The organism is Burkholderia sp. AU17457 (assembly GCF_002223255.1).
In the GTDB taxonomy this organism is placed as follows: Bacteria; Pseudomonadota; Gammaproteobacteria; order Burkholderiales; family Burkholderiaceae; genus Burkholderia; species Burkholderia sola.
Genome location: NZ_NKFB01000006.1, coordinates 56,530 through 113,141, shown reverse-complemented (window position 1 = coordinate 113,141; position 56,612 = coordinate 56,530). Strand labels below are relative to the sequence as shown.

51 protein-coding genes and 1 pseudogene (2 of these 52 only partly in view) are annotated in these 56,612 nt (G+C 67.0%); 36 read left to right on the top strand and 16 right to left on the bottom strand.

The window, feature by feature from the left end; translation table 11 throughout:
- On the bottom strand, positions 1 to 607 hold the 5' portion of the coding sequence (locus tag CFB49_RS27345; protein WP_069621568.1) for an MFS transporter. Its footprint begins 596 nt before the window's first position; 607 of the gene's 1,203 nt are visible here — the first part of the coding sequence; it begins with the start codon at positions 605 to 607; the stop codon falls past the left edge of the window.
- Between the two features lie 101 nt (positions 608 to 708).
- Between CFB49_RS27345 and CFB49_RS27340 the strand changes: the two genes are divergently transcribed.
- Positions 709 to 1,650 carry a LysR family transcriptional regulator gene (locus CFB49_RS27340; RefSeq protein ID WP_069621567.1) on the top strand — a complete coding sequence of 314 codons (942 nt, stop codon included), beginning with the start codon at positions 709 to 711 and terminating at the stop codon, positions 1,648 to 1,650.
- A 61-nt stretch (positions 1,651 to 1,711) separates the two neighbouring features.
- Here the strand turns inward: CFB49_RS27340 and zwf are convergent, their stop codons facing one another.
- Positions 1,712 to 3,187 carry a glucose-6-phosphate dehydrogenase gene (gene zwf / locus CFB49_RS27335; protein WP_069621566.1) on the bottom strand — a complete coding sequence of 492 codons (1,476 nt, stop codon included), beginning with the start codon at positions 3,185 to 3,187 and terminating at the stop codon, positions 1,712 to 1,714.
- A gap of 202 nt (positions 3,188 to 3,389) precedes the next feature.
- Here zwf and CFB49_RS27330 point away from each other — a divergent pair, with 202 nt between their 5' ends.
- The 5 genes from CFB49_RS27330 to CFB49_RS27310 all read left to right on the top strand — a co-directional run bounded on the left by CFB49_RS27330 (position 3,390) and on the right by CFB49_RS27310 (position 8,541).
- Positions 3,390 to 3,968: a TetR/AcrR family transcriptional regulator gene (locus CFB49_RS27330; RefSeq protein ID WP_058902379.1), complete on the top strand. Its 579-nt coding sequence runs from the start codon at positions 3,390 to 3,392 to the stop codon at positions 3,966 to 3,968.
- A 154-nt stretch (positions 3,969 to 4,122) separates the two neighbouring features.
- On the top strand, positions 4,123 to 4,998 hold the full coding sequence (locus CFB49_RS27325) for an SDR family NAD(P)-dependent oxidoreductase (protein ID WP_058902378.1): 876 nt from the start codon (positions 4,123 to 4,125) through the stop codon (positions 4,996 to 4,998).
- 260 nt (positions 4,999 to 5,258) lie between these two features.
- Complete coding sequence (locus tag CFB49_RS27320; RefSeq protein ID WP_069621563.1) at positions 5,259 to 5,876, top strand: glutathione S-transferase family protein; 618 nt, start codon at positions 5,259 to 5,261, stop codon at positions 5,874 to 5,876.
- A gap of 65 nt (positions 5,877 to 5,941) precedes the next feature.
- A complete protein-coding gene (locus tag CFB49_RS27315) occupies positions 5,942 to 8,011 on the top strand; it encodes a 2Fe-2S iron-sulfur cluster-binding protein (protein ID WP_089492897.1) in 2,070 nt (689 codons plus the stop codon).
- Positions 8,012 to 8,061: 50 nt separating this feature from the next.
- Positions 8,062 to 8,541: a nuclear transport factor 2 family protein gene (locus CFB49_RS27310; RefSeq protein ID WP_058902375.1), complete on the top strand. Its 480-nt coding sequence runs from the start codon at positions 8,062 to 8,064 to the stop codon at positions 8,539 to 8,541.
- 89 nt (positions 8,542 to 8,630) lie between these two features.
- Here the strand turns inward: CFB49_RS27310 and CFB49_RS27305 are convergent, their stop codons facing one another.
- Together CFB49_RS27305 and CFB49_RS27300 are read right to left on the bottom strand one after the other, a co-directional pair.
- The gene (locus CFB49_RS27305) at positions 8,631 to 9,536 is read right to left on the bottom strand and encodes a LysR family transcriptional regulator (protein ID WP_089437206.1); all 906 of its coding nucleotides are present in this window, start codon (positions 9,534 to 9,536) and stop codon (positions 8,631 to 8,633) included.
- A gap of 50 nt (positions 9,537 to 9,586) precedes the next feature.
- Entirely contained in the window at positions 9,587 to 10,567 is a 981-nt protein-coding gene (locus CFB49_RS27300; protein WP_249190615.1) for a cupin domain-containing protein, read from the bottom strand.
- 122 nt (positions 10,568 to 10,689) lie between these two features.
- Here CFB49_RS27300 and CFB49_RS27295 point away from each other — a divergent pair, with 122 nt between their 5' ends.
- Positions 10,690 to 11,226: a carboxymuconolactone decarboxylase family protein gene (locus tag CFB49_RS27295; protein ID WP_089492895.1), complete on the top strand. Its 537-nt coding sequence runs from the start codon at positions 10,690 to 10,692 to the stop codon at positions 11,224 to 11,226.
- A 203-nt stretch (positions 11,227 to 11,429) separates the two neighbouring features.
- Here CFB49_RS27295 and CFB49_RS27290 read toward each other — a convergent pair whose 3' ends face one another.
- On the bottom strand, positions 11,430 to 12,260 hold the full coding sequence (locus CFB49_RS27290) for an IclR family transcriptional regulator (protein ID WP_089492894.1): 831 nt from the start codon (positions 12,258 to 12,260) through the stop codon (positions 11,430 to 11,432).
- Positions 12,261 to 12,373: 113 nt separating this feature from the next.
- Here CFB49_RS27290 and CFB49_RS27285 point away from each other — a divergent pair, with 113 nt between their 5' ends.
- Positions 12,374 to 14,722, top strand: a complete 2,349-nt coding sequence (locus CFB49_RS27285) for a cytochrome P450/oxidoreductase (RefSeq protein WP_069621558.1) — start codon at positions 12,374 to 12,376, stop codon at positions 14,720 to 14,722.
- 67 nt (positions 14,723 to 14,789) lie between these two features.
- A complete protein-coding gene (locus tag CFB49_RS27280) occupies positions 14,790 to 16,124 on the top strand; it encodes an MFS transporter (protein WP_058902369.1) in 1,335 nt (444 codons plus the stop codon).
- Between the two features lie 71 nt (positions 16,125 to 16,195).
- Here CFB49_RS27280 and CFB49_RS27275 read toward each other — a convergent pair whose 3' ends face one another.
- Entirely contained in the window at positions 16,196 to 16,906 is a 711-nt protein-coding gene (locus CFB49_RS27275) for an IclR family transcriptional regulator (protein WP_058902368.1), read from the bottom strand.
- A gap of 165 nt (positions 16,907 to 17,071) precedes the next feature.
- On the opposite strand from CFB49_RS27275, the gene CFB49_RS27270 reads away from it, so the two are divergent.
- The 11 genes from CFB49_RS27270 to CFB49_RS27220 all read left to right on the top strand — a co-directional run bounded on the left by CFB49_RS27270 (position 17,072) and on the right by CFB49_RS27220 (position 28,752).
- Positions 17,072 to 17,770, top strand: a complete 699-nt coding sequence (locus CFB49_RS27270) for a methyltransferase (protein ID WP_062885014.1) — start codon at positions 17,072 to 17,074, stop codon at positions 17,768 to 17,770.
- A complete protein-coding gene (locus tag CFB49_RS27265; RefSeq protein ID WP_089493133.1) occupies positions 17,770 to 18,717 on the top strand; it encodes a hydroxyacid dehydrogenase in 948 nt (315 codons plus the stop codon). Before CFB49_RS27270 ends, CFB49_RS27265 begins: the two co-directional genes overlap by 1 nt.
- 21 nt (positions 18,718 to 18,738) lie before the next feature.
- Entirely contained in the window at positions 18,739 to 19,668 is a 930-nt protein-coding gene (locus tag CFB49_RS27260; RefSeq protein ID WP_089492893.1) for an SMP-30/gluconolactonase/LRE family protein, read from the top strand.
- A gap of 91 nt (positions 19,669 to 19,759) precedes the next feature.
- A complete protein-coding gene (locus CFB49_RS27255) occupies positions 19,760 to 21,139 on the top strand; it encodes an MFS transporter (protein WP_089493132.1) in 1,380 nt (459 codons plus the stop codon).
- 49 nt (positions 21,140 to 21,188) lie between these two features.
- A complete protein-coding gene (locus tag CFB49_RS27250; protein ID WP_089492892.1) occupies positions 21,189 to 22,340 on the top strand; it encodes a porin in 1,152 nt (383 codons plus the stop codon).
- Between the two features lie 11 nt (positions 22,341 to 22,351).
- Positions 22,352 to 23,398 (top strand): amidohydrolase family protein, encoded by a 1,047-nt coding sequence (locus tag CFB49_RS27245; protein WP_089492891.1) that lies wholly within the window; start codon positions 22,352 to 22,354, stop codon positions 23,396 to 23,398.
- Positions 23,395 to 24,675, top strand: coding sequence for an MFS transporter (locus tag CFB49_RS27240; protein WP_089492890.1), 1,281 nt, complete (start codon positions 23,395 to 23,397; stop codon positions 24,673 to 24,675). Before CFB49_RS27245 ends, CFB49_RS27240 begins: the two co-directional genes overlap by 4 nt.
- On the top strand, positions 24,672 to 25,910 hold the full coding sequence (locus CFB49_RS27235) for an MFS transporter (protein ID WP_089492889.1): 1,239 nt from the start codon (positions 24,672 to 24,674) through the stop codon (positions 25,908 to 25,910). The genes CFB49_RS27240 and CFB49_RS27235 overlap by 4 nt, the downstream gene beginning before the upstream one ends.
- 11 nt (positions 25,911 to 25,921) lie before the next feature.
- The gene (locus CFB49_RS27230; RefSeq protein ID WP_069621548.1) at positions 25,922 to 27,244 is read left to right on the top strand and encodes an MFS transporter; all 1,323 of its coding nucleotides are present in this window, start codon (positions 25,922 to 25,924) and stop codon (positions 27,242 to 27,244) included.
- Positions 27,245 to 27,246: 2 nt separating this feature from the next.
- A complete protein-coding gene (locus CFB49_RS27225) occupies positions 27,247 to 28,179 on the top strand; it encodes an amidohydrolase family protein (RefSeq protein ID WP_089492888.1) in 933 nt (310 codons plus the stop codon).
- 177 nt (positions 28,180 to 28,356) lie between these two features.
- A complete protein-coding gene (locus CFB49_RS27220; protein WP_089493131.1) occupies positions 28,357 to 28,752 on the top strand; it encodes a tautomerase family protein in 396 nt (131 codons plus the stop codon).
- A gap of 146 nt (positions 28,753 to 28,898) precedes the next feature.
- Here the strand turns inward: CFB49_RS27220 and CFB49_RS27215 are convergent, their stop codons facing one another.
- Positions 28,899 to 29,846, bottom strand: a complete 948-nt coding sequence (locus tag CFB49_RS27215; RefSeq protein WP_089493130.1) for a GlxA family transcriptional regulator — start codon at positions 29,844 to 29,846, stop codon at positions 28,899 to 28,901.
- Between the two features lie 104 nt (positions 29,847 to 29,950).
- On the bottom strand, positions 29,951 to 30,118 hold the full coding sequence (locus CFB49_RS36485; RefSeq protein WP_176730273.1) for a hypothetical protein: 168 nt from the start codon (positions 30,116 to 30,118) through the stop codon (positions 29,951 to 29,953).
- A gap of 42 nt (positions 30,119 to 30,160) precedes the next feature.
- Between CFB49_RS36485 and CFB49_RS27210 the strand changes: the two genes are divergently transcribed.
- From CFB49_RS27210 to CFB49_RS27195, 5 genes and pseudogenes are all read left to right on the top strand, one after another.
- Positions 30,161 to 30,970 (top strand): SDR family NAD(P)-dependent oxidoreductase, encoded by an 810-nt coding sequence (locus CFB49_RS27210; RefSeq protein WP_089492887.1) that lies wholly within the window; start codon positions 30,161 to 30,163, stop codon positions 30,968 to 30,970.
- A complete protein-coding gene (locus tag CFB49_RS27205; protein ID WP_249190614.1) occupies positions 30,858 to 31,871 on the top strand; it encodes a type 1 glutamine amidotransferase domain-containing protein in 1,014 nt (337 codons plus the stop codon). Before CFB49_RS27210 ends, CFB49_RS27205 begins: the two co-directional genes overlap by 113 nt.
- A gap of 20 nt (positions 31,872 to 31,891) precedes the next feature.
- A pseudogene (locus tag CFB49_RS36915) lies at positions 31,892 to 32,044 on the top strand (amidohydrolase family protein); the annotation flags it as partial.
- 199 nt (positions 32,045 to 32,243) lie between these two features.
- Positions 32,244 to 33,434, top strand: coding sequence for a M20 aminoacylase family protein (locus CFB49_RS27200; RefSeq protein ID WP_059487458.1), 1,191 nt, complete (start codon positions 32,244 to 32,246; stop codon positions 33,432 to 33,434).
- A gap of 56 nt (positions 33,435 to 33,490) precedes the next feature.
- Positions 33,491 to 34,822 carry an MFS transporter gene (locus CFB49_RS27195; RefSeq protein ID WP_089492886.1) on the top strand — a complete coding sequence of 444 codons (1,332 nt, stop codon included), beginning with the start codon at positions 33,491 to 33,493 and terminating at the stop codon, positions 34,820 to 34,822.
- A 46-nt stretch (positions 34,823 to 34,868) separates the two neighbouring features.
- Here the strand turns inward: CFB49_RS27195 and CFB49_RS27190 are convergent, their stop codons facing one another.
- Positions 34,869 to 35,789 (bottom strand): LysR family transcriptional regulator, encoded by a 921-nt coding sequence (locus CFB49_RS27190; RefSeq protein WP_069621541.1) that lies wholly within the window; start codon positions 35,787 to 35,789, stop codon positions 34,869 to 34,871.
- 136 nt (positions 35,790 to 35,925) lie between these two features.
- On the opposite strand from CFB49_RS27190, the gene CFB49_RS27185 reads away from it, so the two are divergent.
- Both CFB49_RS27185 and CFB49_RS27180 read left to right on the top strand, forming a co-directional pair.
- Complete coding sequence (locus CFB49_RS27185) at positions 35,926 to 36,699, top strand: transporter substrate-binding domain-containing protein (protein ID WP_089437189.1); 774 nt, start codon at positions 35,926 to 35,928, stop codon at positions 36,697 to 36,699.
- A 55-nt stretch (positions 36,700 to 36,754) separates the two neighbouring features.
- Positions 36,755 to 37,870 (top strand): succinylglutamate desuccinylase/aspartoacylase family protein, encoded by a 1,116-nt coding sequence (locus CFB49_RS27180; RefSeq protein WP_089437188.1) that lies wholly within the window; start codon positions 36,755 to 36,757, stop codon positions 37,868 to 37,870.
- 229 nt (positions 37,871 to 38,099) lie between these two features.
- Here CFB49_RS27180 and CFB49_RS27175 read toward each other — a convergent pair whose 3' ends face one another.
- Complete coding sequence (locus CFB49_RS27175) at positions 38,100 to 38,888, bottom strand: IclR family transcriptional regulator (protein ID WP_069621740.1); 789 nt, start codon at positions 38,886 to 38,888, stop codon at positions 38,100 to 38,102.
- 227 nt (positions 38,889 to 39,115) lie between these two features.
- On the opposite strand from CFB49_RS27175, the gene pcaF reads away from it, so the two are divergent.
- Complete coding sequence (gene pcaF / locus CFB49_RS27170; protein ID WP_089492885.1) at positions 39,116 to 40,318, top strand: 3-oxoadipyl-CoA thiolase; 1,203 nt, start codon at positions 39,116 to 39,118, stop codon at positions 40,316 to 40,318.
- A 101-nt stretch (positions 40,319 to 40,419) separates the two neighbouring features.
- Here the strand turns inward: pcaF and CFB49_RS27165 are convergent, their stop codons facing one another.
- Complete coding sequence (locus CFB49_RS27165) at positions 40,420 to 40,899, bottom strand: DUF523 domain-containing protein (protein WP_441299842.1); 480 nt, start codon at positions 40,897 to 40,899, stop codon at positions 40,420 to 40,422.
- 116 nt (positions 40,900 to 41,015) lie between these two features.
- Complete coding sequence (locus CFB49_RS27160) at positions 41,016 to 41,576, bottom strand: GNAT family N-acetyltransferase (protein ID WP_089492883.1); 561 nt, start codon at positions 41,574 to 41,576, stop codon at positions 41,016 to 41,018.
- Positions 41,577 to 42,101: 525 nt separating this feature from the next.
- On the opposite strand from CFB49_RS27160, the gene CFB49_RS27150 reads away from it, so the two are divergent.
- Positions 42,102 to 43,646, top strand: coding sequence for a methyl-accepting chemotaxis protein (locus CFB49_RS27150; RefSeq protein WP_089492882.1), 1,545 nt, complete (start codon positions 42,102 to 42,104; stop codon positions 43,644 to 43,646).
- Between the two features lie 412 nt (positions 43,647 to 44,058).
- On the top strand, positions 44,059 to 45,603 hold the full coding sequence (locus CFB49_RS27145) for a methyl-accepting chemotaxis protein (protein WP_089437183.1): 1,545 nt from the start codon (positions 44,059 to 44,061) through the stop codon (positions 45,601 to 45,603).
- A 116-nt stretch (positions 45,604 to 45,719) separates the two neighbouring features.
- Here the strand turns inward: CFB49_RS27145 and gabD are convergent, their stop codons facing one another.
- Entirely contained in the window at positions 45,720 to 47,189 is a 1,470-nt protein-coding gene (gene gabD, locus CFB49_RS27140; RefSeq protein ID WP_089492881.1) for an NADP-dependent succinate-semialdehyde dehydrogenase, read from the bottom strand.
- A gap of 90 nt (positions 47,190 to 47,279) precedes the next feature.
- Positions 47,280 to 48,569 (bottom strand): 4-aminobutyrate--2-oxoglutarate transaminase, encoded by a 1,290-nt coding sequence (locus CFB49_RS27135; protein ID WP_179234954.1) that lies wholly within the window; start codon positions 48,567 to 48,569, stop codon positions 47,280 to 47,282.
- Positions 48,570 to 48,689: 120 nt separating this feature from the next.
- On the opposite strand from CFB49_RS27135, the gene pdxR reads away from it, so the two are divergent.
- The 4 genes from pdxR to CFB49_RS27115 all read left to right on the top strand — a co-directional run bounded on the left by pdxR (position 48,690) and on the right by CFB49_RS27115 (position 53,380).
- Positions 48,690 to 50,198: a MocR-like pyridoxine biosynthesis transcription factor PdxR gene (pdxR, locus tag CFB49_RS27130; RefSeq protein WP_089437181.1), complete on the top strand. Its 1,509-nt coding sequence runs from the start codon at positions 48,690 to 48,692 to the stop codon at positions 50,196 to 50,198.
- A 143-nt stretch (positions 50,199 to 50,341) separates the two neighbouring features.
- Entirely contained in the window at positions 50,342 to 51,406 is a 1,065-nt protein-coding gene (gene selD / locus CFB49_RS27125) for a selenide, water dikinase SelD (protein ID WP_084044546.1), read from the top strand.
- 70 nt (positions 51,407 to 51,476) lie between these two features.
- The gene (locus CFB49_RS27120) at positions 51,477 to 52,070 is read left to right on the top strand and encodes a LysE family translocator (protein ID WP_089492880.1); all 594 of its coding nucleotides are present in this window, start codon (positions 51,477 to 51,479) and stop codon (positions 52,068 to 52,070) included.
- A 230-nt stretch (positions 52,071 to 52,300) separates the two neighbouring features.
- Positions 52,301 to 53,380, top strand: coding sequence for a purine-nucleoside phosphorylase (locus CFB49_RS27115; RefSeq protein ID WP_069621527.1), 1,080 nt, complete (start codon positions 52,301 to 52,303; stop codon positions 53,378 to 53,380).
- A gap of 222 nt (positions 53,381 to 53,602) precedes the next feature.
- Here CFB49_RS27115 and CFB49_RS27110 read toward each other — a convergent pair whose 3' ends face one another.
- Together CFB49_RS27110 and ceoR are read right to left on the bottom strand one after the other, a co-directional pair.
- Entirely contained in the window at positions 53,603 to 53,896 is a 294-nt protein-coding gene (locus CFB49_RS27110; RefSeq protein ID WP_069621524.1) for a DUF4148 domain-containing protein, read from the bottom strand.
- A gap of 395 nt (positions 53,897 to 54,291) precedes the next feature.
- The gene (gene ceoR / locus CFB49_RS27105) at positions 54,292 to 55,296 is read right to left on the bottom strand and encodes a putative multidrug efflux transcriptional regulator CeoR (protein ID WP_069621523.1); all 1,005 of its coding nucleotides are present in this window, start codon (positions 55,294 to 55,296) and stop codon (positions 54,292 to 54,294) included.
- A 174-nt stretch (positions 55,297 to 55,470) separates the two neighbouring features.
- Between ceoR and CFB49_RS27100 the strand changes: the two genes are divergently transcribed.
- Together CFB49_RS27100 and ceoA are read left to right on the top strand one after the other, a co-directional pair.
- Entirely contained in the window at positions 55,471 to 56,331 is an 861-nt protein-coding gene (locus tag CFB49_RS27100; RefSeq protein WP_050017334.1) for an alpha/beta hydrolase, read from the top strand.
- Between the two features lie 32 nt (positions 56,332 to 56,363).
- Positions 56,364 to 56,612 carry the 5' portion of a multidrug efflux RND transporter periplasmic adaptor subunit CeoA gene (gene ceoA, locus CFB49_RS27095; RefSeq protein ID WP_050017333.1) on the top strand. The gene runs 969 nt beyond the window's last position, so only the first 249 of its 1,218 coding nucleotides appear in the window; it begins with the start codon at positions 56,364 to 56,366; the stop codon falls past the right edge of the window.

The window sequence follows — 56,612 nt, the reverse complement described above, 5'->3', positions numbered from 1 at the left end:
GCAGGCGCGGCTGGGCCAGCACGCGCAGTTGGCGGGCGAGCGGAGCGGGCGGCGTCTGCGGCAGCCCGCGCGGCACGAACGCGACCGCGCCGAGGAACGCGACGAGGCCGAACAGCGCGACGATCAGGAACGTCGCGCGCCAGCCGAAGTGCTGGCCGATGAAGGTGCCGAGCGGAATGCCCGCGACGAACGCGACGGTCATCCCGCTGAACATCGTCGCGATCGCGCTGGCGGCCTTGTCCTTCGGCACGAGCGTGGTCGCGATGATCGAGCCGACCGAGAAGAACACGCCGTGCGCGAGGCCGGTGAGCACGCGCGCGACGATCAGCGATTCGTAGCCCGGCGCCTGCCACGCGACGAGGTTGCCGACGGTGAAGAGCGCCATCAGCCCGGCGAGCAGCGCCTTGCGCGGCACGCGGCCGGTGAGCGCGGTGAGGAGCGGCGCGCCGATGGCCACGCTCAGCGCGTACAGGCTGACGAGCAGGCCGGCGGACGGCAGGCTGACGCCGAGGTCGGCGCCGATCGTCGGGATCAGCCCGACGATCACGAATTCGGTGGTGCCGATGGCAAAGGCGCTGATGGTCAGCGCAAGCAACGCGAGTGGCATGACAGGATCCGGGTTTCAGTAGGAATGGATCGCAGTGTGCCGGCTTTACTTTTGCGGAAAAACTGGTCTATAAACCAAATTGTTTTGATTTCAAATCAACAATGAAGATCACTCTCGATGAACTCCAGGCCTTTGCCGCCGTGGTCGACACCGGTTCGATCACCGCCGCCGCCCTGCAGCTCGACCTCACCGTGTCGGCGACGAGCCGCACGCTCGCGCGGCTCGAGGAAAAACTGAAGACCACGCTGCTGCGCCGGACCACGCGCCGGCTCGAACTGACGGAGGAAGGGCGCGCGTTCCTGCAGGATGCGCGCGCGATCATCGAATCGGTCGAGAACGCGGAAGAGCAGATGCTCGCGCGGCGCGAGATGCCGTCCGGGCGCCTGCGCGTCGACGCCGCGACGCCGTTCATGCTGCACGTGATCGTGCCGCTCGTGCGCGGCTACCGCGAACGCTTCCCGAAGGTCGAGCTGGAGCTGAACAGCAACGAGGGCATCATCGACCTGCTGGAGCGGCGCACCGACGTCGCGATCCGGATCGGCCGGCTGAAGGATTCGACGCTGCACAGCCGGCGCATCGGTAACAGCCGGGTGCGCATCCTGGCCAGCCCCGACTACATCGAAGCGCACGGGCAGCCGCGCAAGGTCGAGGATCTGCCGAAGCACACGCTGCTCGGCTTCACGCAGCCCGAATCGTTGAACGTATGGCCGATCCTCGGCACGGACGGCGAGCCCTGCCGCATCGAGCCCGACGTCTGGTCTTCGAGCGGCGAGACGCTGCGGCAACTCGCGCTGGCGGGCACGGGCGTCGTCTGCCTGTCGGATTTCGTGACCGCACAGGATCGCGAAGCGGGGCGGCTGGTGCAGGTGCTTGCGCGCCAGACGCTCGACGTCCGGCAGCCGATTCACGCGGTGTACTACCGCAATACCGCGATCTCGTCGCGGATCGCGTCGTTCGTCGATTACCTGATCGAGGTGCTGGGCGGCGGCAGCGGCGGCGATGCGCCGGCGCGGCGCAAGGCCGCGTGGATGGAGTCGCAGTAGCGACGCGGCGCTGCCCTGCGGGATCCGGCGTGCCGCGCGGCGGCACGCCGTCATGCGGCGATTACGCCTCTTCGGCCCAGGACATCCCGTCGCGCGCGAGCAGCGCCGACGAAGCCGCGGGCCCGAACGTGCCGGCCGTGTACAGGCGCGGCCGGTCGCCGAGCTGTTTCCAGCCGTCGAGGATCGGCTCGACCCACGACCAGGCGGCTTCGAGTTCGTCGCGGCGCATGAAGTGCGTGAGGCGGCCGCGAATCACGTCGATCAGCAGCCGTTCGTACGCTTCCGCGCGCCGTTCCGGAATCGCCTGCTGCAGGTCGAGGTTCAGGCTCACCGGCACCATGTTCATCCCGCTGCCCGGTTCCTTCGCGAGCATCTGCAGCTGGATCGACTCTTCCGGCTGGAGCTGGATCACGAGACGGTTGCCGTAATTGCGCGGGCCGGTCGGGATGATCGAGAACGGCATGTCCGCGAACTCGATCACGATTTCCGACTGGCGGCGCTGCAGCCGCTTGCCGGTGCGCAGGAAGAACGGCACGTTCGCCCAGCGCCAGTTGTTGATGTGCGCGCGTAGCGCGACGAAGGTTTCCGCGCGGCTGTCCGCCGGCACGTTGTCTTCCTCGAGATAGCCCTTGACCGGCTGGCCGTCGACCGCGCCGGCCGTGTACTGGCCGCGTACCGTGTCGCGCGCGACGTCCGACAGCGACATCGGCCGCAGCGAGCGCAGCACCTTCAGCTTCTCGTCGCGCACCGCGTCCGGGTCGAGCGACACGGGCGGCTCCATCGCGACGATGCACAGCAGTTGCAGCAGGTGGTTCTGCACCATGTCGCGCAGCGCGCCGGTATGGTCGTAGAAGCCCGCGCGGCTGCCGACGCCGACCGTTTCCGCGACCGTGATCTGCACGCTGCGGATGTTCGGCGCCTGCCACAGCGGCCCGAAGATCGGGTTGCCGAAGCGCAGCACCATCAGGTTCTGCACGGTTTCCTTGCCGAGATAGTGGTCGATCCGGTAGATCTGCGATTCCTCGAAGTGCTTGCCAACCGCGTCGTTGATCGCCTTCGCGGACGCGAGATCGTGCCCCAGCGGCTTTTCGAGGACGACGCGCGAGTGCGCGTCGACGAGGTGCGCGGCCGACAGGTTGTCGCAGATCGTCGTGAACAGCTCTGGCGACGTCGACAGGTAGAACACGCGGATCGCGTCGCCACGCGCCGCTTCGGCGAGCCGCAGGTAGTCGTCCGGCGCGTTCACGTCGATCAGCACGTACTTGAACAGGTCGAGGAAGCGGCTCCACGCGTCGGCGTCGAACGCCTTCTCGTCGATGAACGGGCGCGACTGCTCGTCCATGAACTTGCGATAGCCGTCGATGCCCCAGTCGCGGCGGCCGACGGCGATGATGCGCGTCTCGGGCGGAAGATTGCAGTGCAGGTGCGCCATGTACAGCGCGGGCAACAGCTTGCGGGCGGCCAGGTCGCCGCCGCCGCCGAAGATGATCATGTCGACGGGCCGGTCGGCCGCGGTTTGGGAAGGCTGATTCGTCATGGGAGGTTCGCGGTTTGAAACGGTGAACGTGAAACGAACGTCGAGGGCAATGAGGCGCCGGATGCGCGGGCGCCGGTACGGCAAAACGCAATAGTGCACCGTTTTGATGGTTTGCGTGCGCGTTCGTCCGGATGTAACAGGGCTTGCATTTCCGACGACGGTCCGATTATGATTGAGCGCTCACTCATTAAAGGAGTCGAACGTGGCCCGACCGCGCAGTCCCGACAAGCACGAAGCCATCCTCGCCGCGGCCGCGCGCGCGCTCGCCGAGGACGGCGCGACCGCGACGACCGCGCGTATTGCAAGGCTGGCCGGCGTGGCGGAAGGCACGGTGTTCACGTATTTCGAGACCAAGGATGCGTTGTTGAACGCGCTGTACGTGAGCCTGAAGGCCGACATGCGCGAAGCGATGATGACCGGGTTTCCGGAACATGCGCCGGCCGAGCAGGCGGTGCGGCATGCGTGGAACGGCTATGTGTCGTGGGGTGTCGCGAATCCGGACGGCCGGCGCGCGCTGCAGCAGCTCGGCGTGAGCGGGCGCATCGACGACGCGAATCGCGCGGCCGGCGCCGAGGGTTTCGGCGCGATTCGCGCGCTGCTGCGCGAACAGGTCGCCGCGTCGGGCGCGCTGAACCGCGACGAAGCCCATGCGTTCTGCTCGGCGGTGTTTACGTCGATCGCGGACATCGCGATGGAATCGATCGCACGCGATCCCGCGCGGGCCGATGCGTACCGGGAAGCCGGGTTTCGCGCGTTGTGGGCCGTGTTGCACACGGTATGAGTCAGGCATGGCCGTCGGGGCGGTGCGTGCCGCGACGACGGGCAGGGCGTTTCAGGCAGGGCGATGCGGGTCGGGAAGGATCGATTCATCGCCCATATTAATGAGTGAGTAATCATTCATTTTCATTGTTTCACCACGATCAAGGAGTGGAAAAATGTCGAAAGTCTGGTTGGTAACAGGGGCCGCACGCGGCCTGGGACGCGCGATTTCGGAAGCCGTGCTGGCGGCGGGCGACCGACTGGTGGCCGGCGCACGCGATCCGGCGCAACTGGCCGATCTGGCCGAACGGTACGGCGACCGATTGCTGCCGGTCGCGCTCGACGTCACCGATGAAGCGGCGGCCGAGCAGGCTGTCTCGGCGGCATGCGCCGCGTTCGGCCGCATCGACGTGCTGGTGAACAACGCGGGCTACGGCCATACGGCGCCGTTCGAGCAGATGGGCGCCGACGTGTTCCGCGACCAGATCGAAACGAACCTGTTCGGCGTGATCAATCTGACGCGCGCGGTGCTGCCGACGATGCGCGCACAACGCGCGGGGCGCATCTTCCAGGTGTCGTCGGTCGGCGGGCGGACGTCGACACCCGGGTTGTCCGCGTATCAGGCCGCGAAGTGGGCGGTCGGCGGATTCAGCGACGTGCTCGCGAAGGAAGTCGCGCCGTTCGGCGTGCGCGTGTGCACGCTCGAACCGGGCGGGATGCGGACCGAATGGGCCGCGCGGGCGAAGCGCGGCATCGACGATCTGCTGCCCGACTATCAGCCGTCGGTCGGCAAGATCCTCGACCTGCTCGGTGCGTATGGCGGGCACGAGGTCGGCGATCCCGCGCGGATCGCGGCGCTGATCGTCGACCTGTCGCGCCGCGACGACGTGCCGCTGCGCCTGCTGCTCGGCGGCGATGCGCTGTTCGTCTGCGAGCAGGCGGAACGGCAGCGCGCGGAAGAGGCGGCGCGGTGGCGGGACGCCACGCTGTCCACGCAGTTTCCGGACGCGAAGCTGCCGGACGGGCTGCAGGCGCTCAAGGCGATCGAGTAAGGGGGGCCGTCGTCGCGGGCGGCGCGTCGACGGCGTCGCTCGCGCAAGCCGGGTCGCGTGCCGGCGCGATCGATTTCGCCGGCGGCCCGGCGCGCAAAAACGCCGCGTGGGTCCGCATCGCCACGCCGGCTTTCGCCCGACCATTCGCGAAACGAGAACGATCAATTCTCCTCAGCGGGGATTCTGTCGCAACCGCGGAGTTTCTAGACTTGCCTCAAGCGATGAGACCTGCTCGTCGCACCTTCCAAAGGGACACAGTCATGAAGCTCTACGTTCACCCGCTTTCCGGCCATTCGCACCGCGCGCGCCTGCTCATCTCGCTGCTCGGCATCGAGCACGAACTGATTGAAGTCGACCTGGCCGCCGGCGCGCACAAGTCGCCTGAATTTCTGGCGCTGAACCGCTTCGGTCAGGTGCCGGTGCTGGTCGACGGGGACACCGTGATCGCCGATTCGAATGCCATCCTCGTGTATCTCGCCCGCACGTCGGGCAACAGCGACTTCCTCCCGCAATCGCCCGCGCAGGAAGCCGCCGTGCAGCGCTGGTTGTCCGTCGCGGCCGGCGAGATCGCCTTCGGCCCGGCCGCCGCGCGGCTCATCACGGTCTTCGGTGCGAAGTTCAACGCCGACGAAGTGATTGCCCGTGCGCATCGCATCCTCGCGCTCATCGACGCCGAACTCGCGGAGCGCGACTTCATCGTCGGGCCGAAGCCCACCATCGCCGACGTCGCGTTGTATGGCTACGTCGCGCGCGCCCCCGAAGGCAACGTGGACCTGTCGGGCTATTCGAACGTCGCGGCATGGCTGCGCCGCATCGAAGCGTTGCCGGGCTTCGTCGAGTTCGTAAAGACGCCGGTCGGGCTCGCGGCGGCTGCGTGAGCGACGCCCGGCGCGTCAAGGCGCGCCGAATGCGTCATGTGCAGAATCCGTCGAGGAGACACATCGTGAGCACGGTATCGAATGAAGCGAACTCGCCATGGCATCGGGGCGAACTCGAGCTGCAGGAAAAGACGGGCGTGATGCAGAAGATGGACAGCGTGGGACGGCGCTTCGTCAGGGATCACATGCCCGACCAGCATCGCGCGTTCTTCGCGCAGCTGCCTTTCGTCGTCGTCGGCGCGGTGGCCGACGACGCAGACGTATGGGCGACCTTCGCATTCGGCCAGCCCGGCTTCATGCAGTCGCCGAACGACAAACGCCTGCGCATCGACACCGTATTCGATCCGAACGATCCGGCTGCCGGCGGCACGCACGACGGCGCGGCGATCGGCCTGCTCGGCATCGAACTGCATACGCGGCGTCGCAATCGCCTGAACGGCATGATCCGTCGCGGCGAGACGCGCGCATTCGATTTCGACGTCGTGCAGAGCTTCGGCAACTGCCCGCAATACATCCAGTTGCGCGATTTCGCGTTCGTCCGCGAACCCGATACGTTCTCGGGAATCGCACCGGAGGAAAGCGATCGTCTCGACGATCGCGCCCGCGCGATCATCGCGGCGGCCGACACGCTGTTCGTTGCATCCTACGTCGGCGACGGCGCCGAGCGTCAGGTCGACGTTTCGCATCGCGGCGGCAAGGCCGGGTTCGTGCGTATCGGCGACGACGGCGTGCTGACGATCCCGGATTTCGCCGGCAACCTGTTCTTCGCGACGCTCGGCAATTTTCGGGTCAATCCGCGCGCGGGCATCGTGTTCGCCGACTTCGAAACCGGCGACGTGTTGCAGATGACCGGCGAAGCCGAAGTCGACCTCGATTCGCCCGAGATCGCCGCATTTCAGGGCGCGGAGCGACTGTGGCGTTTCAAGCCGCGCCGCGTCGTTTATCGCGCCGGCGCATTGCCGTTGCGCTGGACGTTCCGGGTGGAAGGCTGGTCGCCCAACTCGCTGATGACGGGCAGCTGGGACGAGGCCGCGAGCCGCCTGAGGGCCGCCGAACTGGCACGGGCGTGGCGTCCGTTCAGGGTCGCGAAAATCACCGACGAGAGCACGCTGATTCGCTCGTTCCAGCTCGAGCCTGCGGACGGCGCCGGATTGGTGCCGCACCTGGCGGGCCAGCACGTGCCGATTCGCGTGAATCTGTCGGAAGGCGGCGATCCGCTCATCCGCACCTATACGGTGTCGAGCGCGCCGTCGGACGGTGTGTATCGCATCAGCGTGAAGCGGGAAGGGCGCGTGTCGTCGCATCTGCATGACGGGGTGCAGGTCGGTGACCGCATCGACGTCCGGGCACCCGCCGGGCAATTCACGATCGATGCGCTCGAGCGCCGTCCTGCCGTGTTGCTGGCGGCCGGTGTCGGGGTGACGCCGATGCTGGCGATGCTGCGTCACATCGTCTACGAAGGCGCGCGCAAGCGCGGCACGCGCAAGACCTGGTTCTTTCACGCCGCACGCTCCGTGAAGGAGCGCGCGTTCGGCGACGAGATCGGCGAGCTCGCGTCGGCGGCGAACGGCGCGGTGAACGTGGTGCGCGTCCTGTCGGACGCGACCGGCGCGCGCGAGGGCGACGAGTTCGACGTCGTCGGCCGCATCGATGCGAACCTGCTGCGCGCCACGCTGCCGTTCGACGACTACGACTTCTATCTGTGCGGACCGTCGGGCTTCATGCAAGCGGTCTATGACGGGCTTCGCGACCTGAACGTGGCGGACCACCGAATCCACGCGGAGTCGTTCGGTCCTTCCGGGCTCAAGCGTCGAGTCGATTCGGGCGCGAGTACCCCGCTGCGTGCGCCAGCGGATACGCCGACACCCGTCGCGTTCGTCAAGTCGGGCAAGGAAGCGCGCTGGCAGCCGGGCAGCGGCTCGCTGCTGGACCTGGCCGAGGCGCGCGGCCTGACGCCCGAATACGGGTGCCGCGGAGGCAGTTGCGGCACCTGCCGCACCCGGATTATCGAAGGCGCTGTGACGTATCCGGTCGCGCCGGAATTCAAGGTACCGGACGACGAAGCGCTGATCTGCTGCGCGGTGCCCGCGCATCGCGAATCGGGCGGCGGCGACCGTCTGCTGCTCGACGTGTGATTCAGAACCCTCGTCGCCCGGCGACGATTCCCAACGAAAGGAGTTTGATCATGAAAGACGTCAACGTTGTTCGCCCGCCGGTTCCACCATTCTCGCTGGAGACGGCGATCGAGAAAGTGCGGCTCGCGGAAGACGGGTGGAACACGCGCAATCCGGAGCAGGTTTCGCTCGCGTACAGCGTCGACAGCGTGTGGCGCAACCGCGCCGAATTCGCGACAGGCCGTCCGGCGATCGTTGCGCTGCTCACACGCAAGTGGCAGCGCGAACTCGACTACCGGCTCATCAAGGCGTTGTGGGCGTACGGCGGCAACCGGATTGCCGTACGCTTCGCCTACGAGTGGCATGACGACGCGCAGAACTGGTATCGCTCGTACGGCAACGAGAACTGGGAATTCGGTGACGATGGCCTCATGCATCACCGCCATGCGTGCATCAACGATCTGCCGATCGCCGAGGCCGACCGGAAGTTCTTCTGGCCGCTCGGGCGCAGGCCCGACGATCATCCGGGCCTGAGCGATCTCGGTCTGTAAGGCCTGCTTGCATACGGAACGCGACGCCCGATACGCGTGCCGGTCGGGACGGTTCCGCCGCTTGCGCCGTGCCGACTCGCCGGTGTCGGCTATGCAGACCACATCGGCGCCTGGGCTCTCAGCCTTTCGACGCAGAGATCGATGAACGCGCGCGCTTTCCGGTTCGCGTACCTGCCCTCGCGATGCACGACATGAACCGGAAGCGGCGCAAGTTCGTGTTCGGCCAGCAGCACGCACAGCGTGCCTTGCGCGAGTTCGTCGACCACCTGATAGGACAGCAGGCGCACGATGCCGAGACCAGCCGTTGCCGCGGCAATCGCGGAATCGTTCGTCGTGGTGAGCAGGCGCGGCTGGATGGGGACGGTGAGCGTCTTGTCCCGCGCGCGGAAGCGCCATTCTGGCGCGGGCGTGATTCCCGTCGCCTGAATCGTGACGTGAGCCGCGAGATCGTCCGGATGCTGCGGCGTGCCGTGCGCGCCGAGATAAGCGGGAGAAGCGCACAGCACGCGGCGTACCTTGCCGACCGCGATCGCCTGCAGCGACGAGTTCGGCAGCTCGCCGATGCGCACGGCAACGTCGGCGCCTTCATCGACGAGATTGACGACGCGGTCCAGAAACCAGCAGTTGAGATTGACGAAAGGATGCTGCTCCAGATACTCGAGCGCGATCGGCGTCACGTAGCTCTTGCCGAACAGCACGGGCGCCGTGACGGTGAGCTGGCCGCGTGGCGTATTGCCGGTGCCGGTGGCGGAAAGCTCGGCCGCGTCGATGTCCGCCAGAATGCGCCGGCAGTCCTCGTAAAACGACGCGCCCGCATCGGTGATGCGGACCACGCGCGTCGTCCGCGTCAACAGCCGCACGCCCAGATATTCCTCGAGTTCCGTCATCACGCGGCTGATCACCGACGGCGATACGTTCAGCTTGCGCGCCGCCGATGCGAACCCTTCCGTCTCGACCACCGTGACGAAGGTGGTCATGGCCTGGAGCCTGTCCATGTATGAAAGATATCCGGGTGAAGTGAACGTGGCCTCGCGCGCATCGTGCGTCAGGATGAACGCGCTTCCGGCTCCGCGACTCTCGACGATCGCATGCGCCACTTCGCCGGCGTCATGCCTACCTGCCGTTTGAACACCCGCTGGAACGCGGCCTCGGATCGATATCCGACCGATTCGCCGATCTCGGCGACCGACATTGTCGTTTGCGCGAGCTTGCGCCCGGCAAGCGCCATGCGGATTTCAGTCAGGACATCGGTTGCCGAGCGGCTGATCGCCTCGTCGAAGTGGCGTGCGAACGTCGCGCGCGACATGTGGCAGCGCTCGGCCAGCCGGGCCAGCGTCCAGGGCTTTTCCGGCTCGTCGAACATGGCCGCGAGCGCCGGCTGCAGCCGATGACGTTGTGCCAGTGCAAGCAGCCCGCGCGGCGCTTGGCCTGCGTCGGACGCACTGCGCAGGGTCAACGCGAACAGCGCGCCGGACAGATGATCCACGACCGCGGCACTGCCGGCGCGTTGCTCCAGCGCTTCCTCGCGCATCAACTCGATGACCCGCGCGAGCCGCGTGGCTGCAAACGCGGCGTCGCGCGTCTGTTCGTCCCCCGCCGTTACGCTGCTCACGAGCAGACGTCGAGGCAGATGGTCGCGCAGCAACTGCTGCGGGACGGCAGGCAGCACGAAGCGCCCGCACAGCACATCGGTGTTCGCATTGGCGCTGCCGTTCGTCGCAACGGTCAGGCCGTTCCTGTGCCGCTCGCGCGCCGCGCGCGGCGCCTTGCCGCTGCCGTCGTGCAGCCGATGGGCGCTGCCGGACGGAAACACCACGATGTCGCCCGCCTTCATCCGGAGCGTCGGTTCGTCTTCTCCGTCCGGCTCGCACTCGACGACGGCCTCGCCGCGCAACAGGATGTGATAGGGGAGTTCCCACTCGCTCGACTCGGGATGGTCGATGCGCCACGGCGACCCGAAGTGGCACCGCACGTCAAGTCGCCCCGTGACCGGCATCATCGACAGCAATCGGTCGAGCATTTCCATATGAGACGTTTGAGCATGGAGTTGCGGCAGTATGGCATTAAAGAAACGGTCGCGCATCCCTACACTGACTCCCATGCCATACGACATGGCTAACCGTTCAACCATGAAGCAAGGAGTCGATCATGTCCCGTCTCACCACCATTCGCCCTGAAGAGGCAACCGGCGCGACCGCTGAAGTGTTCGCGAAGATCAAGAAGGCCGTCGGCAAGGTGCCCAACGCATACGCAACCATCGGCACGCAAAGCCCCGAAGCGCTCGGCGCGGCGCTGGCGTTCGATGCGGCGGTCGCGGCGAGCACGCTCGGCAAGGCCGATATCGAAGCGATCAAGCTGGCGGTCAGCGAATACGCGGGATGTGATTACTGCGTCGCCGCTCACACGCTGATGGGCAAGCTGGCAGGCCTGACGAGCGATCAGATGAAGCAGGTGCGGGCGGGTGCGGCAACCGGCGACGCCGCGCGCGACGCGCTGGTCGCGTATGTCCGTACGCTCGTCGGTACGCACGGCACGGTCCCCGTCGCGGTCGTCGATGCGGTGCGCGCAGCGGGCTATACGGAACGCCAGCTCATCGAGATCAATCTCGCCATCGCGTCGATCACGTTCACGAACCTCGTCAATCGCGTGAACGATACGACGCTCGATTTTCCGGCCGTGGCGTAACGGCGCGGCAGATCGGGGCCGCCTTTACCGAACCTGCGGATCAACGGCGCAATCCGCATCCGCGAATGTCGGTAACGCCAGCGCGATGGGGCAGCAACTTGCTGCTGCACCATCGCGCTGGCGCCTGACGCTGCGTCACCGCGCAATTCGCCGCGAATGTATCGCGGACAGGAAGCCGCCGTCTGCGTCGATACGCTGACGCACTACCGGCCGTCGGGATCGGTCCTGTACCCGAGTTCGCCGCTGATCAGCCCGGCCTCGTGGCGCAGTGACGTCGCGACCGGCCCGTCGATCGATGCGTCGAAGCCGCCGGTCGCGCCCAACGCGGTGATCGCCGCGCACATATGTCCGTTCGCATCGAATAGCGGTGCCGACACGGCGCTGATGCCCTTCAGGTTGGTGTCGCAGACGGTCGCGAGGCCGGCCGCGCGAATCTCGCGCCGCAATTTACCGACCGGATCGCGCCGATCGAGCTGGGCGCGCAACTCGGCCGGCGCCGACGCGAGTTCGTCTTCCGCAAGCTGTCGCACACGCGGCTCGTCGAGCAGCGCGAGGAACAGCCGCCCGGTTGCGGACCATAGCAACGACATCACCGAGCCGGCGCGCACATTGACCGTGACCGGCAGGCCGGGCTCTTCGAAGCGCATGATCGTCGGCCCGCGGTTGCCCATGATCGCGACGAAGCACGTTACTTCCAGACGCTCGCGCAGGCGCACGAGCGACGGTTCGGCGAGCCGTATCGGATCGGCCATCCGGATCGCCGCGAGCCCGATCGAGATGCACTGGGGCCCGAGCACGTATTGCTGGGTGGCGCGCTCCTGCGTGACGAACGATTCCTCCATCAGGCTCGCCAGATAGCGGTGAACCTTCGCGGGATTCTCGTCGAGCCGCGCCGCGAGCGCGGTCAGCGTGGCGCGGCCGCCGCACGCGGCGAGTTCCTTCAGCACGAGCAGGCCGGTCGACGCGGACTGGACGCGCTGCCTGCGGTCGCGCTCGGGCGGCGCGGTCTTCTTCGTTCTGGCGATTTTTTCCATAAGCCCGATTCTAGCCGGACGACCGGCGGCGCCCGGCCGCCAAGGTTTACCCCAGTCGTTTGATTACGCATTGCGTATTAGATTTACGCAAAATCATAGCACGGGAGCGAATCATGTCCGTCACGGAGCGCCACGCGTCATCGTCGAAATGTCCGTTTCATCCTGCGCCGGCCGCGGCGACCGCGCCGAACGGCTGTCCGGTGAGCGCCGCCGCAGCCGCGTTCGACCCGTTCGACGACGGCTACCAGCAGGATCCGCCCGAGTACGTGCGCTGGGCGCGCGAGCAGGAGCCCGTGTTCTACAGCCCCAAACTCGGCTACTGGGTCGTCACGCGCTACGACGACATCAAGGCGATCTTTCGCGACAACATCACGTTCAGCCCGTCGATCGCGTTGGAGAAGATCACGCCCACCGGGCCCGACGCGAACGCGGTGCTCGCGTCGTACGGCTTTGCGCTGAACCGCACGCTCGTCAACGAGGACGAGCCCGCGCACATGCCGCGCCGCCGCGCGCTGCTCGACCCGTTCACGCCCGACGCGCTGAAGCATCACGAACCGATGGTGCGCCGGCTCGCGCGCGAATACGTGGATCGCTTCATCGACGACGGTCGAGCGGATCTGGTCGACCAGATGCTGTGGGAAGTGCCGCTCACGGTCGCGCTGCACTTTCTCGGCGTGCCCGAAGAGGACATGGACACGCTGCGCGAATACTCGATCGCGCACACGATCAACACGTGGGGGCGTCCGAAACCGGAGGAGCAGGTCGCGGTCGCGCATGCGGTCGGCAAGTTCTGGCAGTTCGCGGGCAAGGTGCTCGACAAGATGCGCGAGAATCCGTCCGGGCCCGGCTGGATGCAGTACGGGATCCGCAAGCAGAAGGAACTGCCGGACGTGATCACCGATTCGTATCTGCATTCGATGATGATGGCGGGCATCGTCGCCGCGCACGAGACGACCGCGAACGCGACGGCGAACGCGATGAAGCTGCTGCTGCAGCATCCCGACGCGTGGCGCGACATCTGCGAGGATCCGTCGCTGATCCCGAATGCGGTCGAGGAGTGTCTGCGGCACAACGGTTCGGTCGCCGCATGGCGACGGCTCGCGACGAAGGACGTGACGATCGGCGGCATCGACATTCCGGCGGGCTCGAAGCTGCTGATCGTCACGTCGTCCGCGAATCACGACGAAGCGCACTTCGCGGACGCCGACCTGTTCGACATCCGCCGCGAGAACGCGAACGATCAGCTGACGTTCGGCTATGGATCGCATCAGTGCATGGGCAAGAATCTCGCACGCATGGAGATGCAGGTCTTCCTCGACGAGTTCACGCGCCGCCTGCCGCACATGAAGCTTGCCGAGCAGCGCTTCACGTATGTGCCGAACACGTCGTTCCGCGGCCCCGAGCATCTGTACGTCGAATGGGATCCTGCGCTGAATCCCGAGCGCCGCGATCCGTCGGTGCTGCGCCCGCGCGCGGCGGTGCGCATCGGCGAGCCGTCGTCGCACGCGGTGAGCCGCGCGGTCACGGTCGAACGCGTGTCGATGTGCGCGGATCGCATCGCCCACATCCGGCTCGTGTCCGCCGACGGCCGCCCGCTGCCGCGCTGGACGCCCGGCGCGCATATCGACGTGATCTGCGGCGATACCGGCATCACGCGCCAGTATTCGCTGTGCGGTGACCCGGCCGAGCGCGACGCGTATGAGATCGCGGTATTGCACGACGCGCAGAGTCGCGGCGGATCGGCATGGGTGCATGCGAATCTGCGCGCCGGCGATGGGCTGAAGATTCGCGGTGCGCGCAATCACTTCCGCTTCGCCGCCGACGCCGACAAGGCCATCTTCGTCGCGGGCGGCATCGGCATCACGCCGATCAGTGCGATGGCGCGCGAAGCGAAGGCGCGCGGCATCGATTACGAAATCCACTACAGCGGTTCGCGACGCGCGTCGATGGCGATGCTCGACACGCTCGCCGCGCTGCATGGGGAGCGTCTGCACGTGTACGTGTCGGAAGAAGGCTCGCGTAACGACTTTCGCGCGCTGTTCGCGCAGCCGGCCGACGACACGCACATCTACGCGTGCGGCCCCGCACGGATGCTCGATGCACTCGAAGCGAGCTGCGCGCACTGGCCGCGCGATGCGCTGCGGGTCGAGCATTTCGTGTCGACGAAGGCGGCGCTCGATCCGTCGAAGGAGCGGCCGTTCGAAGTCGAACTGAAGGATTCGGGCATCACGCTGACGGTCTCGGCGAACCAGACCGTGCTCGACGCGTTGCAGCACGCGAACATCGACGTGCAGAGCGACTGCCGCGAAGGGCTGTGCGGATCGTGCGAAGTCCGCGTGCTGGCCGGTCGAGTCGATCATCGCGACAGCGTGCTCACGCGCGCGGAGCGCGACGCGCACGACCGGATGATGACCTGCTGTTCGCGCGCGTGCGGCGGCGAGCGGCTCGTTCTCGAGCTTTGAGCGCGTGGTGGCGCCGCGGCGCCGTTCGCCCCGCTATCAACCACAAAAAATACCGGAGACATGTGTGATGAAAAAGCGTGCCAACCTGATGTTCGCCTGCACCGTCGGCACCACGCTCGAGTGGTACGACTTCTTCGCGTTCGCCGCGTGTGCGGTGCTCGTGTTCGACAAGCAGTTCTTCGTCGTCGGCAATCCGCTCGCGGCCACGCTGCTCGCGCTCGCGACGTTCGCGGTCGGTTTCGTCGCGCGGCCGCTCGGCGGCATCGTGTTCGGGATGATCGGCGACCGCATCGGCCGCCGCAAGACGCTCGTCGTCAGTCTGCTGATGATGGGCATCAGCACGTTCTGCGTCGGCCTGCTGCCGACCTATGCGTCGATCGGCATCGCGGCGCCGCTGCTGCTCGTGCTGCTGCGGATCGTGCAGGGGATCGCGGTCGGCGGCGAGGCGACCGGTGCGATCCTGATGATCGCCGAATCGATGCCCGCCACGCAGCGCGGCTTCTGGACCAGCTTCACGATGTTCGCGGGCCCGCTCGCGAACGTGCTGACCGCGCTCGTGATCGGGCTGGTGCAGCGGTTCTACGGCGATGCCGCATTCGTCGACTGGGCGTGGCGGATCCCGTTCTTCGTCTCCGCGCTGCTCGTGATCGTCGGTTTCTGGACGCGTCGGCGCGTCGAGGAATCGGCGGCGTTCGCCGAGCTGGCCGCCGCGCATCGGACGGTCGAGCGCGCGTCGCTGCGCGAAACGTGTGCGGGCAACTGGCGGCAGATGGTGCGTGCGTTCTTCGTGAAAGCCGCGGAAAACACGTTCCTGTATCTGTTCTCGACGTTCGCGCTCGGACTCGCGACCGGCTATCTGCACTTCAGCCGGCCGCAGGCGCTGTCCGCGCTGATGTGGGCGTCGGCGATCGAGGTCGTCGTCATCCTGATCGCCGCGCACGTGTCGGACCGGGTCGGACGGCGCCCGGTTCTGATCGCCGGCTTGCTCGGCGCGGCGGTCGCCGGTTGCTCGTTGTTCACGTTGTCGCCCGGCAGCGATTATGCGCATCTGCAACTCGCGTTGATCGCGTGCCTGGCCTGCCACGGCATCATTCTCGGACCGATGGCCGCGTACATGGCCGAACTGTTTCCGACGCGTGTGCGCTTTACCGCATTGTCGACCAGCTATCAGCTCGCATCGGTGCTCGGCGGCTCGATCGCCCCGATCGTCGGCACGCTGCTCGTCAGCTATACGGGCTCGGCGATCTTCGTCGCGGGTTACGCGATGCTGATGGCGCTCCCAGCGTTCGTCGCGGTGATCGCGTCGCGAGAATCGCGCGGCGAGGACTTCGAGTCACGGTCGATGTCCGCCGGCCATGCGGTTGTGCGGACGAACGATCGGCCGCGCTCGACGCATGCGTAAGTAACGCCGCCCGCGTCATGCGGGCGAAGAACGGCTCGCCGAGTTGAACCCGGCCTTTGCCGAAGCGGCGATCAGGTGCCGTAGACGTTCTCGCAGAGCGCGACACTCGCGCCCAGCTTCCGCGATAGATCGGCGGCCGCATCCAGTTGCGGTCGATCCAGCTCGCCCGACTCGTGCGCGACGCTGAGGCGAGACGCAGGACCGGAAAGCGTCAGCGCCGCCATGAACTTGTCGCCGGCGCCGAAGACCGGCACCGCGAACGCCGCCGTGTGCACGTCGCGCGCACCCGCGGTGAAGAGGGGCAGTGCAGGCGGCTTGTCGTAGATCGGCTCGCCGAGCCCCCAGAAGCGGATCACGTGACTGATGGCCGTGTCGTCGAGCGGCAGCATCGTCCCGGCGAGCCGGGTTTCACGTAGACCTTCGGACGGCTCGACGCGAAACAGGCAGAGCCGCTGCCCGTGGTCGTGCACGTAGTACGATGCGCTTTCCTTCGTCAACGCGGCCAGCGCATGCAGCGCCGGTTCCACCACCGTGGACAGATGGAAGGACTGCTCGTACAGCTTGCCGAGGTACAGCACGCGATGTCCGAGCGAATAGTTGCCGGATTGCGCGCGCACGACATACCCCATTCGCTCCAGCGAATTCATCAGCCGATAGACCGTCGTCTTGTGCATGCCGGATGCCTGCGACAGCATCGCGAGCGACTGCGATTCGGCGCCGGGCTTGAAGCAGTCCAGCAGCGAAAGCGCCTTTTCCACGGCAACGACCCCGTCGTTTCCCATTCCTTCTCTCCCGTCGACATTCATTCGGAATTGTACAGAGTAAAACGATGGTTTACCACGTAAAAGGGTAAACGCCAGTGCCTTCACGCGCGTCCTCTGGCTATAGTGGTTTCACTGCGTACACCAGTGTTGTACAGAGTACAACGCATAACCCGAGGTCGAAACATGAGCAAGCCATCCGTCAGTACTTCTCCGATCAATCGCGACATCGAACGCGTGTCGCCCGAACTCGTTCAGGCGGCCGCGCGCTACCAGGCCGCGATCCTGGCCGACGTCGCGGGCCGCCGTGGCACGGTGCATGGCCGCGTGCGGCCGTTGTCGCCGAAGATGAAGGTCGCCGGCCCCGCGGTCACGGTCGAAGTCCGTCCGGGCGACAACCTTGCGATCCATGCGGCGCTCGCCGTCGCGAAGCCGGGCGACGTCGTCGTGGTCGACGGCAAGGGCGACATCTCGTGCGCGTTGCTCGGTGAAATCATGGCGGCGCAGGCGAAGGCGACCGGCATCGCCGGTATCGTCATCGACGGCGCGGTGCGCGACGCGCACGAACTGGCCAACGGCGACTATCCGATCTTCGCGGCCGGCCTCAATCCGTGCGGCCCGACCAAGAGCGTCGCGGGGCGCGTGAATGCGCCGATCTCGCTGGGCGGCACGACGGTGAATCCGGGCGATCTGGTGGTCGGCGACGCCGACGGCGTCGTCGTCATTGCGCGCGCCGACGTCGCGCGCATCGTCGATCTCGCGCAGAAAAAGCTCGACTTCGAAACCGCGCGTATCGCGGCGATCCACAAGGGCGACCTTCGCCCGGGCTGGATCGAGAAGGAGTTGCGCGCAGCCGGCATGCTGGCAGAAGGCGAGGCACTGTGATGCAGGCCGCTTCGCACAAGCCCGTGGTCCTCGTGACCGCCGCCGACCTGGCGCCGCAGGCGCTCGAGATGCTTGCGCAGTTCGACGTCGTGTTCGCCGGCAAGCAACCGACCGAAGACGACATCGTGGCGCTCTGCACCCGGCACAAGCCGATCGCGATCATCGTCCGGTACGGCAAGGTCAACGCCCGCATCATGGATGCGGCCGAAAATCTGCAGGTGATTTCGAAGCACGGCAGCGGGATCGACGTGATCGATCAGGCCGCCGCCGCCGCGCGCGGCATCGCGGTGCGCGCCGCGGTCGGCGCGAATGCGGCCGCCGTCGCCGAGCACACATGGGCGCTGCTGCTCGCGTGTGCGAAGTCGGTTCCGCAGCTCGATAGGCGCATGCGCGAAGGCCATTGGGACAAGTCGACGCACAAGTCCGTCGAACTCGACGGGCGCACGCTCGGCCTCGTCGGACTCGGCGCGATCGGCCGGCGCGTGGCCGCGATCGGCGCGGCGTTCGGCATGAAGGTGCTCGCGTTCGATCCGTTCGCGAAGGAAGCGCCGGCCGGTGTGACGCTGGTACCGCTCGACACGCTGTACGCGGAGTCGGACGTCGTGTCGCTGCATTGTCCGTTGACGGCCGACAACCGCCGGATGCTCGACCGAGACGCGCTCGCGCGTTTCAAGCGCGGCGCGATGCTCGTCAATACCGCACGCGGCGGCCTGATCGACGAAGCCGCGCTTGTCGAGGCACTGGCAAGCGGCCGGTTGAGCGCAGCCGGCCTCGACAGCTTCGACGCCGAGCCGATGACGGCGCCGCACCCGTTCCAGCAGATTCCCAACGTGATTCTGTCTCCGCATATCGGCGGCGTGAGCGATGCCGCGTACGTGAACATGGGCAAGGGTGCGGCCGCCAACGTTCTCGCGGTGCTGGACGAACGCGCGCACAGCGCGGCTTGAACCCCGAACATCGAGGTACGCATGTTTTATCTGACGAGTCCCGACGTGCGCGAAGCCGACGTGTTCACGCGCATGCCGGAGAAGTTTCGCAAGCCGGACGTCCGCACGGAATGGGCGCGCGCGAATCGCGGCGGCATGGTCACGGATTCCTTTCTCGAGGGGCCGGTGTGGAATCCGGACGGCTATCTGTTCGTCACCGACATTCCGCACGGGCGCATCTTCCGCATTTCGCCGTCGGGCGACTGGGATCTCGTCGTCGAATACGACGGCGAGCCCAACGGGATGAAGCGTTTCGACGCATCGCACCTGATCATCACCGACTACCGGAACGGCCTGATGCTGCTCGATATCGAGCGCGGTGAAGTTCGCCCTTATCTCGAGCGCCGCAACACCGAGCGCTTCAAGGGCGTGAACGATCTGACGTTCGACTCGGCCGGCAATATCTACTTCACCGATCAAGGGCAGACCGGGCTGCACGATCCGACGGGCCGTGTGTATCGGCTGTCGCCCGACGGCAAGCTCGACATGCTGCTCGGCACCTGCCCGAGCCCGAACGGGCTCGTGCTGTCGCGCGACGAGAAGGTGCTGTTCGTCGCGATGACGCGCGGCAATGCCGTGTGGCGCATGCCGCTGCAGACCGACGGATCGGTCACCAAGGTCAGCCCGTTCTTCACGTCCTACGGACCGAGCGGTCCCGACGGCCTCACCGTCGATCTCGAAGGCCGCCTGTTCGTCGCGAATCCGGGGCTCGGCCGCGTATGGGTGCTCAACCACTGCGCGGAGCCCGTCGAGATCCTGACCGGGCCGAAGGGGGCGTCGCTCACGAGCGTGTGCTTCGGCGGCCCGGACATGAAGACGCTCTTCATCACCGAATCGACATCCGGTTCCGTGCTGAAAGCGGACATGCGCATTGCCGGCCCGCTGCCGAAGCAGGCGGCGAAGCAGGACTGAGACCCACGAGCCGAGCCGGGAAGCCGCACGTCGGCCTCCCGCCCGTATGCCGAAAGATCGCGCCGCCAGCCGCGCGACGAAGGAGACAAGCATGACCATTTCGCACGCGCTGCATGCCGGCGACGACGTACCGCGCGCCGACGCGTCATCGGCGGAGCGCCTGGCCGCCGACGATTACGCGGCCAGCGAGCGCACGCTCGCGAAGGCGTTCCGGCGCATTCTGCCGTTCATCTTCGTCTGCTACGTGATCAGCTATCTCGACAGGACCAACGTCGGTTTTGCCGCGCTCACGATGAACATGGATCTCGGTCTCACGGCCGAGCAGTTCGGCTTCGGCGCCGGCCTGTTCTTCATCGGCTATTTCCTGTTCGAGATTCCGAGCAACCTGATCATGCAGAAGGTCGGGGCGCGCGTGTGGATCGCGAGAATCATGATCACGTGGGGCGTGTTCTCGATGGCGACGGCGTTCGTCGTCGGCCCGAAGAGCTTTGCGGCCGCGCGCTTTCTGCTCGGGCTCGCCGAGGCAGGGTTCACGCCCGGCATCTACCTGTATTTCACGCACTGGTTTCCCGGCAAGTGGCGCGCGAAGGTGACGGCCGCCTTCCTCGTCGGCATCCCCGTCGCGAACATGATCGGCTCGCCGATTTCCGGTGCGCTGCTCGAACTCGGCGGCCTGCACGGGCTGCGCAGCTGGCAGTGGCTGCTGCTGATCGAAGGCGTACCGGCCGTCATGCTCGGCATCGCGTGCCTGTTCGTGCTGGCCGACCGTCCCGAGAAAGCCGCGTGGCTCAGTGACGAAGAGAAGGCGTCGCTCGCGAAGCGCCTCGCGTTCGAGCAGCGCGACATCGGCGCCAGGCACGGCAGCAAACTGCGCGACGCGATGACGAACTGGCGCGTGTTCGTGCTCGCGTTCGTCAACTTCTGCGGGATCGTCGGCTCGCTCGGCGTCGGCTTGTGGATGCCGCAGATCATCAAGCAGTTCGGCGTCGAACACGCGGTGGTCGGCTGGCTGACGGCCATTCCGTATGCGCTCGGCGCCGGTGCGATGCTCTGGTGGGCGCGTCTCGCCAATCGCGCGGCCAACCGCATCCCGTATGTCGCCGGTGCACTGGCACTCGCCGCGGCGGCGTTGTGTGCGAGCGCCTTCATTCATGCGCCGGTTTTCAAGCTGATCGCACTGTGCGTCACGGTGAGCGGGATCCTCGCGTTCCAGGCGACTTACTGGGCCATCCCGTCGGGATTCCTCACCGGCCGGGCCGCCGCGGGCGGGCTCGCGCTGATCGTGTCGGTCGGCAATCTCGGCGGCTTCGTCGGGCCGTCGCTGATCGGCGCGCTCCGGCAATTCTCCGGCGGCTTCACCGCGCCGCTCATCGCCGTGTCGGGTGTGCTGTTGCTCGGCGCGTTGACCATCGTGTGGCTCGGCGATCCGGGCTCGGGCGCCGGCGAAGCGCCTGCCGCCCGCGAGCCGTGAACTTTCTCTCGCCAGAAAACCCACCCACAAAAATCAGTTTGGAGACTCCATGTTGTCGAATCAGGCCACCCTGCATACCCGCCCGAAACCCCGCCTTGCGCTCGGGGCCGTCACCGTCGCGAGCGCGGCCTTGTGGTGCGGCGCCGTGCATGCGCAAGGCAGCGTCACGCTGTACGGCATTGCCGACGTCGGTATCGAGCACATCAACAACACGAGTACCGGCGGCGCGCAGACGCGCGAAGCGTCGGGCAATCTGTCCGGTTCGCGCTGGGGGCTGAAGGGCGTCGAGGATCTCGGCGGCGGCATGAAGGCCATGTTCCAGCTGGAAGACGGCTTCAACATCAACGACGGCACGACCGCGCAGTCGACGAAAGGCCTCGGCTCGAATGCCGCCACGACGTCGCGGATTTTCGGCCGGCAGGCGTGGGTCGGGCTGGCGTACCGGGGCCAGCAACTGACGTTTGGCCGCCAGAATTCGCTCTTCTACGAACAGGCCGTGGCCTTCGACCCGATGGGCGCGTCGTCGCGATACTCGGTGCTGTCGGTCGACTATGCGGCTGCCGCGCGTATCGACAATTCGGCGAAGTACACCGGCGTGTTCGGTCCGCTGACGGCGCAGGCCATGTATAGCACCCGCTACGACACCGGGTACGGCGCCGAAGTGCCGGGCGCGCAACTCACCGGCCGCTTCTTCAGCGGGGCGCTGACTTTCGCGCAAGGACCGCTCGCCGCGAGCGTGTCGTACGAGCAGCGCAACAGCAACACCGTCGCGACCAACACGGGCACCGAGCGTCGCGCGACGGCCGCCGCGTCGTATGCGATCGGACCGGTGAAGGGCTTCGCCGGTTATCGCTATCTCCATGCGTCGAACGCGTTCCTGCCGGCGAACCCGATCCATGTCGCGAATGGCGCCGAAGCCAGTGCGGCGAACTTGTACTGGGCCGGCGCGCAGTACGCGGTGTCGCCGGCGTTCGTGGTCACGGCCACGGCCTATTACCAGGACGTGCATTCGACGAGTGCCGATCCGTGGCTGGCCGTGCTCTGTGCGGACTATCTGCTGTCGAAGCGTACCGATATCTACGCGACGGCGGGTTTCGCGCGCAACAAGGGCGGCTCCGCGCTCGGCGTGAACGGCTATGGCACGGTCGCACCCGATCACAACCAGACGGGCGTGGTGATCGGCATGCGCCAGAAGTTCTGACGGTGAGTGCGATGCAGACCGTTCACGCGCCCCATCTGCCCGTCAGGCCCGAGTGGCTCGCCTTGCGCGACGAGCCGGTGCTCGAACCCGCGCTTGCCATCGTCGACGCCCATCATCACCTGTGGGACCGCCAGACCGGCCGCTATCTCGCGGACGAGTTCGGCGCGGACGTGCGCAGCGGACATCGGGTCGTGTCGACGGTCTACGTGCAGTGTCGCTCGATGTTGCGTGCAAGCGGGCCGGACGCGTTCAAGCCGGTGGGCGAAGTGGAATTCGCGAATGGCATCGCCGCGATGTTCGAAAGCGGCGCATACGGCCCCGTGCGGTGCTGCGCGGCCATCGTCGGCGGCGCCGATCTGTCGGTCGGCGCCGAACTCGATGCGGTGCTCGACACGATGCTCCAGGTGTCCGGCGGGCGATTGCGCGGGATCCGCAATCCGCTCGCGTGGCATGCGAGCCCCGACGTGCGATCGAGCCCGGTGACGCCGCCGCGCGACCGGATGTCGGATCCGGCTTTCCGGCAGGGTGTGACGACGCTCGCTCGCTACGGGCTGTCGCTCGACGCTTCGGTCTATCACACGCAACTCGACGACCTGTACGAACTCGCGCGCGCATGCGAGGGCGTCACCATCGTCATCGACCATTTCGGCGGTCCGGTCGGCGTGGGTCCGCATGCCGGCCGGCGTGCGGAAGTGCATGCGCAATGGAAACGACAACTTGCGCGTCTCGCCGCGCTGCCGAACACGCGCATGAAGCTCGGCGGCGCGGGCATGACCGTATTCGGCTTCGACTTCGCCGCGCGCGACCTGCCGCCGTCGTCGCAGGCGTTGGCGGCGGCGTGGCAGCCGTATTTCGATACCTGCGTCGAATGCTTTGGCGTTGATCGCTGCATGTTCGAAAGCAACTTCCCCGTCGACAAGGGGATGTTCGGCTATCGCGTGCTGTGGAACGCCTTCAAACGACTCGCATCGTCGATGTCGGCCGACGAAAAGGCCGCGCTGTTCCGCCGGACGGCCGCCTCGACGTATCGCATCGCGAATCCCGGAGACAACCCATGAAGACGAGTGCAACCGTGGCGACGCAGGACGTGGAGTCCGCAGCCGCTGAAAAAGGGTTCACGCACGTGACCGGTATCGAGTGGCGTTCGCTGTCGCTCGCGGGGCTCGGCTGGACGTTCGAGAGCTACGACTCGTTCCTGCTGTCGCTGCTGCTGCCGACGCTCGCGCTGCAGTTCGGGCTGAGCAAGGCGCAGCTCGGCATGTTCACGAGCGTCACGGCGGCCGGACAGATCATCGGCGGCATTCTGTTCGGCTTCGTGTCGGACCGGATCGGGCGCGTGCGTACCGCGCTGCTCTGCGTCGGCATCTACTCGCTGTTCTCCGGCCTGATCGCGTTTGCGCCCGACGCGCACTCGTTTGCCGCGCTGCGCTTTTTCGGCGCGCTCGGCATGGGCGGAACCTGGACCGCCGGCGCCGCGCTCATCGCGGAGACCTGGCACCCGAGCCGGCGCGGCAAAGGCGGCGCGCTGATGCAGATGGGCTTGCCGATCGGCGCGATCCTCGCGATCGTGATCTCGGGCATCGTCGGCGCGGTGCATGGCGGACTGGGCGGCGACAGCTGGCGTCTGCTGTTCCTGATCGGTGCATCGCCGTTCTTCATCCTGTTCTGGGTCGCGCGCAAGACGCCGGAATCGCCGATCTGGCTCGAACGCCGGCACGCGAAGTCGCAGGCCCGCAAGCTCGACACCGCGAGTCACGAGAAGCTGAACGTGCGCGGCCTGCTTACCGCTTTCTGCTTCATCTTCTTTTTGCAATACCTGTACTGGGGCGTATTCACGTGGACGCCGACGTTCCTCATCACGGTGAAGCACCTCGATTTCGTGCATAGCCTGAAATTCGTGCTGGCGCTGCAGTTCGGCGCGATCGCCGGATTCCTGCTGTTCTCGGCATGGGTCGACCGCATCGGCCGGCGTCCGATGTTCCTGGCCTACCTGCTGGTCGGTGCGCTGGCCGTCGGCGTGTACATCGTGTCGGCGAATCCGTTGCTGCTGATGACCGCCATCTTTCTGACCGGCTTCAGCGTGAACGGCATCTTCGCGGGCGCCGGCCCGTTCCTCGCGGAGATCATCGGCAACACGGCATCGCGCGGCTTCTTCATGGGCCTCGCATACAACGGCGGCCGGCTTGGCGGCTTCATCGCGCCGTTGATCATCGGTGCGCTGGCGTCGACGTCGGGCGGCTTCGTGCTCGGACTCGCGACGACGATCGTCGCGTTCCTCGCCGCGGCCGCGGTCGTGCTGTTCGCGCCCGAAACGCGCGGGAAGACGTTGTCATGAACGTCGCCACGCAAGCGGGGTGGGTGAGCCGGCTGTTTCCCGCGCTGACCGAGGCATCGCTGCGGCGCTATCTGAGCGGGCAGGTCGCGTCGGTGCTTGGCAGCTGGACGCAGAACGTCACGCTCAATCTGCTGATCTATCACCTGTCCGGCTCGGCGGCGATCCTCGCGCTGCTCAATTTCCTGCTGTACGGGCCGCAGTTGATCGTCGCGCCGGTGGCGGGCTCCCGCATCGGCTCGGCCAACGCGCGCCGCGTGACGCTATGCGTGCTGACCGCGTCGCTGCTGCTGACGGGCAGCCTCTTCACGTTGTCGCTGCTCGGGCTGCTCGGCGTGAAGCTGATCCTCGCGCATGCGCTGGCGATCGGCGTGTCGAGCGCGGTGGAAACGCCGGCGCGGCAGGTGCTGCTGCTGACGAGCCTGCAGGATGCGACGCACACCTCCAATGCGGTCGCGATGAACACGATGGTCTACAACGTCGGGCGCATGGTCGGCCCGACCATCGCGGGATTCGTTTATCCGACGCTCGGCCCCCGGACATCTTTTGCGATTTATGCGCTCGCGCTGTGCTTCATGGCGGCATGCGTGCGCTCGATCCGGATTGCGTCGATGGACCGCCCGTCGCGCGCGGAAAGCGGCCTGCGCGACGCGGTCGGCTATGTGCTGTCCGATGCGTTCTCGGCCCGCTATCTGCCGATTCTCGCGTGCATCGGCCTGTTCGCCGGCAGCTACCAGACGCTCGTGCCGCTGCTCGCGGACCAGGGCTTTCACGATGCGGCCCGCTTTACCGGCGTGTTCTTCGCGTGCGCCGGCGCCGGTTCGTTGAGCGCGGCGGTGTTGCTGTCGTCGGCGTTCGGGCCGCGCGCGTCGCGCCGGTTCATCGCGTATGCGCCGTGGACGGCGGTCGGCGCGCTGGCCGTGCTGGCCGCGACGACCGATGCGGCGGGATCGATTCCGGCGTTCTATGCGCTCGGCTTCAGCCTCACGTTCGCGGCCACGTCGACGAACGCGACGATTCAGCGGCAGTGTCCGGAACACGTGCGCGGCGGCCTCGTCGGGATGTACGGCATGGCCTACAACGGCACGATGCCGTTCGGTTATCTGCTCGTGGGCAGCGCATCCGAGGCGCTCGGCGTGCGACACACCTTCGCCGCCATGGCCGTCGTGCTCGCGTGCGGCGTCGTGGCGGTCATCGCGTGGCAACGGTTCACCATTACGCGCGTAGGCGCACAATAAACGGAGACAACATGCAAACCGGTTTCATGGACGCGTCCGCGATCGAGCGCCGGACCATACGAAAGGTCGTCTGGCGACTCATTCCCTTTTTGATGATCTGCTACCTGCTTGCCTTCATTGATCGGGGCAACGTGGGGATGGCGTCGCTGCAGATGAACCATGACCTCGGGATGTCGGCGCAGGTCTTCGGTTTCGGCAGCAGCCTGTTCTTCATTTCGTACTTCTTTTGCGAAGTGCCGAGCAATCTCGCGCTGCAGAAATACGGCGCGCGAATCTGGATCGCGCGAATCATGATCACGTGGGGCATCGTGTCGGCGGCGACCGCGCTCGTGCACAACGCGACGACGTTCTACGTGCTGCGTTTCCTGCTGGGTGCGGCCGAGGCCGGCTTCTTCCCGGGCGTGCTGCTTTATCTGTCGTACTGGATTCCTACGCAGTATCGTGCGCGGATCGTCGCGACGTTCATGGTCGCGATTCCGGCCGCGAGCTTCATCGGCTCGCCGATCTCCGCGCTGCTGTTGCAGATGGACGGCCTCTGGGGCCTGCGCGGATGGCACTGGCTGTTCATCCTCGAAGGCATTCCGACCGTGCTGCTCGGCATCGCGTGCCTGTTCGTGCTGACGAACAAGCCGGACGACGCGAGGTGGCTCGACGACGACGAGCGCGCATGGCTCTCGAGCGCGCTGGCTGCCGGCCACAAGGCGCGCAAGAAGGTGCCGTCGCTGCCGCTCACGCAACTGTTCCGCAACCGCTACGTGCTGTGCCTCGCGCTCGTCGACACGTGTGCTTCCGCGGCAGGCAGCACGCTGTCCGTGTGGCAGCCGCAACTGCTCAAGTCGTTCGGCCTGACCGTCATGGAGACCGGCCTGCTGAATTCGGTGCCGTACGCAGTGGCTTCCGTCCTGATGGTGTACTGGGGCCGGCGCTCGGACCGTGTCGGCGAACGGCGCTGGCACACCGTCGTGCCGATGCTGCTGATCGGCGTGGGCCTGTTCGCGACGTCGCTGAGCGGATCGCTGCTGCCGACGGTCTGCATGCTCTGCGCAGTGCTGGTCGGCGCGTATTCGTTCAAGGGTCCGTTCTGGGCGCTCGCGACCGACATGCTGTCCAACAGCACCGTGGCGGCCGGGCTCGCGACGGTCAATGCGATCGCGAACCTGCTCGGCGGCGGGCTGATGGTGAACGTGTACGGGTGGGTGAAGGCGGCGACGGGCAGCTACGCGCTGGCGTTGATGCCGCTCGCGATCCTCACGCTCGTGAGCGTCGCGACGCTGCTGCTGCTCACGCGCAATCATTCGGCCGGCAAGCTGGTCGGCAAGACGGGGACCATCTGATCATGGCGCGCATCGCGAGACGCGAATTCCTCAGGATCGCCGGCGCGACACTGGCTTCGGCTGCATTGCCGAGGCTGGCCGCTGCCGACGAAACGTGGTCGAGCGGCACCGAGCGGCCGGCGTTCCGATTGCCCGAAGGGGCGATCGACTGTCACATGCACATCTACGACGACCGGTTTCCGGTCGCGCCGGGCACGACGCTGCGCCCGCCGAATGCGACCGTCGCGCAATATCGGCGCGTGCAGACGCGTATCGGTGTGAAGCGCAACGTGGTCGTGACGCCGTCGACGTACGGGACGGACAACCGCTGCACGCTGGCGGCGCTCGCGCAGTTCGGCGACGACGCGCGCGGCGTGGCCGTCGTCGACGGCACCGTGAGCGACGACGAACTTCGGGCGCTCGATCGCGGCGGTATCCGTGCGATCCGGTTCAACCTGAGCTATCCGGGCGCGACGACGCTCGACATGCTGGCGCCGCTCGCCGCGCGTATCGCGGACCTCGGCTGGCATATCGAACTGGTGGTGCAAGGCGCGCGGCTGCCGGAGCTCGAGCGTCATCTTGCGGTGCTGCCTTGTCCGCTCGTCATCGACCATATCGCGCATGTGCCGCAGCCCGGCGGGCTGTCGTCGGCCGCGTTTCGCACCGCGCAACGCCTCGTCGAAAAGGGCCATACGTGGATCACGTTGTCGGGGCCGTACGTCGACAGCAAGACGGGCGCGCCTGCCTACGACGACGTCGCGCCGGTCGCGAAGGCGCTGATCGACATGGCACCGGAACGCATGCTGTGGGGCACCGACTGGCCGCACCCGACGCAGAAGACGGACAAGCCGGACGACGCAAGCATGCTGGACGTGATCGCCGGGTGGATCGGGCGTCCGGACTGGCAGCAGCGGATATTCGTCAGCAACCCTGCGAAGTTGTACGGATTTGCATAGCGCGGGGAGGATGTCGCGCGACTCCTCCGCGAACAGGTGTCGTTTTTGAACCGGTGTCCAGAATCATTGCTTATTCGACATTGTGAGGGCGGCGAGCCGGATGCCAGAATCGGCTGGCGGCATCTGAACAGGCCGATGCCGCACGCGTTCGATCAATCACCCGGAATCCTGAATACCATGCCCTATCTGCAACTGGACGTGAACGACCACTATTCGGTGGAAACCAAGCAAGCGCTCGCCGCCAAAATGAGCGAGACCTATGCGCGGATGATGTCGGTCGATATTCGGCGTATCAGCGTCGCGATCCGCGAACTGGGGCAAGGCGCTGTCTGGCGTATTGCCGAGGCCGGCGAAGCGCCTGTCCCGGTCGCGGTGATGATGCTGGATATCCGACGGGGGCGCCCGCCCGAACAGCGCATGGAAGTGGCGCAGGCACTCTGTGCGCATTGCGTGGAGATTTTCGGCTTGCGTGAGGATCGGCTCAATGTCGAATTCACGCAGCATTCCGGCGATGAAATGTACCACCCGGCGCTTGGCGGCTATAGCCCGGAGTGGGCTCCCGGCGAGCAGTAGATTTTCCGCCTGGACAGCGCGCGGCTGGCAGCCTCGGCACGTCGTTGACGGGGCCCCACTCGTCATGCGCGATGGACGAAGCGAGCGCTCATGGTTTGAGCCAGCAAGACTGCGCGGTACCTGTCCGCCTGTTGGTTCAACAAGTCCTAATTCATGAGCGGCGCCACCCCGGAGGCTCGCTGGATGGTCTGCGGGGGTTGCCCAAACGCGCGCAGAAATGCCTGGCGCATGCGCTCGCGGTCGCCGAATCCGGTTTCTCTCGCAATGATTTCGATCGGGTGGCGCGTCGTTTCCATCATCAGGCGGGCGGCTTCGACGCGCAGCCGCTCAACCGCCTTGGCGGGGGATTGCCCCGTTTCCTCCCGGAACACGCGGCTGAATTGGCGCGGGCTCAAACGTGCCGCCTCTGCCAGGCGCTCCACCGACAGATTGCTCGCCAGGTTTTCGCTCGCGTAGGTCAGCGCCATTTGCACGCGGTCCGATCGCGCGTTCAGTTCCAGCAAGGTCGAGAATTGCGACTGGCCGCCGCCGCGCCGTTGGTACAGCACGAGCTTGCGCGCGACCATGCGCGCCGTTTCCAGCCCGAAGTCGCTTTCGACGATCGCCAGCGCCAGATCCACCCCGGCGCTCATGCCGGCCGAAGTCCAGACCTGACCGTCCACGACGAAGATGCGATCTTCGTCGAGTTGCACGTTCGGATATTGCTTCTTGAAGGCCCGCGCGTGATACCAGTGCGTCGTGGCCCGTTTCCCGTCGAGGAGCCCGGCGGCCGCGAGGACGAAGGCGCCCGTACATATCGACGCAATGCGCCGCGAGTGGAAGGGCGCGCGATGCAGGAAGTCCACCAGCGTCGCCGACGGCAGCCGGCATTCGTTGTCGCCGGCGACGATCAACGTGTCATATCCCGCTTCGGCCAGCGGTTCGGTGTTGACCGAAAAGCCCTGCGACGACATGACCGCGCCGCCGTGCTCGGACGCGATCCGGAACTGGTACACCTCTTCGCCGCGCAGCAGATTCGCGTACTCGAACACGCTCGCCACTGCGAGCGCGAGCGACTGGAACTGGGGGTAAACAACGAGCCCGACGGTGTGCATGACGTCCGCCATGTGTGTGTCCTGATCAATTGAATCTAGCATAAAACGGACATCGTCACGGGCGGCGGCGGCGTGTCATCAGATGGCATGGCGCGCGGTCGCCTTCAGGAAGCAATGCGCCGAGCGGAGCCACCGACAACACCGATTTTGGGTAACCGGGCGCCTGTTTCAAAGGACGAATCTGCAAGGTTTCCGGTCAGCGTGCGGATGGCATGAATCATTGCATATATGACATTGAGGATGAGTTCGGTCGACGCCAGAATTCGTTCCACGAACCGACACCCGGTCGGCTCAATTCACGGAACGGAAAAATCATGACCACTTCCACGCAAGGCACCGCGCTGATCACCGGCGCATCGGCTGGCATCGGCGCCATTTACGCAGACCGCCTCGCGAAGCGCGGCTACGACCTCATCCTCGTGGCGCGTAACCAGGACCGTCTGAACACGCTTGCGCGCCGCCTCATGGCCGAAACCGGCCGCTCGGTCGAGACCGTCGCCGCCGATCTGAACGACAAGGCGGCGCTCGCGAAGATCGAACGCATCCTGCGCGAGAACAGCAACATCACGATGCTGGTGAACAACGCGGGAATCGGCTCGGTCGCGTCGATTCTCAACGGCGACGTCGACACGATGGAGTCGATGATCAACCTGAACATCACCGCGCTCACGCGCCTGACTTACGCCGTCGCACCGGTATTCGCCAGCAAGGGCACGGGCACCATCATCAACATCAGCTCGGTCGTCGGTATTGCGGTCGAACTGCTCAACGGCGTGTACAGCGCATCGAAGTCGTATGTGCTGAGCTTCGGTCACGCACTTCAGCGCGACCTGTCGGACAAGGGCGTGCGCGTGCAGACCGTGCTGCCTGCAGCGACGGCGACCGAGTTCTGGGATGTGGCCGGCTATGCGAAGCAGAAGGAGGCCGCCAGCACGATGACGGCCGACGACCTGGTGGATGCCGCGCTTGCGGGCCTCGATCAGGGCGAGCTCGTGACGATTCCGACGCTCCATGACGCCGATGGTTGGACGCAATGGGAAGCGGCCCGCCGCGCGCTCACGCCCAAATTCGCCAACGCCAAGCCCGCTGCGCGCTACGTGGCGGATGCGAACACCGGCGCTTGAACCGGCCCACCCAATTTTTCAGAAGGTATTGATCATGAACATTCTCAAGATCGGTGCGGCCGTACTCGCAACGGCCACCGCGTTTGCATTGCCGGTGGGCGCGTCGGCGCAGTCGCGCGGCAAGGTGCTGGTTGTCATGTCGAGCGCTCACGAGCTCGATCTGCGCGACGGCAAGAAGTACTCGACGGGTTATTACCTCAACGAATTCGTCGTGCCGTACCGCAAGCTTGTCGAGGCCGGCTACGAGCCGGTGATCGCCAATCCGAACGGCGACATGCCGGTGATGGACGCGAACTCGAACAACAAGCTGTTTTTCGGCGGCGACGATGCAGCGCGCGCGGATGCACTGAAATACGCGCAAGGTATCGCGCAACTGAAGCATCCGAAGACGCTGGCCTCCGTCGTCTCGGAGGGGACCGGCGGTTATGTCGGCCTGTTTATCCCCGGCGGCCATGCGCCGATGGCCGACCTGCTCAAGGACCGGAATCTCGGCAAGATCCTGGTCAGCTTCCACGACAGCGGGCGTCCCACCGGGATCATCTGTCACGGGCCGATCGTGTTGCTGTCCACGCTGCGCGACCCGAATGCCTTCGTTGCATCGATGGTCGCCAACGACGGCAACGCGAATTCCCTCGCGGCTGGCTGGCCGTATGCCGGTTACCGGATGACTGTCTTCTCGACGGGCGAGGAGCAGCAGCTCGAAGGTCCGAGCGGGCTCGGCGGCAACGTGCAGTTCTATCCGGTGAACGCATTGGCCGAAGCCGGCGCTCACGTCGACACGGTGGCGAACTGGCACAGCAACGTGGTCGTCGATCGCGAACTGATCACGGGGCAGCAGCCAATGTCGGCGCCTGAATTCGGCGACGTCCTCGTGGCGAAACTGAAGGCCCGTACGAACTGAATTCGTCTGCGATGGCGGCGGCCGCGCGTATCGCGAACCTCGGATCGCATATCGAGCGGGGGCGGGGCACGCGGCTGCCGGCGCTGGAGCGTCATCTCGCGGCGCTGCGTTGCCCGCTCGTCATCGACCATATCGCGCGCGTACCGCAGCCCGGCGGGCTGGGATCGGCCGCATCTATCGGGTGGGCCATCGATATGGAGCGTGTGCGGCGAAACGGTGCAGGTTCGACCGACATCTCGGTACTAACCCTGATTAAAAACACTTATCACGGTGAAAAATTCCGCATCTTATTGAACCGATATCGGCTGGCTATAGTGGCTCGCTTTCCCGCACACGCCGCCGGCGCGCGCAGACAAACGCAGGAGCCCCTTGATGACCACCGATACCCGCTTCACCGAAGTCGAGGATCTGATGCCCGCCGCCGGCGGGCTGCGCGAGATCCGCCACCACATCCATCACCACCCCGAACTCGCGTACGAAGAGCACGACACGGCCGCGCTCGTCGCGGACAAGCTCGAGCAATGGGGCTGGCAGGTGACGCGCGGGGTCGGCAAGACGGGCGTGGTCGGTACGCTGCGGGTGGGCGACGGCGCGCGCAGCATCGGCATTCGCGCGGACATGGACGCGCTGCCGATCGTCGAGGCGACCGGCCTGCCGTATGCGAGCGGCACGCACGGCAAGATGCACGCATGCGGCCACGACGGCCACACGACGATGCTGCTCGGCGCCGCGCAGCATCTCGCGAAGACGCGCAACTTCTCGGGCACCGTCCACCTGTATTTCCAGCCGGCGGAAGAGCACGGCGTCGACAGCGGCGCGAAGAAGATGATCGACGACGGCCTGTTCGAGCGCTTCCCGTGCGATGCGGTGTTCGGCATGCACAACCATCCGGGCGCGGCGCCCGGTGTCTTCCTCACGCGGCGCGGCCCGTTCATGTCGGCGGGCGACAAGGCGATCATCACGATTGAAGGCGTCGGCGGCCACGCGGCGCGGCCGCACCTGACGGTCGATCCGGTCGTCGTCGCCGCGAGCATCGTGATGGCGCTGCAGACGATCGTCGCGCGCAACGTCGACCCGTCGCAGCCGGCGGTCGTCACGGTCGGCTCGATGCACGCGGGCACCGCGAACAACGTGATTCCGAACGGCGCGCGCCTCGAACTCAGCGTGCGTTCGTTCAGCCCCGAAGTGCGCGCGCTGCTCAAGCGCCGCATCACCGAGCTGGCCGAAACGCAGGCCGCGAGCTACGGCGCGAGCGCGAACGTCGAGTACATCGAGGGCTATCCGGTCGTCGTCAATACGGATGCCGAAACGGATTTCGCCGCGCAGGTCGCGCGCGAACTCGTCGGCGATGCGCACGTGGTCGAGCAGACCGACCTGCTGATGGGTAGCGAGGATTTCGCGTTCATGCTGCAGCAGCGGCCGGGCTCGTTCGTGCGGCTCGGCAACGGCGAAGGCGAGGACGGCTGCATGGTGCACAACCCGAAATACGACTTCAACGATCGCAACCTGCCGATCGGCGCGGCGTTCTGGACGCGCCTCGTCGAGCGTTACCTCGGGCAGTGATCGCGGCGGCGGCGCGCGGCCGCCGCTTCCGGCCGCATTGACAGAAGAGGATAGCGATGCAGAAAGACCATCTCGCGCTGCACCCCGCGCCGACGGGCGTGGCCGAAGCCGGCGCGCCCGCCGCGCCTGCCGTCACGCGGCGCGGCGCGATCGCGGCGGCCGTGATCGGCAACTGGCTGGAATTCTTCGACTTCACCGTGTACGGCTTCTTCGCGGTGCTGATCGGCAAGCTGTTCTTCCCGTCGAGCGACCCGACCACGTCGCTGCTGCTGTCGGTCGCGACGTTCGCCGCCGGCTTCTTCACGCGGCCGCTCGGCAGCGTCGTGCTCGGCGTCTATGCGGACCGCAAGGGGCGCAAGGCCGCGCTGAACCTGACGATCATGCTGATGGCGCTCGGCACCGGCCTGATCGCGATCGCGCCGACCTATGCGCAGGTAGGCGTGGCCGCGCCGTTGCTCGTCGTGCTCGCGCGCCTGCTGCAGGGCTTCTCGCAGGGCGGCGAATTCGGCGCGGCGACGTCGACGCTGCTGGAGCAGGGCGGCACGTCGCGCCGCGGGTTCCGCGCGAGCTGGCAGCTCGCGACGCAGGGCGGCGCCGCGCTGATGGGCTCGGGCTTCGCGGCGCTGCTGTCGAACACGATGACGAAGGACGCGCTCGAAGGCTGGGGCTGGCGGCTGCCGTTCCTCGTGGGCGTGCTGATCGCGCCGGTCGGCATGTATTTGCGTCGCCGGCTCGCGGACGACGCGCCCGGCGACCGCCATCACGGCATCGAGCGCGGCGTGCTGCACGAGCTGTTCTCGAAGCACACGCGCACGGTGGTGCTGCTGATGCTCACGGTGATGGGCGGCACGGTGTCGACCTACATCCTGACGTTCTACATGCCGACCTACGCGATCCATACGCTCGGCCTGCCGATGAAGCTGTCGATGTTCGTCGGCGTCGCGTCGGGCTGCGTGATGTTGATCACGTGCCCGCTGTTCGGCTGGCTGTCGGACAGGCTCGGCAGTCGCCGCCTGCCGATCTTCGTCGGCCGCGGCGTGCTGGTCGCGCTGCTGTTCCCGGCGTTCTGGCTGATGAACCATCATCCGACGCTGTCGGTGATCCTGCCGCTGACCGCGCTGATGCTGCTGTTCTATTCGCTCGGTTCGGCGTCGGAAATGGCGCTGATGTGCGAGTCGCTGCCGCGCCACGTACGTGCGACGGGCATCTCGATCGCGTATGCGCTCGCGGTGACGATCTTCGGCGGCACGTCGCAGCTGATCGCGACCTGGCTCGTGAAGACGACCGGCAGCAAGCTCGCGCCGGCGGGCTACGTGGCCGCGTGCGTGGTGCTGTCGCTGATCGCGGTCGCGATGCTGCGCGAGACGGCGCGGGAATCGCTGGACTGACCCGGCGCGCGATGCGCGATGCGGGCGGCGGCACGGCCCTGCGCGCTTACCGCCCGCGCACCACCCTCAGATACGACGCGAGCATCGTCGCGAGTTCCTGCGCGGCCGGCGTCAGCGGCACGGCCGCGCGCTGCAGCAGGCACACGTCCTGTGCTTCGGCCGGTTCGCGCACCGGCACCTTCGCGAGCGCGCCGGCGAACGGCCCGTGCCGCGTGATGGCCTCGGTTTCGAGCGCGAGCGAATCGGTCTGCGTGACGATCTGCAGCGTCTCGAACATCCCTTCGACGGTCGCGAGAATCCTCGGCGGCGGCTGGCCGTGCGCGTCGAAGTACGCGAGCAGCCGGTTGACGACCGGATCGGCGCTCAGGTTCGGCGAGCGCGTCGACACCCATCCATAGTCGGCCAGCTCGGCGAGCGATTGCGCATGCATCGCCGGATGCCCGTTGCGGCACACGACCACCGGCGCCGACGTGCGCAGCGGCGTGACCGCGAGATCGGTCGTGTCGGTCTGCTTCGCGACCAGCGCGATCGCGAAATCGACCGCGCTTTCGCGCAGCCAGCCGATCATCATCCGCGACGTGCCGGTGCGCAGGTGCACGTCCACCTTGTCGAAGCGCGCGCGAAACGCGGTCAGCACGGGCGCGAACGCGTCGATCAGCGGCTCGGTCACGAGGCCGAGCGTGACGGTGCCTTCGTAGGCGCCGCTCAACTGACGGATTTCCCGCTCGACCTGCTCGCATTCGCCGAGGATCGAGCCGGAGCGCGCGAGCAGCCGCTGGCCGACCGCCGTCGGCACGATCCCGCGATTGGTGCGCGTGAACAGCGTCGCGCCGAGCGTTGCTTCGAGGCCCTGCAGTTGCTGCGTGACGCCGCTTTGCGCGAGGTCGAGCGCGCGTGCGGCCGCGCGCAGGCTGCCGTGCTCGACGACGGCCTGGAAGATGCGGAGCTGGGACAGCGTGAACGCCATGGGAAGCAGCGAAGCCGGTGATCGGAAATGCCGATCATGATAAGTCAGCCGATGGTTCCGGCGCTGGCCCCGGGCTTCTACGATCGCAGGCAGTCCGGCTCATGCCGTGTGTCCCGCTTCCTGCCCATCGTCGACCATGAAACGTATCCTCGTCCCGCTCGTTTCCCTGTGCCTTGGCCTGGCGGCCACGTCCGCGTACGCGCTCGACGCGCACGTGGTGCGGCTCGGCATCGATCCGACTTATCCGCCGATGGATGCGAAAGCGCCCGACGGCAGCCTGAAGGGCTTCGACGTCGATCTCGGCAACGAAATCTGCCGCCGCGCGCAGTTGCGCTGCCAGTGGGTCGAGCTCGAATTCTCCGGGATGATCCCCGCGCTGCAGGCGCGCAAGATCGACGCGATCCTGTCGTCGATGGCGATCACCGCGAAGCGCGAGAAGCAGATCCTGTTCTCGTCGAAGCTGTTCCGCTTCAAGTCGCGGCTCGTCGCGCGGGCCGGCAGCGGGCTCGACGGCACGGCGGCGTCGCTGGCCGGCAAGCGCGTCGGCGTGCAGTCGGGCACGCAGTTCGAGTCGTGGGCGCTCGCGCACTGGGCGCCGGCTGGCGTCGGCGTGGTGCCGTACAAGAGCCAGGACGACGTGTTCGCCGATCTCGTGAACGGCCGCCTCGACGCGGCGCTGCTCGGCGCCGTGGAAGCCGACTACGGATTCCTGCGCCAGCCGCGCGGCAAGGGTTTCGCGTTTGTCGGCGCGCCGCTCGACATGGGCGATCGCGGCGTCGGTATCGGCATGCGGCAGTCGGATGCCGCGCTGAAGGCGTCGATCGACGGCGCGATCGCATCGATGCTGAAGGACGGTACGTACGAGCGGATCGCGAAGCAGTACTTCGATTTCAACCCGTACGGCGATTGAGCGCCGTGCCGGCCCGTTCTTCCGATTCCCCGTTTCCATCCGTTCGAGATCATCGATGCAGATTCGCACCACGCCGCTCCTGTCGCCGTCGATCGGCACGCAGCGCACGCTCACGAGCTTTCATTTCGGGCCTGCCGACAGCGGCCGCAAGATCTACCTGCAGGCCGCGCTGCACGCGGACGAGACGCCCGCGATGCTCGCGGCGGTCGTGCTGAAGCAGCGCCTCGCGCAGCTCGACGCGGAAGGCCGGCTCTCGGCCGGGATCGTGCTCGTGCCGGTGTCGAACCCGGTCGGCCTCAATCATCATCTGCTCGGGCAGTTCATCGGCCGTTTCGACCTCGCGAGCGGCCGCAACTTCAATCGCGGCTTCCTGCCGCTCGCGGAGATCGCCGCGCGTGCGCGCGACCGGCTGGGCGACGACGGCGCACGCAATCGCGCGATCGTGCGCGAATGCGTCGGGGCGGCGCTCGCGGAAATCGCGCCGCACACCGAATTCGATGCGCTGCAGCTTGCGCTGCTGAAGTTGTCGCACGATGCCGACGTCGTGATCGACCTGCATTGCTCGCTCGAAGCGGTGATGCACGTGTACACGAGCGACACCGCGTGGCCGGACGTCGAACCGCTCGCGCGGTATCTCGGTGCGCAGGTGTCGCTGCTCGCCGAGGATTCGGGCGGGCACGCGTTTGACGATGCGCATCACCTGCTGTGGTCGCGGTTGCGCGCGCATTTGCCGGACGGCACGCCGATGGCGGTCGGCACCGTGGCCGTGACGGTCGAGTGCCGCGGCCAGCGCGACGTGACGTACGAATACGCGCAACGCGACGCCGACGCGCTCGTCGACTATCTCGTGTGGTGCGGCGCGGTGCGCGGCGAACGGGCGCCGCTGCCGCCGCTGGCCGCGCCGGCCACGCCGCTCGCGGGCAGCGAGCAGTTCTACGCGCCGGTCAGCGGGATTCTCGTGCACCGCGCGGCGATCGGCGCGACGATCCGCGCGGGCGATCCGCTGTTCGACATCGTCGATCCGCTGACGGATGCGGTCACGACGATCTCGAGCGCGACCGACGGCGTGTTCTACATGCGCCGCGCGATCCGCTTCGTGACGGCCGGCGCGCCGCTCGGCCGCGTGACGGGCACGGTGCCGGTGCGCAAGGGGATGCTGCTGGGTGCGTGAGTGCCGGGACGGGCGCGTGTCCGAACGGCGCCACTCAATTTCGTTCTCGTCAAATTGACCGGGCGTTGCCGCGCCCCTAAATTGGGTGATGCGGAGCGCGCTCCGTGTTCCGTGAGAAGGACGTTGCAAGCAGAGTCAGAGAGTTGAGCGGGCGGCGAATGCCGCCCGTCTTTTTATCCGCGCGACCTGCGAATGACCATCGTGCCGATCCCACGAGCGAAGTAACCGCTCACCCGCGCCGCGCCACCAGTTCCGACACCGTCTGCGCGGCCTGCTGCAGCGGCCCGAGAAACTCCTTCACCATCTGCTTCGCGGTATGCCGCTGCGCGTTGCCGCTGATGTTCATCGCGGCGATGATCTGCCCGCGCCGGTTGCGGATCGGCGCGGACAGCGACATCAGCCCCACTTCCAGTTCCTGGTCGACCACCGCCCAGCCTTGCTGGCGCGCCTGCGCGATCGCCGCCTTCAACTCGCCGATGTCTGTGATCGTGCGTGGCGTATGCGCGCGGATGCCGCTCTGCGCGAGCGTTTCGTCGAGCGCCGCGTCGTCGAGCGCGGACAGCAGCACGCGGCCCATCGACGTGCAGTATGCGGGCAGCCGGCTGCCGATCGACAGGTTGATCGTCATGATCTTGCGGGTCGGCACGCGCAGCACGTAGACGATCTCGGTGCGGTCGAGCACCGCGGCCGAGCAACTTTCGTGGATCTGCTCGGACAGCTGCTCCATTACCGGATCGGCGAGATTCCAGAACGGCATCGACGTGAGATACGCGAAGCCGAGCTCGAGGATCTTCGGCGTGAGCCGGAACAGCCGGCCGTCGGCCTCGACGTAGCCGAGCGTCTGCAGCGTGAGCAGGATCCGGCGTGCGCCCGCGCGCGTGAGGCCGGTGGCCGACGCGACCTCGGTGAGCGTCTGCTCCGGGCGCGTCGCGTCGAACGCGCGGATCACCGCGAGGCCGCGCGCGAACGACTGCACATAGGAGTCGCCGGGTTTCGTTTGAATATCGTCGGTTGTCATGAGCGCCTGGAATATCGTGCAGCCGAGAAGATAGCGCATGGGGCCCGACACGCCAACCGCGCGGCGGACCGCGCGCTTGACAGGTCGTCCCTGCACTCCCTATGATGCGTTGAACGTTCGATACACGATCTTATGTTCGTATATAGAACATTTAAGCGCATCCCGGCGGGCAATGCAAGGGGCGCGCCCTGTTCATTTCCCAGCCTTCCATGGGACCGGAGACACTGATGACCGAAGCTTTTCTGTGTGATGCGATCCGTACGCCGATCGGGCGTTACGGCGGTGCACTGTCCGGCGTGCGCGCCGACGATCTGGGCGCGGTGCCGCTCAAGGCGCTCGTCGAGCGCAACCGCGACGTCGACTGGGCGGCGATCGACGACGTGATCTACGGCTGCGCGAACCAGGCCGGCGAGGACAACCGCAACGTCGCGCGCATGTCGGCGCTGCTCGCGGGTTTGCCGGAAAGCGTGCCGGGTTCGACGATCAACCGCCTGTGCGGTTCGGGGATGGATGCGGTCGGCGTGGCCGCGCGCGCGATCAAGTCGGGCGAAGCCGCGCTGATGGTGGCGGGCGGCGTCGAGAGCATGACGCGCGCGCCGTTCGTGATGGGCAAGGCCGCGAGCGCGTTCGCGCGCCAGGCCGACATCTACGACACGACGATCGGCTGGCGCTTCGTCAATCCGCTGATGAAACAGTTGCACGGCGTCGATTCGATGCCGGAAACCGCTGAGAACGTCGCGATCGATTACCACATCAGCCGCGCGGATCAGGACCTGTTCGCGCTGCGCAGCCAGCAGAAGGCCGCGCGCGCGCAGCAGGACGGCACGCTCGCCGAAGAAATCGTGTCGGTCACGATCGCGCAGAAGAAGGGCGATCCGGTGATCGTGTCGCGCGACGAGCATCCGCGTGAAACGTCGCTCGAGGCGCTCGCGAAGCTGAAGGGCGTCGTGCGCCCGGACGGCTCGGTCACGGCCGGCAACGCGTCGGGCGTGAACGACGGCGCCGCCGCGCTGCTGCTCGCGAACGAGGCAACCGCGAAGCGCTTCGGCCTGACGCCGCGCGCCCGCGTGCTGGGGATCGCGACGGCCGGCGTCGCGCCGCGCGTGATGGGCATCGGCCCGGCGCCCGCCACGCAGAAGCTGCTCGCGCGGCTCGGGATGACGATCGACCAGTTCGACGTGATCGAGCTGAACGAAGCGTTCGCGTCGCAGGGCCTCGCGGTGCTGCGCATGCTCGGCGTCGCCGACGACGATCCGCGCGTGAACCCGAACGGCGGCGCGATCGCGCTCGGCCACCCGCTCGGCGCATCGGGTGCGCGCCTCGTGACCACCGCGATGTACCAGTTGCATCGCACGAACGGCCGTTTTGCGCTGTGCACGATGTGCATCGGCGTCGGCCAGGGCATCGCGATCGCGATCGAACGCGTGTGAGTGGCGTGATGCGGTGAAGCGGCCGGATACGCACCGCTTCACCGTTGCGCCGTCTCCCCCCACGCTGGGCGGCACGAGATGTCTCGTGCCGCTCAGCGTCGTTAACCGGCCCGCGACAATTGCCGGAGACGTGCATCGAGCGCGTCGATCTCGGTGTCCGCGAACACCTCGATGCCGTGCTCGCGCAGCAGCGCGGCCGTGACGCCGGCGCCCGCGTGCCGCCGGCTCTCGAAACTTCCGTCGTAAATGAACGTGCTGCCGCACGACGGGCTGCCGTCGGCGAGAATCGCGAAGCGGCAGTCGTGTGCTTGCGCGACGGCCAGCGCGGTCCGTGCGCCGGCAATGAACGGCGCCGTCACGTCGACGCCGCTCACGTCGACGATGCGTGCGTGCCCGGCCAGCACCTGCTGCCCCGATGCGCCGCCGGCGATCTCGGCAGGCGGGCGCGGCACGCTGAGGCCACCGGCGAGTTCCGGGCAGATCGCCACGAGACGCCCTTCGCGCCGCCACCGTTCGAGCGCCGTGTGCGCGGCGGTCTTCGCCGAGCCGTTGTAACGGACCGGATGCCCGGCCACGCACATGCTGACGAGGATCTTCGGCGTGGCAGGCGGTGGCGGGTCGTCGTTCAATATCGTGCTCCGTGTCGTGGCGGCCGTGGCGGAGCGGAAAATTCCACGCTCGATCCGCGTGCCGGCCGTCAGGCCGTCGGCCCTTCCAGATGAATGTCCTCGGGCTCGAGCGCGTAAAGCTCGGGATCGGGCGACGCGCTGACCGTGAAGCCGAGCCGCAGATAGAAATCGATCGTGCGCTGCGACGGCGTGGCCGACACGTACAGTCGCTCGGCGCCCATCACGCGCGCCTGCGCGCGGGCCGTGCGGTAGAGCTGTTCGCCGAGCCCGCAGCCGCGCCAGTCGTGGCTCACGTGCAGGAACTTCAGTTGCAGCATGTCGCGTTGCGGGCCGAGCGGCCGGCTGTCGACGACCGCTGCCGCGACGAGCCGCGCGCCGTCGAACCTGCCGAGAAACCAGCCGCCGCGGTCGTGGCAATCGAGCAGGATCGGCGTGTAGTGGTCGGCTTCGCCGTCGGGCCAGCCGGCCACGTCGTAGAACTCGGGCACGAGATGCAGCGTGCGGTCGCGCAGCACGTACAGGTGTTCGATGATTTCGCGCCGGTCGATGGTCCATACGAGCGGGACGTCGTCGCGCGCAAGCGGGCGGGCCGACAGCGCGTCGCGTTCGGCGGCCGTGCGGCGCGTCATGCGGCCCTCCGGTGCGCGGCGATCGTACCCGTCAGCGGCAGGCGCGGCATGCCGTCAGGCGGCGCCATCCGATAGCCGTCCGGTTCGCGTTGTCCCGGAAACCGCGTGGCGCCGCCATTCCGGAAAAACGCGGCCTGATCGCGTTGACGACGCTCATGCGCGGCCGTCGCGGTATTCCGGGACAGCCGATTCAGCTCATGCAATGCCTTTTTCATCGAATTCGAATTCCAGTGGAATGGCGCAGGATAGGCCAATCGTTTCGCTGCGCGCAACGGCCGCCGGCATTGGCAATGCCGTGCGGCGCTCCGTGACGGCCAGATAACGTGCGCGGTGATTATCGCCGGATTATTTGATCCAAATCATGGTAATGGCCGGGTTGCCCGTTTTATCCGCATCGAAATTAAGGTTTACCGGTGAACTGCCGACAGTAAGGACGAGAGTGTCGTAAAGCGAACAACCGTTTTTCGGCTACTGAGCGCGATTTCAGCGCGGCGCGGACGACAGATCCGCCTTTCGGAGCCTTGCATGCGCAACAACCAGCCCGTTACCCAACAGGAATTCGATTTTCCCGACGACGTCACGCTGATGTCGACGACCGATGCCGATAGCATCATCACCTACGCCAACACGACGTTCGCGCAGGTGAGCGGCTTCTCGAACGAGGAGCTCGTCGGCCAGCCGCACAACGTGGTGCGGCATCCGGACATGCCGAAGGAAGCGTTCGCCGACATGTGGGCGACGCTGCGGCGCGGCGAGCCGTGGACCGCGCTCGTGAAGAACCGCCGCAAGAACGGCGACCACTACTGGGTGCGCGCGAACGCGATTCCGGTAATGCGCGACGGCGCGCCGCGGGGCTACATGTCGGTCCGCACGAGGGCGCCGCACGACGAGAGCACAGCCGCGGACGCGCTGTATCGCGCGTTTCGCGACGGCAAGGCCGGCCGGCGCCGATTCCACAAGGGGCTCGTGATCCGCACCGGGCTGTTGCGGATCGCTTCGCTGCCGCAGACGATGTCGGTGCGCGCGCGCGTGCATGCGGCGCTGTGCGTGCTGGCGCCGGCCGTCGTCGGCACGGGGTGGGCCTGCGGGCTCACCGGCGGCGGGCTCGCGGCGTTTGCCGGCGTGACGGTCGGCGTGGCGGCCGCGGCCGGGCTGTGGCTCGACGCGCAGATCGTGCAACCGCTGAAGCGGCTGCACGAGCAGGCGCTGAACGTCGCGACCGGCGAGAGCCGGCGCGGCGTGCGGATGAACCGCGTCGACGAGATCGGCATGACGCTGCGCACGATCAACCAGCTCGGGCTGATGTTCCGCTGGCTCGTGGACGACGTCAGCGAGCAGGTGCACAACGTGCAGCGCGCGAGCAACGAGATCGCGCAGGGCAACAGCGACCTGAGCGCGCGCACCGAACAGGCCGCGTCGAGCGTGCAGCAGACGGCCGCGTCGATGGCCGAGATGACGGCGACCGTGTCGAGCAACGCGGAGAAGGCGCTGCAGGCGAATCAGCTGTCCGTTTCCGCGAGCGGCGCGGCCGAGCGCGGCGGACAGGCGGTGAACGAAGTCGTCGCGACGATGAACGACATCACCGACAGCTCGCGCAAGATCTCGGACATCATCGGCGTGATCGACGGCATCGCGTTCCAGACCAACATCCTCGCGCTGAACGCGGCGGTCGAGGCCGCGCGTGCGGGCGAACAGGGGCGCGGTTTCGCAGTGGTGGCCGGCGAAGTGCGCGCGCTCGCGCAGCGCAGCGCGAACGCGGCGAAGGAGATCAAGACGCTGATCGGCGCGAGCGTCGAGCGGGTCGAGTCGGGCGCGCGGATCGTCGATGGCGCGGGGAAGACGATGGAGGACATCGTCACGCAGGTGAAGCGCGTGTCGGACCTGATCGCGGAGATCAGCTCGTCGACGGCCGAGCAGAGCACGGGGGTCGCGCAGGTCGACCAGGCGGTCGTACACCTGGACAACATCACGCAGCAGAACGCGGCGCTCGTCGAGCAGAGCACTGCGGCGTCGGAAAGCCTGAAGCAGCAGGCGACGCGGCTCGTGGATGCGGTGAACGTGTTCAGGTGAAGGGTGGCAAGCGTGCGCGACGTGCGGATTCGATCGATGAATCCGGCATGTCGCGCACGGCACATGTCCGGATTGGCGAATTCAATCGAATGACGCCAAACGCGAAATATTCGTATTTACGACTTTATCGTTGTGCGTTAAATCGGACCGAGCACATTACGTCGAACGATCGGGCGAGTGGCCGTCAGGCCGTTGTCCGGTCACCCATTCCGGTTTATCCATAAATAAATCATTCGGCAAAAACACGTTCATGCATCTTTAATGCATATTTACCCGAATACGGCATCATGTTTTCGCCGAATTTGCCGAAAGCGCAGGAGTCGACTCACACGCAGGCGAATCGATCGCCATGCGTGGAGTCTCGAATCAATCGACGAACGGACGCAAGATCCGTCACCCGGAGCTCCACACCATGCGCAACAATCAGCCTGTCACGCAACGCGAATTCGAATTTGCCGATGATGCGACGCTGATGTCGACGACAGACGTCGACAGCCACATCACGTACGCGAACGCGGCGTTCATCCAGGTCAGCGGCTTTTCTCCCGAGGAGATCGAAGGCCAGCCGCACAACGTGGTGCGGCATCCGGACATGCCGAAGGAAGCGTTCGCCGACATGTGGGCGACGCTCAAGGGCGGCGAGCCGTGGACCGCGCTCGTGAAGAACCGCCGCAAGAACGGCGATCACTACTGGGTGCGCGCGAACGCGATTCCGGTGATGCGCAACGGGCAGCCGAAGGGCTACATGTCGGTGCGCACGAAGGCGACGCGCGACGAGATCGCGGCCGCCGAGGCGCTGTATCGCGATTTCCGCGAAGGCAAGGCCGGCAGCCGCCGGTTCCACAAGGGACTGATCGTCCGCACGGGCGCGATGCGCGTCGCGTCGCTGTTCCAGACGATGTCGGTGCGGGCCCGGCTGGTGTCGACGCTGTGCGTGCTTTCCCCGGCCGTCATCGGCGCCGGCTGGGCGGCCGGGTTGACCGGCGGCGGGCTCGCGGCGTTTGCCGGTGCGGCGGTCGGCGTGACGGCGGCGGCCGGGCTGTGGCTCGACGCGCAGATCGTGCGGCCGCTCCGGCAACTGCGCGACGAGGCGTTGCGGGTGGCGACCGGCGAAAGCCGCAGCGGCGTGCGGATGAACCGCGTCGACGAGATCGGCATGACGCTGCGCACGATCAACCAGCTCGGGCTGATGTTCCGCTGGCTCGTCGACGACGTCAGCGAGCAGGTGCTGAACGTGCAGCGCGCGAGCAACGAGATCGCACAAGGCAACAACGATCTGAGCGCGCGTACCGAACAGGCGTCGACGAGCGTGCAGCAGACGGCCGCGTCGATGGCCGAGATGACGGCGACCGTGTCGAGCAACGCGGAGACGGCGCTGCAGGCGAATCAGTTGTCGGTGTCCGCGAGCGAGGCGGCCGAGCGCGGCGGACAGGCGGTGAACGAAGTCGTCGCGACGATGAATGACATCACCGACAGCTCGCGCAAGATCGCCGACATCATCGGCGTGATCGACGGCATCGCGTTCCAGACCAACATTCTCGCGTTGAACGCGGCGGTCGAGGCGGCGCGCGCGGGCGATCAGGGGCGCGGTTTCGCGGTGGTGGCCGGCGAAGTGCGGGCGCTCGCGCAGCGCAGCGCGAACGCGGCGAAGGAAATCAAGACGCTGATCGGCGCGAGCGTCGAGCGCGTCGAATCGGGCGCGCGGATCGTCGATGGCGCCGGGAAGACGATGGAGGACATCGTCACGCAGGTGAAGCGCGTATCGGACCTGATCGCGGAGATCAGCTCGTCGACGGCCGAGCAGAGCACGGGCGTCGCGCAGGTCGACCAGGCGGTCGTACACCTGGACAACATCACGCAGCAGAACGCGGCGTTGGTCGAGCAGAGCACGGCGGCGTCGGAAAGCCTGAAGCAGCAGGCGACGCGGTTGGTCGAGGCGGTGAACGTATTCCGCTGATCGCGGGAGGGGGAAGGTGACGCGGGCGCGACGGAGAGGGGTACCGGCCCGCGTCGGGCCACCCGGTTCCGGCCGGGCGGCCAGGGCCTGTCGCCGAGGCGGCAGGCCCCGAACCGTCAGACGGCGAGGCAGAGGTACTTGATCACGACGTAGTCGTCGATGCCGTAGTGCGAGCCTTCGCGGCCGAGGCCCGACTGCTTGACGCCGCCGAACGGCGCGACTTCGTTCGAGATCAGGCCCGTGTTCACGCCGACCATCCCGTATTCGAGCGCTTCGGCCACCTTCCACACGCGGCCGATGTCGCGGCTGTAGAAGTACGCGGCGAGGCCGAACTCGGTGTCGTTCGCGAGGCGGATCACTTCGTCGTCGCTGCCGAACTTGAACAGCGGCGCGAGCGGCCCGAACGTCTCTTCCTTCGCGACCTTCATCGCCGGCGTGACGCCCGTCAGCACGGTCGGCTCGAAGAAGCCGTGGCCGAGCGCGTGGCGCTTGCCGCCCGTCACGACGGTCGCGCCCTTCGCGAGCGCGTCCTCGATGTGCGCCTCGACCTTCAGCACGGCCGCCTCGTTGATCAGCGGGCCCTGCGTGACGCCCGGCTCCGTGCCGCGGCCGACCTTCAACTGGCCGACGGCCGCCGCGAGCTTCTGCGCGAACTGGTCGTACACGGCTTCATGCACGTAGAAGCGGTTCGTGCACACGCACGTCTGCCCGCTGTTGCGGTACTTCGACGCGATCGCGCCCTGCACGGCCGCATCGAGATCGGCATCGTCGAACACGATGAACGGCGCGTTGCCGCCGAGCTCCAGCGACACCTTCTTGACCGTCGCCGCGCATTGCGACATCAGCAGGCGGCCGACCGGCGTCGAGCCGGTGAACGACAGCTTGCGCACGATCGGGTTCGACGTCAGTTCGCCGCCGATCGCCTTCGGGTCGCCCGTGACGACGCTGAACACGCCGGCCGGCACACCCGCGCGCTCGGCCAGCACGGCCATCGCGAGCGCCGAGAACGGCGTCGCTTCGGCCGGCTTCACGACGATCGGGCAGCCTGCCGCGAGCGCCGGGCCGACCTTGCGGGTGATCATCGCCGCCGGGAAGTTCCACGGCGTGATCGCCGCGCACACGCCGATCGCTTCCTTCGTCACGACGATGCGCTTGTCGCTCGCCGGCGTCGGGATCGTGTCGCCGTACACGCGCTTGCCTTCTTCCGCGAACCACTCGAGGAACGACGCCGCGTAGCCGATCTCGCCCTTCGCTTCGGCCAGCGACTTGCCCTGCTCGGTCGTCAGGATCAGCGCGAGGTCGTCGGCGTTTTCCATCATCAGGTCGTGCCACTTGCGCAGGATCGCCGCGCGTTCCTTCGCGGTCTTCTTGCGCCACGCCGGCCAGGCGGCGTTCGCGGCTTCGATCGCGTGACGGGTCTCGGCCGCGCCCATCGCCGGCACGGTGCCGAGCAGGCCGCCGGTGGCCGGGTTACGGACGTCGAACGACTCGCCGTTCGACGCGCGTTGCCATTCGCCGTTGATGTACGCCTGCTGGCGGAACAGCGACGGATCTTTCAGTGCCAGGGTTTCCTGAACGGTGCTCATATGAATCGCCTGCTATGAAAAGGACGGATGAAAACGGCCGCCGCCGTCGTGACGACGGCGGCGGCGCATTCAGTTGAAGCGGACGGGCACTCAGGCCGGCACGCCAACCGTTTCCTTCAGCACTTCCTCAAGGATCGCGAGCGCTTCGTCGAACACGGCTTGCGGGATCGTCAGCGGGAACAGGAAGCGCACGACGTTCGAGTACACGCCGCACACGAGCAGCAGCAGCCCGCGCTCGAGCGCACGCGCCTGCACGCGCTTCGTGAATTCCGCGTCCGGCTCGCCCGAACCCGGCTTCAGGAACTCGACCGCGATCATCGCGCCCGGCCCGCGCACGTCGGCGATCTGCGGCACGTCGGCCTGCAGCGCATTCAGCTTCGCCTTCAGCACGTCGCCGAGCTGCGTCGCGCGCTCGCACAGCTTTTCTTCGTCGATGATCTCGAGCACCGCGTGCGCCGATGCGACGGCCAGCGGGTTGCCCGCGTAGGTGCCGCCGAGGCCGCCGGGCGCGGCCGCGTCCATCACGTCCGCACGGCCGACGACGCCCGACAGCGGCATGCCGCCCGCGAGGCTCTTCGCCATCGTGATCAGGTCGGCCAGCACGTCGTAGTGCTGCATCGCGAACAGCTTGCCGGTACGCGCGAAGCCCGTCTGCACTTCGTCGGCGATCAGCAGGATGCCGTGTTCGTTACAGATCTTGCGCAGCGCGCGCACGAATTCGGCCGGCGCCGGGTTGAAGCCGCCTTCGCCCTGGACCGGTTCGAAGATGATCGCGGCGACGCGCTTCGGATCGATGTCGGCCTTGAACAGCATCTCGATCGCCTTGATCGAGTCGGCCGTCGTCACGCCGTGCACGGCGTTCGGGTACGGCGCGTGGAACACGTCGCCCGGGAACGGGCCGAAGTTCAGCTTGTACGGCGCGACCTTGCCGGTCAGCGCCATGCCCATCATCGTGCGGCCGTGGAAACCGCCGGAGAACGCGATCACGCCCGGACGGCCGGTCGCCGCACGCGCGATCTTGATCGCGTTCTCGACGGCTTCGGCGCCGGTCGTGAAGAACGCCGTCTTCTTCGGGAAGTCGCCCGGCGCGCGCTCGTTGATCTTCTCCGCCAGCTCGACGTACGACGCGTACGGGACGATCTGGTAGGCGGTGTGCGTGAAGCTGTTCAGCTGATCCGCGATCGCCTTGACGATCTTCGGGTGGCGGTGGCCTGTGTTCAGCACCGCGATGCCGGCGGCGAAATCGATGAAGCGGCGGCCTTCGACGTCCCACAGCTCCGCGTTCTCGGCGCGGGCTGCGTAGAAATCGCACATCACGCCGACGCCGCGCGGGGTGGCGGCGTTCTTGCGGGCCTGCAGGTCGGCATTCTTCACGGTCATCTCCTTGATGTTCTGTCCGGTGAGGTAGAAATCGGCCGCGTTGGCAGCCCATGGAGGCGACTATAATCACATTTGGCTCTGGCAATCAGAGCCATTTCAATAAATATTCAGGAGCCAATCATGCGCGCAAGCGTGTTGTCGGACTGGCTGGCGCAGCGCCTCGTGCGCGGCGGCGCGCAGCCGATCTACCGGCAGCTGCATCGCCTGCTGCAACAGGCGATCCTGTCGCGCGAACTGCCGGCCGGCACGCGCGTGCCGTCGTCGCGGCTGCTGGCCGCCGAGCTCGGGATCGCGCGCAACACGGTCACGCAGGTTTACGAGCAGCTTGCGCTCGAAGGCTATGTGAACTCGGCCACGGGCCGCGGCACGTTCGTCGCCGACAGCGCGCCGGACGAGATCGTCGGCGCACCGTCCGACGCGGCGGCCGGCCCGGCCGTCGCGACGCCGTCCGCGCGGCGGCTGTCCGCGCGCGGCACGCGGCTCGTCGAAGGGGCCGGCGTGTCGAAGCGCCAGGGCGGTGCGTTCATGCCGGGCGTGCCCGATGTGTCGCGCTTTCCGGCGCGGGTGTGGACGCGGCTGCACAACAAGTACTGGCGGCGCCTGCGCCCGGACCTGCTGACCTACGCGCCCGGCGGCGGGCTCGCGCTGCTGCGCGAGGCGCTGGCCGACTACCTGCGCACGTCGCGCTCGGTGCGCTGCACGCCGGAGCAGATCGTGATCACGACCGGCATCCACCAGTCGATCGACCTCGCGGTGCGCCTGCTGACCGACCCGGGCGACGCGATCTGGACCGAAGATCCGTGCTACTGGGGCGTGCGCAGCGTGCTGAACGTGTCGGGGCTGACCACGCGGCCGATTCCGGTCGACGACGAAGGGATCGCGCCGTCGGCCGCCGATCTGGCCGAGCCGCCGAAGCTGATGCTCGTCACGCCGTCGCACCAGTATCCGCTCGGGATGGTGATGAGCCTCGCGCGGCGGCGCATGCTGCTCGAATACGCGCGCCAGCACGGCTGCTGGATCATCGAGGACGACTACGACAGCGAATTCCGCTACGGCAGCCGGCCGCTCGCGTCGCTGCAGGGCCTCGACACGGCCGGGCAGGTGATCTACGTCGGCAGTTTCGGCAAGACGCTGTTCCCGGGGCTGCGGGTCGGTTACCTCGTCGCGCCGGAGCCGCTCGCGGAGAGTTTCGCGACCGCGAGCGCCGAGCTGTATCGCGAAGGGCAGTTGCTGCAGCAGGCGGTGCTCGCCGAATTCATCGCGGAAGGGCATTTCGTGTCGCATATCCGCAAGATGCGCACGCTGTACGGGCAGCGCCGCGAGGTGTTGCTCGACGCGGTCGCGCGCCGCTACGGCGATACGCTGCACGCGCTCGGCAGCGATGCGGGGCTGCATCTGGTCACGCAATTGCCGGCAGGCGTCGACGATCGCGGGGTCGCGCAGGCGGCGCTCGAGCGCAACATCGTCGTGCGGCCGCTGTCCGGGTATTACGCGGATCGCTCGCGCGCCGCATCGGGATTGCTGCTCGGCTATGCGTGCGTGCCGGAAGACGAGATCGGGACCGCGTTCGCGACCCTCGCCGAGGCGATCGACGAGCGGGCGTTCGGCGGGGCCGTTGCGCTGGCTTGACGCGGGCGCATGGCCATATCGACTCGTCGCGAATCCGCCAAAGGCGATCGAAGCGCGATTCTCTGCGCAACGTGGACTGCGTATCGGGCGCGCTCGCGCGGAATTGTCGATAATAGAACGTTGTTATTCACCGGATGCCGACGATGACCGAAGCCACCCAAGCCCAGCCTGCCGTTCCGCGCCTCACGAGCCTGTCGCACGGGGGCGGCTGCGGCTGCAAGATCGCGCCGGGCGTGCTGTCCGAGCTGCTCAAGCGCGCGACGCCGCCCGCGCTGTTCCCCGATCTGCTGGTCGGCACCGAAACGTCCGACGACGCGGCCGTCTACCGGCTCAACGACGAGCAGGCGATCGTCGCCACCACCGATTTCTTCATGCCGATCGTCGACGATCCGTTCGACTTCGGCCGTATCGCGGCCACCAATGCGTTGTCCGACGTCTATGCGATGGGCGGCAAGCCGATCCTCGCGCTCGCGCTGGTCGGCATGCCGATCAACGTGCTGCCGCACGAGACGATCGCGGCCGTGCTGCGCGGCGGCGAGTCGGTGTGCGCGGATGCCGGCATTCCGGTCGCGGGCGGCCATTCGATCGATTCGGTCGAGCCGATCTACGGGCTCGCGGCGATCGGCGTCGTGCATCCGTCGCGCGTGAAGCGCAACGCGGCCGCGCGCGCGGGCGACGTGCTCGTGCTCGGCAAGCCGCTCGGCGTCGGCGTGCTGTCGGCCGCGCTGAAGAAGAACCAGCTCGATGCCGACGGTTACGCGCAGATGGTTGCGACCACCACCAAGCTCAACCGGCCGGGCGCCGAACTCGCCGCGCTGCCGGGCGTCCATGCGCTGACCGACGTCACGGGCTTCGGGCTGCTCGGCCATACGCTCGAACTGGCGCGCGGTGCGAATCTTACCGCGCGCGTGCACTATGCGTCGCTGCCGTGGCTTGCGGGCGTCGAGACGTTCGTTGCCGACGGCGTGTTCACCGGCGCGTCGGGCCGCAACTGGGCTGCGTACGGCACTGACGTGCGGCTCGCCGACGGGCTGCCGCCCGTCGCGCAGGCGCTGCTGACCGATCCGCAGACGTCGGGGGGGTTGCTGGTCGCGTGTGCGCCGGAAGCGGTCGACGACGTGCTCGCCTGCTTCCGCGCCGACGGTTTCGACCGCGCGGCCGTGATCGGCGAGATGGTGGACGGGCCGGCACGCGTCGACGTCGCCTGACGCAGTTTTTCACGCTGGCGTGCCGTCGGTCGATAGAATCGATGCCTTCCGTTGAAAGTATCGACGATCGATGAACGACTTCCTGTTCGGACTGACGATCGCGCTGTCGGTCGGGCCCGTCGCGCTGATGATCGCGAACTACGGCATGCGCGCCGGCACCGCGATCGGCGTGCGCGCGGCGATCGGCGTGGCCGCTGCCGACGGCTGCTATGCGGTCGTCGCGTTTACGATCGGTGCGATGCTCGCGAGCACGCTCGCGTCGCATCTGCCGCTGTTCCGCGTCGTCGGTGCGCTCGTGTTGCTCGCGATGGGCACGCGGATGCTGTGGCAGGCGCTGCGTGACCGGCGCCGCACGCTCGACGGCGACGTACCGACGCCGCCGGGCGATCGCCCGTTCATGTCGATGTTCTTCGTCACGCTCGCGAACCCGCTGACCATCCTGCTGTTCTACGGCTATGCGACCGCTGCCGTCGGGGCGCACCGACACTGGCTGGTCGGCGCCGCGTGCGTGTTTGCGGGCAGTCTCGCGGGGCAGCTCGTGTTCGCGTTCGGCGGCAGTGCGATCGGGCGCTTCGTGAAATCGCCGGGGTGGCTCGCCGCGAGCCATATGGTCGCCGCACTCGTCGTGCTCGGTTATGGCGTCGCGGGGTTGATGCGCGTGTAGTGCGGCGAGAAACGGTCGATGTCGCGGGTGACGGCGAACCAAATAGCATTCCTGATGTTTGCAACACCGCGACGAACGCGCGATTTTCGGACACGCAACACGCATTCGTCCGCACGAAACACGGGCAGCCGTTTCGTAGTCGGGTTCCGCATCGCGCACGCCCGTTCTATACTCGTCGCGCAGTCTCCGACAGCCGTTCTCACCCAACATCATCGAAACAAGGAACGCCGATGCTGACTCGCTCCATCCTTTCCGCCGCTGCATTCTCGCTCGCCGCCTGTGCGACTGCGCCGTCGATCGCGCAGGACAACCAGGGCAACGATGCGGGCAACGCCGCATTCGCCGAGACCGGCTCGCATGGCCGCCCGGTCAAGGTCATGATCATCACGATGTTCGGCCCGGAAGGCCAGGCGTGGCTCGACCGGCTCGGCCCGTGGCGCGACATCACCGTGCCCGGCCTGTCGCCCGACTATCCGGCCGTCCACTGCAACAAGCAGGACGTATGCGTGGTGACGACCGGCATGGGCTATGCGAACGCGTCGGCGACGATCATGGCGCTTACGTTCTCGCAGCGCTTCGATCTGCGCCGCACGTATTTCCTGGTCTCGGGCATCGCGGGCGTCGACCCTGCACAGGGCACGGTCGGATCGGCCGCGTGGTCGAAATACCTCGTCGATTTCAGCCTGCAGTGGGAGCTCGATGCGCGCGAGATTCCGGCCGGGTGGAACACCGGCTTCCTCGGCATCAACACGAAGAGCCCGAACGACAAGCCGCCGCTCGACTATCGCACCGAAGTGTTCCAGCTCAACCCGCAGCTGACCGACGCCGCCTACGCGCTGTCGCGCAACGTCGTGCTCGCCGATAGCGCACAGGCGCAGGCCGCGCGCGCGAAGTTCACGTACGCGCCGGCGAACCGGCCGCCGACGGTGATCCAGTGCGATACGTCATCGGGCAACACGTGGTTCTCCGGCACGCTGATCGGCGAGCGCGCGCGCCAGTGGACCAAGATCCTGACGGACGGCAAGGGCACCTACTGCATGACCGCGCAGGAAGACAACGCGACGTTCGAAGCGCTCAAGCGCGCGGCGAGCGTGAAGCGGGTCGACCTGTCGCGCGTGGCCGTGCTGCGCACGGGGTCCGATTTCGACCGGCCGTACGCGGGGCAGACGAGCGCCGACAACCTGCTGAACTACGCGGATCAAGGCGGCTTCGCGCCGGCGACCGAAAACCTGTATCGTGCGGGCAATCCGCTGGTGCAGGACATCGTCACGCATTGGGGCGAATGGCGTGATGGGGTGCCGCGCCGCTGATCGCCGCCGGACGGTGTCAGCGACGCGTCGACGCGAACCTTAATGCGATTGCGGCCCGGAACGGAACGGCGTCCACACCGGCGTGGTGTCGTCCCAGTGATCGAGCGGCGAAGGAAGTTGGTCGTTCATCATGTGCTCCTGCAACTAACTGGCTCATCAAATCGTCGATAAGATCGTTCGAGACGCCGCGCACGGGACAACCCGCTGCGCGGCGTCGCGCGTTTACCGGCCCCCGCCGGCGAGCTGGTTGCCTTCCGGGATCGGGCGATACGGGCCTTGCGCGAGTTCGAGCCCCTGCGGATACGAAGTCGCCTTGCGCAGGTACGCGAGCGTGCCGTCCTTGCGCGCTTGCTCGACTTCCGCGCTCACTTCGGCGCGCGTACGCGGGCCATTGTGTTGCGCGTACCACGACGCGTTGGCGTAGTCGCCGGCGTGCGGGGTGCCCGAATCGGCGAACGCCGGTGCGGACACGGCGAGTGCGAGCGCGAGGGCCGAGAGAAGATGGCGGCGGTTCATGGCGTAACTCCTAGAGATGTCGGAGCTGGCGCCGAGCGCTGACTCCGGTCCCGCCAGGCGGGATCTGTTCGATGCGCAACGAGGTGCGCGACAGGGTTTACTCTAGGTATCCGTTCCGTCGCGATAAATGCGGCAGACGCGAATTGAATTGTCGTGTCAGTGGAACAATCGCCATCCGCACGGTCGACAGGGTTATGCGCAAACGGCCGGCAGCCCCGTGGCATGGGCCTCGCGCGGGTGCGGCGACGACGCACGTGGCCGATTGCCGCGGGCGACGCAAAGGTTTACTGCCGTTTCAGGAAGGATCGGGGGCGCTGCGCTTGAAGGGCGTGCCGGCGCGGCGCCGAGGCGGGACGACGCGCGGGCGCCACGGCCCGCGCGCGTTGTTCAGAGGATTACGCAACCCACTCGTTGATCACCGGCGTATCGAGCACCGGCGCGCGCTCGGCCTCCTCGAACGTGCGCTTGCTGCACGTCGCGTCGAGGCTGCCCTTGCCGCTCAGCAGCGGGCAGCGGTCGAACACTTCGGCAATCCAGTCGACGAACACGCGCACCTTCGGTGACAGATGGCGGCTGTGCGGATACACGACCGAGATCGGCATGGGCAGCGGCTTGACGCCGGGCAGCACTTCCTTGAGCCGGCCTTCGCGCAGGTGCGGCAGCACCATGAACAGCGGCGGCTGGATCAGCCCGAAGCCCTCGATCCCGCACGTCACGTACGCGTCCGCGTCGTTCACCGACACGATGCCCTCCATCTTCATCTCGACTTCCTTGCCTTCGATCAGGAACGTCCAGTCGATCGTGCGGCCCGTGCGGCTCGAGAAGTAGTTGACGGCCTTGTGCTGGCTCAGGTCGTCGATCGTCTGCGGCTCGCCGTGGTGCTCGAGATAGTCGGGCGACGCGACCGTCACGCATTCGAACAGGCCGACGCGGCGCGCGACGAGCGACGAGTCCTGCAGCGCGCCGACGCGGATCACGCAGTCGACGCCCTCCTGCAGCAGGTCGACCGGCCGGTCGGACAGGCCGAGTTGCAGGTCGATGTCCGGATAGCGCGTATGGAATTCGCACAGCGACGGAATCACGAGCAGCCGCCCGATCGAGCCCGGCATGTCGATACGCAACTTTCCGTGCGGCTTCCGGTTGTTGGCCTGGAAGCTTGCTTCGGTTTCCTCGACGTCCGCGAGGATCCGCACGCATCGTTCGTAGTACGCGGCGCCGTCCGGCGTGAGCGACAGCCGGCGCGTGGTCCGGTGCATCAGCCGCACGCCGAGGAAGGCTTCGAGATTCTGGATGATCGTCGTGACGGACGCCCGCGGCAAGCCGAGCGTTTCTGCTGCCTTGGTGAAGCTGCTTGTATCGACGACGCGAGTAAATACCTGCATGGCCTGAAGCCGGTCCATCACAACCTCCGCAATCTAATGAGCCTCCTGAACGACAAGGCTGCGCTACCTCGTGGGTAAACGCAGCCTCGGATTGTTCGGGGGCGTTGAATTGTGTTGCCGGATTATAGGCATTTATCCCAATGTCTGCCGGACTCAGAATTCGTTCCATCTCGAAATGGACGCTGCATCGTCATGGACGCTTCTGAATTCAGCAAATTCCTGAAAGCCGCGCTGCCCGCGCAAGCCATAGCCGGCGCGGCGCTGACGGTTGCCGAAGTGGAAATTCCCGGCTACGCACAGGACATCGTGCTGCGCCTCTACCGCCGTCCGGACAAGACCGGGTTGCCAGTAGTGCTTTATTTCCACGGCGGTGGCTTCGTCCGCGGTTCGCTCGAAGACGCTGATTTCGCCGCGCGCTTTTTAGCAGAACGCTTACCAGCTCTCGTAGTGTCGGTCGATTATTCGCTCGCACCGGCCTTTCCTTTTCCGGCCGCGCCGGAGGATGCGTATCGCGCCGCCGTGTGGGCCGCGACGCGCGCCCGCGCGTTCGGCGGCAACCCGAAGAAGATCGGCGTGGCGGGGCACGACGCGGGCGGCCAGCTCGCGAACTGCCTGGCCTTCATCGCCCGCGACCGCGGCGAGGTGTCGATCGCCGCGCAGGCGCTGTTCGGGCCGATGCTCGACCCGAGCATGACGCGCATCGGCGACGCCGAGCGCCTTGCGTCCGACATCACCGCGCGCGAATGCGCGGCCTGCTACCGCGCATATCTGCCGCAGGCGGCGCAGCGCATGCACCCGTACGCGGCGCCGATCGAATCGGTGCGCCTCGCGGGGTTGCCGCCGACGCTCGTCGTCACCGCGCAGAACGACGTGCTGCACGTCGAGGCGGAAAAATATGCGGGCTGCCTGATCTCGTCGGGCGTGCTCACGCAGGTGATCCGCTATCCGGACATCACGCACGCCGCGCTCGCCACGCACGAAGCCGCATTCGAGGAAGCCGTGCGCTTCTTCCAGTGCCGCTTCCAGGCGCGCCAGCCGAACCGTTCCGAATAACCAGAACCAATCCACGCTTACCGGAGATCCACATGGCCATCCTACGCACCTCCCGTTCCCGAATCGCGACCGCGGCGATCGTCACGCTCGCCGTCGTCGGCCTCGGCACGTTCGGCGCGATGCGCGTGAACGCGAACGCCCCCGAGAAAGCGGCGGCGCCGCTGCCCGAAGTCGACGTGGCGACCGTCGTGCCGCAGACCGTCACCGACTGGCAAAGCTATTCGGGCCGCCTCGAAGCGGTCGAAAAAGTCGACGTGCGCCCGCAGGTGTCGGGCACGATC

Bases quoted from the DNA above. Each gene is read 5' to 3' on its own strand.
- CFB49_RS27340 (WP_069621567.1), top strand. From the start codon at position 709: ATGAAGATCACTCTCGATGAACTCCAGGCCTTTGCCGCCGTGGTCGAC.
- zwf (WP_069621566.1), bottom strand. From the start codon at position 3,187: ATGACGAATCAGCCTTCCCAAACCGCGGCCGACCGGCCCGTCGACATG.
- CFB49_RS27325 (WP_058902378.1), top strand. From the start codon at position 4,123: ATGTCGAAAGTCTGGTTGGTAACAGGGGCCGCACGCGGCCTGGGACGC.
- CFB49_RS27320 (WP_069621563.1), top strand. From the start codon at position 5,259: ATGAAGCTCTACGTTCACCCGCTTTCCGGCCATTCGCACCGCGCGCGC.
- CFB49_RS27310 (WP_058902375.1), top strand. From the start codon at position 8,062: ATGAAAGACGTCAACGTTGTTCGCCCGCCGGTTCCACCATTCTCGCTG.
- CFB49_RS27305 (WP_089437206.1), bottom strand. From the start codon at position 9,536: ATGGACAGGCTCCAGGCCATGACCACCTTCGTCACGGTGGTCGAGACG.
- CFB49_RS27300 (WP_249190615.1), bottom strand. From the start codon at position 10,567: ATGGAAATGCTCGACCGATTGCTGTCGATGATGCCGGTCACGGGGCGA.
- CFB49_RS27295 (WP_089492895.1), top strand. From the start codon at position 10,690: ATGTCCCGTCTCACCACCATTCGCCCTGAAGAGGCAACCGGCGCGACC.
- CFB49_RS27290 (WP_089492894.1), bottom strand. From the start codon at position 12,260: ATGGAAAAAATCGCCAGAACGAAGAAGACCGCGCCGCCCGAGCGCGAC.
- CFB49_RS27285 (WP_069621558.1), top strand. From the start codon at position 12,374: ATGTCCGTCACGGAGCGCCACGCGTCATCGTCGAAATGTCCGTTTCAT.
- CFB49_RS27280 (WP_058902369.1), top strand. From the start codon at position 14,790: ATGAAAAAGCGTGCCAACCTGATGTTCGCCTGCACCGTCGGCACCACG.
- CFB49_RS27275 (WP_058902368.1), bottom strand. From the start codon at position 16,906: ATGGGAAACGACGGGGTCGTTGCCGTGGAAAAGGCGCTTTCGCTGCTG.
- CFB49_RS27270 (WP_062885014.1), top strand. From the start codon at position 17,072: ATGAGCAAGCCATCCGTCAGTACTTCTCCGATCAATCGCGACATCGAA.
- CFB49_RS27265 (WP_089493133.1), top strand. From the start codon at position 17,770: ATGCAGGCCGCTTCGCACAAGCCCGTGGTCCTCGTGACCGCCGCCGAC.
- CFB49_RS27260 (WP_089492893.1), top strand. From the start codon at position 18,739: ATGTTTTATCTGACGAGTCCCGACGTGCGCGAAGCCGACGTGTTCACG.
- CFB49_RS27255 (WP_089493132.1), top strand. From the start codon at position 19,760: ATGACCATTTCGCACGCGCTGCATGCCGGCGACGACGTACCGCGCGCC.
- CFB49_RS27250 (WP_089492892.1), top strand. From the start codon at position 21,189: ATGTTGTCGAATCAGGCCACCCTGCATACCCGCCCGAAACCCCGCCTT.
- CFB49_RS27245 (WP_089492891.1), top strand. From the start codon at position 22,352: ATGCAGACCGTTCACGCGCCCCATCTGCCCGTCAGGCCCGAGTGGCTC.
- CFB49_RS27240 (WP_089492890.1), top strand. From the start codon at position 23,395: ATGAAGACGAGTGCAACCGTGGCGACGCAGGACGTGGAGTCCGCAGCC.
- CFB49_RS27235 (WP_089492889.1), top strand. From the start codon at position 24,672: ATGAACGTCGCCACGCAAGCGGGGTGGGTGAGCCGGCTGTTTCCCGCG.
- CFB49_RS27230 (WP_069621548.1), top strand. From the start codon at position 25,922: ATGCAAACCGGTTTCATGGACGCGTCCGCGATCGAGCGCCGGACCATA.
- CFB49_RS27225 (WP_089492888.1), top strand. From the start codon at position 27,247: ATGGCGCGCATCGCGAGACGCGAATTCCTCAGGATCGCCGGCGCGACA.
- CFB49_RS27220 (WP_089493131.1), top strand. From the start codon at position 28,357: ATGCCCTATCTGCAACTGGACGTGAACGACCACTATTCGGTGGAAACC.
- CFB49_RS27215 (WP_089493130.1), bottom strand. From the start codon at position 29,846: ATGCACACCGTCGGGCTCGTTGTTTACCCCCAGTTCCAGTCGCTCGCG.
- CFB49_RS27210 (WP_089492887.1), top strand. From the start codon at position 30,161: ATGACCACTTCCACGCAAGGCACCGCGCTGATCACCGGCGCATCGGCT.
- CFB49_RS27205 (WP_249190614.1), top strand. From the start codon at position 30,858: ATGACGCCGATGGTTGGACGCAATGGGAAGCGGCCCGCCGCGCGCTCA.
- CFB49_RS27200 (WP_059487458.1), top strand. From the start codon at position 32,244: ATGACCACCGATACCCGCTTCACCGAAGTCGAGGATCTGATGCCCGCC.
- CFB49_RS27195 (WP_089492886.1), top strand. From the start codon at position 33,491: ATGCAGAAAGACCATCTCGCGCTGCACCCCGCGCCGACGGGCGTGGCC.
- CFB49_RS27190 (WP_069621541.1), bottom strand. From the start codon at position 35,789: ATGGCGTTCACGCTGTCCCAGCTCCGCATCTTCCAGGCCGTCGTCGAG.
- CFB49_RS27185 (WP_089437189.1), top strand. From the start codon at position 35,926: ATGAAACGTATCCTCGTCCCGCTCGTTTCCCTGTGCCTTGGCCTGGCG.
- CFB49_RS27180 (WP_089437188.1), top strand. From the start codon at position 36,755: ATGCAGATTCGCACCACGCCGCTCCTGTCGCCGTCGATCGGCACGCAG.
- CFB49_RS27175 (WP_069621740.1), bottom strand. From the start codon at position 38,888: ATGACAACCGACGATATTCAAACGAAACCCGGCGACTCCTATGTGCAG.
- pcaF (WP_089492885.1), top strand. From the start codon at position 39,116: ATGACCGAAGCTTTTCTGTGTGATGCGATCCGTACGCCGATCGGGCGT.
- CFB49_RS27165 (WP_441299842.1), bottom strand. From the start codon at position 40,899: ATGTGCGTGGCCGGGCATCCGGTCCGTTACAACGGCTCGGCGAAGACC.
- CFB49_RS27160 (WP_089492883.1), bottom strand. From the start codon at position 41,576: ATGACGCGCCGCACGGCCGCCGAACGCGACGCGCTGTCGGCCCGCCCG.
- CFB49_RS27150 (WP_089492882.1), top strand. From the start codon at position 42,102: ATGCGCAACAACCAGCCCGTTACCCAACAGGAATTCGATTTTCCCGAC.
- CFB49_RS27145 (WP_089437183.1), top strand. From the start codon at position 44,059: ATGCGCAACAATCAGCCTGTCACGCAACGCGAATTCGAATTTGCCGAT.
- gabD (WP_089492881.1), bottom strand. From the start codon at position 47,189: ATGAGCACCGTTCAGGAAACCCTGGCACTGAAAGATCCGTCGCTGTTC.
- CFB49_RS27135 (WP_179234954.1), bottom strand. From the start codon at position 48,569: ATGACCGTGAAGAATGCCGACCTGCAGGCCCGCAAGAACGCCGCCACC.
- pdxR (WP_089437181.1), top strand. From the start codon at position 48,690: ATGCGCGCAAGCGTGTTGTCGGACTGGCTGGCGCAGCGCCTCGTGCGC.
- selD (WP_084044546.1), top strand. From the start codon at position 50,342: ATGACCGAAGCCACCCAAGCCCAGCCTGCCGTTCCGCGCCTCACGAGC.
- CFB49_RS27120 (WP_089492880.1), top strand. From the start codon at position 51,477: ATGAACGACTTCCTGTTCGGACTGACGATCGCGCTGTCGGTCGGGCCC.
- CFB49_RS27115 (WP_069621527.1), top strand. From the start codon at position 52,301: ATGCTGACTCGCTCCATCCTTTCCGCCGCTGCATTCTCGCTCGCCGCC.
- CFB49_RS27110 (WP_069621524.1), bottom strand. From the start codon at position 53,896: ATGAACCGCCGCCATCTTCTCTCGGCCCTCGCGCTCGCACTCGCCGTG.
- ceoR (WP_069621523.1), bottom strand. From the start codon at position 55,296: ATGGACCGGCTTCAGGCCATGCAGGTATTTACTCGCGTCGTCGATACA.
- CFB49_RS27100 (WP_050017334.1), top strand. From the start codon at position 55,471: ATGGACGCTTCTGAATTCAGCAAATTCCTGAAAGCCGCGCTGCCCGCG.